Raw genomic sequence first — 54,488 nt, forward strand, 5'->3', positions numbered from 1 at the left:
GGAGCGCTCGGGATGTTGGTCATCGGCGGGGCTGCCTTCGCCGATGAGACCGCCGAGGCGATTGGTGATGCGGAGCGCGGCGCGGAGATCTACCGCAAATGCTCCGGTTGCCATCAGGTCGGACCGGGCGCCAGCAATCGTGCGGGTCCGCATCTCAACGGGGTTTTCGACCGTCGTGCCGGAAGCATCGCCGATTTCGATTATTCCCGCGGCATGGAGCGGGCGTTTGCCGATGGCCTGGTCTGGGATCTGGAGACGCTCGACGCCTATCTCGAGAACCCCCGGGCCCTTGTTTCGGGGACGCGCATGTCGTTCCGGGGGCTGCGCGAGCCACAGGACCGTCGGGATGTGCTCGCCTATCTTCGGAGCTATTCGGACAATCCCGCCAACCTGCCGGAAGCGGCGCCGACCGCGATTGCGCGGGAGGTTGAGCTGCCTGCGGAAATTCTCGCTCTCGAAGGTGACGTTGCCTATGGGGAATACCTCGCGTCGGAATGCCTCACCTGTCACCAAAGAGATGGCGGCGACGATGGCATTCCCTCGATCACCAACTGGTATGAGGAAGATTTTGTCGTGGCGATGCACGCCTATAAGCGCAAGATCCGGCCCCATCCGGTGATGCAGATGATGGCGGGGCGGTTAAACGCGGAAGAAATTGCCGCTCTGGCGGCATTCTTTGCAAAAATCGAGTAAGAAACCAAAGGGGGCGAATGTTCGTTTCGCCCCCTTTTTTGTTTTGCGATGGGAGAAGAGAGGCCGTCTTGGTCATCCTTGAGCGGGTGTTTGGGGTCGTGTCTCGACGAAAGTGGCGCCTGCCAGTAGGGCGAAAGCGCGCGGCCCCTGCCATGGGTCTCCCGAAGTATCGCCGATAAGGGGCTGCGCCATGGCATGCTCGGGATCGCGCGGCGCGCAACCTTCCAGACCGCACTATGTGACTGGGGGCCAACGCCCTTGGGCTTGAGGGCCAAGGCGCGGCAGATCGGCCGTCTGGGCCCGGGCCGAGCGAAGGAATTTTCGCCTGATGCGTGACATGGTTTTGAGGGTGATTGGAACAAACAGAGATTCGACGGAGCGGGCCGCGCGAGGCGGGGAGGGCGGGACAGGCCTGAGGTGACAAGGACAGCGGGGCAAAACCGTCCGTGTAGTGCGCCCAAACGCGGCCTGCGCGCGAGAGATCGGTTTCAGCGCGACACAAGGCGGTCCCGCGGGGCCGGAGCTTCGGGGTGGTTTCGCCAAAAAGGGTTCCGCATGTCATTTCATCGACGCATACTCGTTTTGCGTGCATTGCGGGACAGACCGGCAGACCCTTTTCGGATCCCGGCGTGGGCGGGGGCAAACCGCACGGTGCAGGTAGTCGCGTCTTTCGGGGCGCAAGGATTTGAGCGTTTGACCTGAGACGGTGGCCTGCCGTCTCGGCTTTTCTGCTCCGAATTTATTGATGGTCCAATCAGGGAGGATAGTGGACATGATACACAAGTCACAGACCAGACGGAGCTTTCTCGGCACTGGCGCCGCGTTGACCGCAACGGCGCTTTCCGCGCCGATGCTGGGTGCGCAAGCCAAGCCGCGCGCCGTTGTGATCGGAGGCGGTGCCGGCGGCGCCACCGCTGCACGCTATATTGCAAAGGACAGCCAGGGTGCGGTTGACGTGACCCTGATCGAGCCAAGCCGGTCCTATTACACCTGCTTCTTCTCCAACCTCTATATCGGCGGGTTCCGCAGCCTCGACAGCCTTGAGCACCGCTACGGCACCCTGGCGTCGGAGTTCGGCGTCAATGTCGTGCATGACTGGGCCGTCGGGGTGGATCGCGACGCCAAGACGGTCTCGCTCGCTGGTGGCGGCGCGGTGCAATACGATCGCCTGATCCTGTCGCCGGGCATTGATTTTGTCGATGGTTCGGTGCCGGGCTGGGATCTCACGACCCAGAACGCCATGCCTCATGCCTACAAGGCCGGCACGCAGACCGCGCTGCTCAAGGCGCAAATCGAAGCGATGCCGGAGGGCGGCACCTATGTCATGGTGGCCCCGCCCAATCCCTATCGCTGCCCGCCGGGTCCCTACGAGCGGATCTCGATGGTGGCGCATTACCTCAAGGCCAATAACCCGACCGCCAAGATCATCATCGCCGACCCCAAGGAAAAATTCTCCAAGCAGGCGCTTTTCGAGGAGGGGTGGCAGAAGCATTACGGTGGTATGATCGAACGGATCGGCCCCGATTTCGGCGGCGAGAACACCACCGTCAACGCGGCCGACATGACGGTCGATATCGATGGCGAGGTGATCAAGGCCGATGTGGTCAACGTCATTCCGGCACAGAAGGCCGGTGCGATTTGTGACGCCGCGGGGCTGACAGAGGGCAACTGGGCACCGGTGGTCGCCCACACGATGCAATCCAAACTCGACGAGAATATCCATATCCTCGGGGATGCCTCGTCGCAAGGTGACATGCCAAAATCCGGCTACTCCGCCAACAGCCAGGCCAAGGTTGCGGCCATGGCGGTGCGCGGGGCCTTAACCGGCAGCCGCGTTTTCCCGGCGAAATTCTCCAACACGTGCTGGTCGCTGATCGACACCGAAGACGGGGTAAAAGTTGGGGCTTCTTATGAAGCAACCGACGAAAAAATCGCCAAGGTGGATGGGTTTGTGAGCCAGACGGGCGAGGATGCCGCGCTGCGCAAGGCGACCTACGAGGAGAGCATCGGTTGGTACGCGGGGATCACCTCGGACATGTTCGGCACAACGTAACCGTCCCGATTGGCTCTTGAGGGCCGGTCTTGGTGAACGCGGTCGGCGCGCAGGGGTGATACCCTGCGCGCCGGTTTTCGTCGCGATGTGTGGGCAAGCGGCTCAGGCCGCGCGCAGCCCTTGGAGCGCGCCGATAATCTGCGGGATCTTTTCGCGAAACTTGAAAAAGCCGGCCGTTGCATGGGGCCATGCCACTTGGTCGAGCGTGCGCATCGGTTGCAGCACGGGGATCCCCGCCATCTCTGACAGGACTTCCGAAACCGCCCCAACGGGCGCGCGCGCCGTGACGATCTGTTCGGCGCCGAGATCCCGCGCCCACGCGGCTATCGCTGCGCCGTCGGAGAGACCGGTGGCCACGGGACCAAGACGGTCCTTCCATCGCTCTGCGGCTTCCCGGGTTGCCGCTTCACGGAATGCCAAGACCTGTGGCGCCATGGTCAGCGGGGTGAGCCGTTCCGAAGGGGTCACCAGAGCCGTGCCCAGCGGGGTGATCGACTTGTCCAGAATCCATCCCGGCGAGAGGTCGTCTTCATGCAGCACGAAGGCCGTCGGTTTGGAGGGGTCGACGCTGTCGGACTGCGGTGCTGCCATCCGCGGCGGAAGGTCCGGTCCCTGAACTGGCGGCGCGTCGGGGGCGAGGCTGGTTTCCGGCAGGGAAAAGCGGCCTTCGGTGAATTTCTCGATATTGGAGGGACGGGCGAGATAGGTCTTGCCGCGCGTTTGCAGCCCCGCAACCCACCGCCACCCCAGCGTGTTGGACGCCGGATCGCCGTCGAGCAGGTGGCGCAGGAAGAAATCGGCGCCCAGCTCCCATGGCAGCCGAAGCGTGAAAACCCAGATGGAGGCAAACCACATCCGCGCATGGTTGTGCAGATAGCCCGTATCCACCAGCTCCTGCGCCCAATGGTCGAAGGGCTCGATCCCGGTTTGCCCGGTGCATGCGGCTTCCCAATTGCGGCGCAAGCCGGACTGGGTTTGCACCGCGTCAAGCGCGCGCCGCAGATCGGACTGGTAGCGGGTCCAGACCTGCGGGCGCATCTCCAGCCATCCTTTCCAGTAGGTCCGCCAGAGCACTTCCTGAATGAATTTTTCGGCTCCGTTGCGCGTGTGTCGGCCCAGAACGGCGTCGATCACTTCCGCTTCCGTCACGATGCGGTGGCGCAGATACGGCGACAGTGTCGAGACAAATTCATGGCCGCCGGGGCCACGGTCGTAATTGCGCTTCGAGGCATAGGTTTTGCCCGCCTTCGGGACGAACCGCGCCAGACGCGCCAAGCCGTCCGCGCGGGTGGGAGAAAAATCGCTCACGACGCCGCTTCCTTTCGATCTGGCGCCTTGAGCTAGAGTGCGGGACGCCGGCATCAAGCCGCGACGTCCCGGAACATGCGCCGAAGACAAACCCATGCCCTGATCGAGCAATCGTGACGGCACGCATATTGCCTGAAAACCCCTCCGCCCCTTGCAGCCCCCTTGGGGCAATACTAAGACTCTCTCAATCTTCCAGCGTTATGCACAATCCCAAACATCGACAGGCAGGCCAGCATGAAAGACCCGATCGAGACATACATGAACCTCGTCCCCATGGTGGTCGAGCAAACGAGTCGTGGCGAGCGCGCGTATGACATCTTCTCGCGCCTGCTCAAGGAGCGGATCATTTTCCTGAATGGCCCGGTGCATGATGGCATGTCGTCGCTTGTGGTGGCGCAGCTTCTGCACCTCGAAGCGGAGAACCCGTCCAAGGAAATCTCCATGTACATCAACAGCCCCGGCGGCGTCGTGACCTCCGGTCTGTCGATCTACGACACGATGCAATACATCAAGCCCAAGGTTTCGACCCTTGTGATCGGCCAGGCGGCGTCGATGGGGTCGCTGCTCCTCACGGCGGGCGCGCCGGGCATGCGCTTCTCGCTCCCCAACAGCCGGATCATGGTGCATCAGCCCTCCGGCGGCTATCAGGGGCAGGCGACAGACATCATGATTCATGCCGAAGAAACCCTCAAGCTGAAGAAGCGTCTGAACGAGATCTATGTCCATCACACCGGCCAGTCCTACGAGACGGTCGAGTCCGCGCTTGAACGCGACAACTTCATGGATCCCGAGCAGGCCCGGGATTGGGGCCTGATTGACGAAATCGTGACGAACCGTGTGCCGGACGGCGAAGAGGGCAGCGATACCTGACGCGCGATTGCGACTTGGACAGGCAAGTGATCCCTGTCGGGTGGGGTGCGGGCGATTTTCGCATTGTCGCGCCCCAGAGCCTGTCCTAAGCTGACCCGAACTTGGGTGGGCCAGAAGAGAAGATGGCCCGCGGCGGGTTGTTGCCCGCCGCGCCCGACCGAGCATAACCGGCTGACGACGAGGCCCTGCAGCGGGCCGAGAAAGGTGCGAAATGGCTAATAATTCCGGCGGCGACAGCAAGAATACGCTCTATTGCAGCTTCTGTGGCAAGAGCCAGCATGAGGTGCGTAAGCTGATTGCGGGTCCGACGGTGTTCATCTGCGACGAATGCGTCGAACTGTGTATGGACATTATCCGCGAGGAGACCAAGGGCGCCGGGCTCAAGTCTTCGGAGGGGGTTCCCACCCCGCGCGAGATCTGCGACGTGCTCGACGATTACGTGATTGGGCAGGCTACGGCAAAACGGGTTTTGTCGGTGGCGGTGCACAACCATTACAAGCGTCTCAACCACGCGCAGAAATCCGGCGATATCGAACTGGCAAAGTCGAATATCCTGCTGATCGGTCCGACAGGCTGCGGCAAGACCCTGCTGGCCCAGACATTGGCGCGTATCCTCGATGTGCCGTTCACGATGGCGGATGCAACCACGCTGACCGAAGCGGGTTACGTGGGCGAGGATGTGGAGAACATCATTCTCAAGCTGTTGCAGTCGAGCGAATACAATGTCGAACGGGCGCAGCGCGGCATCGTCTACATCGACGAGGTCGACAAGATCACCCGCAAGTCCGAAAACCCGTCGATCACGCGCGACGTGTCGGGTGAGGGCGTGCAGCAGGCTCTGCTCAAGTTGATGGAGGGCACGGTTGCTTCCGTGCCACCGCAGGGCGGGCGCAAGCATCCGCAGCAGGAATTCCTTCAGGTGGATACCACCAACATCCTGTTTATCTGCGGCGGAGCGTTTGCAGGGCTCGACAAGATCATTGCGCAGCGTGGCAAAGGCTCCGCGATGGGCTTTGGTGCCGATGTGCGGGACAATGACGAGCGCGGTGTGGGCGAGGTCTTCAAGGATCTCGAGCCGGAAGATCTGTTGAAATTCGGTCTGATCCCGGAATTCGTCGGTCGTCTGCCGGTTGTGGCAACGCTCGAGGATCTGGACGAAGATGCGCTCATCACCATTCTCACGCAGCCCAAGAACGCGCTGGTCAAGCAATATCAGCGCCTGTTCGAGATGGAAGAGACAGAGCTGAACTTCACCGAGGATGCGCTGTCTGCGATCGCCAAGAAGGCCATCGAGCGCAAGACCGGGGCCCGCGGCCTGCGGTCGATCCTTGAAGGCATCCTGCTCGACACCATGTTCGAACTTCCCGGCATGGACGAAGTCTCCGAGATTGTCGTGAACGAAGAAGCGGTGACGTCTGATGCGAAACCGCTCATGATCTATGCGGACCAGAAGAAAGAGCCCGCGTCCGCAAGCTGACCTGCGCGCATGAATGCCGGGTAAACGAGACAAAAGGCAGGGGGCGCCCCTGCCTTTTTTTGTGTGCGACCTGGAGTGACCCGGTCGCGCCCGTGTTCCGGAATGCGCAAATCCCCTCATGCCATGCGGACAGGGGGGAGCATGATTTCGCAGGTGGTCACGGTGCCTTGGGGGATCAAAGACCAGCGAGTGGCGTCCTGCCCTTTGGGCGTGGCGCCCGAGACAGGCACGGCACCCATTTCAAAGCCATCAACCATCCCAAGCGCCAGAAACGCTTTCATATGCGGGCTTATCCATCGCCGACCCGGTCTTCTGCCTCCCGCAAATTGGCGCCCCGCCGCAACCGGTTTTCAGCCTGCCATCCCTTGAGAGTGCCAGGGAAATTCGTGCGCTTCGCGTCGCCAAATATCAGCGCGGCGGTATTCCGCGACAGGCCGTCACTGGACGTTGGCTGGGCGATGGCCTATCACGCGGGTGAGTTTAGATCGGAGAGAGCCATGGCTATCCTGGATACCCTTCTGCGTGCCGTGACCTGGTGGAACGGGCAGACCCTGAATACCCAGTGGTACACGGCCCGTCATGGCCAGAAAGTTGGCGAAGACGAGCAGGGCAATGTCTTTTACCAGACATCGGATGGCGAACGCCGCTGGGTCATTTACAATGGCGAGGCTGAGCCGAGTCGCGTCAGTCCCGCGTGGCATGGCTGGCTGCATCACACCTATCAGGATCCGCCGACGGAACGTCCCTTGCCACGCAAGGAGTGGGAAAAGCCGCATCTCGAGAACCTGACCGGCACGGCCCAGGCCTACGCCCCGGCCGGGTCGCTGCGTCGCGCCGAACCGATCGAGCGCAAAGACTACGAGGCATGGAGCCCGGAATGAGCCATTCCAAGGCGGAGGTCTTGGTCGGCGGTGCTGTTCTCGCTGCGGCGCTGGCTTTTGGTGTCTACACGGTTCAGACCACGGGCTTCGCGCTTGGCGCGGATGGCTATGAATTGACGGCCTCTTTCCGGTCCGCTGAAGGGGTGAGCGTCGGAACCGATGTGCGCCTTGCCGGGGTCAAGGTGGGTACCGTCACAGGGCTCGACCTGAACACCGAGACCTTTCGCGCCGATGCCACGGTGACCATCCGCGACGGCATCCAGATCCCCGATGACAGCGCCATCGTTGTCGCGTCTGAAGGTCTTCTGGGCGGCAATTTCATTGAAATCAGCCCGGGCGGCTCGCTGTTCTATTATGCGGAAGGCGACGAAGTCCTCGACACTCAGGGGGCGGTGAGCCTGATCTCTCTCTTGATGAAGTTCGTGGCCGGGGATGACGAGGGATGAGCCGGTTTTTCAGAACCTTGGGGACCGTCGCGGCGTTCTGTCTGGCTGCCGCGCCCGCTTTCCCTCAAGAGAGCGTCCGCGAAGGCACGGGCGCGGTGCTCCGCGGCCTGGACAAGCTCAATGCGGTGGTGACGGATTTCAATCTCCCGACAGGCTTTCGAGCCACGGTGGGATCGCTGGAAATCACGATGGAGCAGTGCCGGTATCCAGAAAACAACCCGTCCGGGGATGCCTTTGCCTTTATCACTGTCCGTGAAGAGGGCGTCGCGGAACCTGTCTTCCGGGGATGGATGGTTGCCTCCTCACCGGCATTGAACCCGCTGGATCACCCACGCTATGACGTGTGGGTGATGCGCTGCACAACCTCCTGACCGCTCCGCGCCAATGGTGTGGCGGGCAGATCGATCTCCGCTTTGAGCGCCTCTGACAACCGCGCGCGATAGTCGGACCGCGTGATCTCGATCGCCCCGAGTGTGGCGAGATGCGGTGTGATGAACTGCGTGTCGAACAGCGTGCCACCTGACCGTTTCAGGAGATCCACAAGCCACGCGAGCGCGATCTTGGAGGCGTCGCGGCGGCGCGAAAACATCGACTCACCGCAAAAGGCCCGCCCCACCACAACGCCATAGACACCGCCTACAAGCGTGTCATCCATCCAGACTTCAAGGGAATGGGCGTGGCCGAGATAGAAGAGCTCGTCATAAAGCGCCCGGATCGGTTCGTTGATCCAGGTCTCCGGACGGTCTGCGCAGCCGTTGAGCACCCCGTCGAATGCGTGGTTCAGCGTGATGTGGTAATCGTCGCGCCGCAGCCTTTTGGCAAGGCTGCGCGACAGGTGAAACCCGTCCAGCGGCAGGATCCCCCGTTTGCGCGGATCGACCCAGAAGATCTCCGGGTCGTCATGCCTTTCGGCCATCGGAAAGATGCCCGAGCGATAGGCATGCATGAGAAGATCGGCGTCGAGGCTCAGATCTTTCATATCACACCCGCGGCCCAGCGAAAGGGCGCCACGAACGGGTCGGGCAGGGAAGGGGGAAGAGGGCGGTTCCGCATGGGCGTGAGATTATCGCTCCAGCCCGCCTGCCTCCAACCATTTTTCGAGCCAATGGATGTTGTAAGCCCCGGTGTGGATGTCCCGCTCCTGCAAAAGCGCATGAAAAAGCGGCACGGTCGTATCGATCCCGTCCACGATCAATTCGCCCAAAGCGCGATTCAGCCGTGCCAATGCTTCCGTGCGGTCGCGCCCATGCACGATGAGTTTGCCGATGAGACTGTCGTAATAGGGCGGGATCCGGTAGCCATCGTAGAGCGCGCTGTCGATGCGAACGCCCAGCCCGCCGGGGGCATGGTATTGCGTGATGGTCCCCGGGGAGGGCGAGAAATTCGGCAGTTTTTCCGCGTTGATCCGCACCTCGATGGCGTGGCCATTGATTTGAAGCGCGTCCTGCGAAAAAGAAAGGGGCAGGCCGGCGGCAACCCGGATCTGTTCGCGCACGAGATCGACGCCAAAGATGGCTTCGGTTACCGGGTGTTCCACTTGAAGACGCGTGTTCATCTCGATGAAATAGAATTCACCGTCTTCATAGAGAAATTCGATAGTCCCGGCGCCGCGATAGCCCATCTTGGCGATAGCATTGGCACAGATTGCCCCGATTTCCGCGCGGCTTTCAGGGCTGATGGAGGGGCCGGGGGCTTCTTCGAAGACCTTCTGGTGACGTCTCTGGAGCGAACAATCCCGTTCGCCAAGATGCACACCACCGCCCTGACCATCCCCAAAGACCTGGATCTCGATATGGCGCGGACGTTGCAGATATTTCTCGATATAGACCTCGTCATTGCCGAACGCGGCCTTCGCTTCGGAGCGCGCGGTCTGATAGGCGCGCTCCATGCCGGCTTCGTCGGCGGCAACCTTCATGCCGCGCCCGCCGCCGCCAGCGGTGGCCTTGACGATCACGGGGTAGCCGAAATCCCTGCCGATCTTCTTGGCGTCTTCCACGGAGTTCACGCCGCCTTCGGACCCGGGCACAACCGGAATGCCAAGCGTTGCTGCCGTCTCCTTTGCGGTGATCTTATCGCCCATCATGGAGATGTGCTTGGCCGAGGGGCCGATAAAGGTCAGGCCGTGGTCCTCGACCGCCTGCACGAACCGCGCGTTCTCGCTCAAAAAGCCATAGCCCGGGTGAATGGCCTGCGCGCCGGTAACTTCGCAGGCAGACATCACCGCGGCGACGTTGAGATAGCTGTCAGCCGAGGGAGCAGGCCCAATGCAGATCGTCTCGTCGGCCATGCGCACATGCATCGCATCGGCATCGGCGGTCGAGTGAACGGCAACGGAGCGGATGCCCATTTCGCGGCAGGCGCGGACAACCCGCAACGCGATTTCGCCGCGATTGGCGATCAGGATCTTGTCGAACATGCGCGCGCCCTTATTCGAGGATCACAAGAGGGGCGCCGAATTCCACGGGCGAGCCGTCTTCGATCAGGATCCGTTTGACTGTCCCGGCTCGCGGGGCCGGGATGTGGTTCATCGTTTTCATGGCTTCGACGATAAGCAGGGTGTCGCCTTCCTTGACCGCGGTGCCGACCGCAATGAACGGGTCGGAACCCGGCTCAGCCTGCATGTAGACGGTGCCCACCATCGGAGAGGTCACGGCGCCGGGATGGGCGGCGGGATCTTCGGGCATCGTTGTTTCAATGGGTGCCGATGCTGCGGGCGCAGGCGCGGAGGCCGGCGCGGCGAGGACCTGTGCCTGCGGCGCCATCTGTGTCACGGGTGCGGTTTGGCGGCTGACGCGGACATTCAGACTGTCGTCGGGGCCGTAGTCTCGCTTGACCTGAAGCTCTGTCAGATCGTTTTTGCGCAGCAATTCGGCCAGCGCTTCGATGAAGGCCACGTCGGTATCGTGGGTTTTGTTGCTCATGCGATCCTCGCCCATTCATTTTGCCTGCGCGCAGAAGTTCGACTCTGCCTTCGGTGGTTTCGAATTGACGCGCGGGCATGCATTGGTCTGGCCGCTTATAGGCCAACCCTCAGGGCAAGAAAAGCGAGGAGACGCAGCTTTTCTTTCCGGCAGAGCGCGGATGCCGGTTCATTGCTCCTGTGGCGCGATACCGCGGGCCGGCCAGTGCTGCACGTTGGGCAGTTCCGCGGGCAGATGAGCGTAGGGCCGTGCGATGTTCGTGCCGTCCGTCTCCCGCGGTTTGGCCATGGTCACGGGCAGGGCGGTTGCGGTGGTGCTTGGGGGCGCGGCATTCGTTCCGGCGTTGATCCGGCGCGTATCGCCATAACCCGGGAGCCGGTTGTCGAGAAGAGGGGCCTTTGCAGGCAAGGTCTGCGGCGCGGTGGACCGGGCCTCGGCATTTGCTGTCTGGCTTGCATCCGGCAGGGCCTGGACTGTGCGCTGGTGGGGGGATTGGTCCGTTTCGGCTATCCGGGACGCGAGCCGGTTCAGGATCTCCTTCTGCATTCGGGTCGGGGGTGGCGCGGTGTCTTGCCGATCAGGCCGAACAGCGGTCGGGAATGGCGAGCGATCATCGCGCAGCGCGTCATCCGCAAGCGCGCTCTTGTCGGTTTCGCGCAGCGCTTCCACCCGCTGTGTGGCGGGTCGGGGGCGTTTGGGGTCCGGAAGGCCAAGTGGGTGGCCCGTGGTGACCGGTGCCAGCGTCATGGGAACAAATGGAACGTGCATAACCGGGCTGCCTTTCTCCTTTGTGCGGCTGCGGCACGTCATGTGCCAGAGGATCGAGGTTACCACGACGTCAAGGATTTGTCCGTAAGTTGTTAAAATTCATGAAACTTTTGGTGATCTTGGTTAAGATCGCCATAACCGGTGCGACTGCCGACGGTTTCGTTGGTGCAGGCGCTGACGCCGCGTCGCTCCACTTGCGGGCCCAGCATCGTGACCGTCGATGTGAATGGCCGTCACCAGCCGAAGCACAGCGTCGTCGTTGCCCGCGGTCATACCCCACCATGGACCATGCGGACCGCGCTGGTCTCCCGGTGGCATGAGGGGCAAAGGGTTGGATGATGCACAAAAAAAGCGCGCCCGAGAGCGCGCTTTTTCGACTGTTTTCGAGGGCGTTTACGACCGGTTCATGCGATTCTCGATCAGGTCGTCGACCACAGATGGATCCGCCAGCGTCGAGGTATCACCCAACGCGCCGAAATCGTTCTCTGCGATCTTGCGCAGGATGCGGCGCATGATCTTGCCGGACCGTGTCTTGGGCAGGCCGGGCGCCCATTGGATCAGGTCAGGCGAGGCGATGGGGCCAATCTCTGTGCGGACCCATGTACGCAGTTCCTTGTAGAGCGCGTCGCTGGGCTCGATCCCGTTCATCAGCGTGACATAGCAATAGATGCCCTGTCCCTTGATCTCATGCGGATAGCCGACCACGGCGGCTTCGGCGACTTTTTCATGCGCCACAAGCGCCGATTCGACTTCCGCCGTACCCATACGATGGCCCGAGACGTTGATCACGTCGTCGACACGTCCGGTGATCCAGTAATCGCCGTCTTCATCGCGCTTGCAGCCGTCTCCGGAGAAGTAATACCCCTTGTAGTCGGAGAAATAGGTCTTTTCGAAGCGCTCATGGTCGCCCCAGACGGTGCGCATCTGCGCAGGCCAGCTTGCCTTGATCGCGAGCACGCCTTCGGTTGGCACCTCGTGGATCTCGGCGCCGGACGTCGGCTCAAGCACAACCGGCTGCACGCCGAAAAACGGCTTCATCGCCGCGCCGGGTTTGGTGGCATGGGCGCCGGGCAGGGGGGTCAGCAAGTGGCCACCGGTTTCAGTCTGCCACCAGGTATCGACGATGGGGCATTTGCCCTTGCCGATCACGTCATTGTACCAGTTCCACGCTTCGGGATTGATCGGCTCACCGACCGTTCCGAGGATGCGCAGGCTCGACAGGTCACATTTCTCGGCAAACTCGTTGCCCTGGCCCATCAGCGCGCGAATGGCGGTGGGAGCGGTGTAGAACTGGTTGACCTTGTGCTTTTCGCAGACTTGCCAGAAGCGTGAGGCGTCCGGATAGGTCGGAACGCCCTCGAACATCAGGGTCGTGGCACCATTGGCCAGCGGCCCGTAGACGATGTAGCTGTGCCCGGTCACCCAGCCGACATCGGCGGTGCACCAGTAGATATCGCCATCGTGGTAGTCGAAGACAACTTCGTGGGTCAGGCTGGCATAGAGCAAATAGCCCCCGGTGCTGTGCACAACGCCCTTGGGCTGTCCGGTGGAGCCGGAGGTGTAGAGAATGAAGAGCGGATCTTCCGCGTTCATCGCCTCGGCAGGGCAATCGTCGGCGACTTTCGCCGCCTCTTCATGCAGCCAGAAGTCCAGCCCCTCGCGCCACGCGATCTGGTCTCCGGTGCGCTTGACCACGAGGCATTTCACGTCATCGGTATCGTGGAGCAGGGCTTTGTTGACGTTGTCCTTGAGCTTGGTCACGCGTCCGCCGCGCGGTGCGCTATCGGCGGTGATCACCACCTTGGCGTCGCAGCCATTGACCCGCGCCCCGAGCGCATCGGGCGAGAAGCCGGCGAACACGATGGAGTGGATGGCGCCGATCCGCGCGCAGGCCAGCATCGCATAGGCCGCCTCGGGGATCATTGGCAGGTAGATCACGACGCGGTCACCGCGTCCGACACCCAGCGCCTTGAGCACGTTTGCCATCCGGCAAACTTCGGAATGCAATTGCGCGTAGGTGATGTGCTGCGCCGGTTCATCGGGGTTGTCCGGCTCGAATAGGATCGCGGTCTTGTCGCCACGCGTTTCGAGGTGGCGATCGATGCAATTCGCTGAGACGTTCAACTCGCCATCGGCAAACCACTCGATCTTGACCTGACCGAGCGTGAAATCGACGTTGCTGATCTGGGTCGGCGTCTTGATCCAGTCGAGGCGCTTGGCCTGCTCTGCCCAAAACGCGTCCGGGTCGTTGATGGAGGCGGCGTACATCTCGTCATATCTGGCCGCGTCCACATGGGCCTTTGCGACGAGCGCGTCCGAAGGGGCATAAGTCTCAGTCATCAAGTGTCCTCCTGTCCTTGAAAATGGGTAGTCCAGGAACCGGAACAGGGAAAGGCGTTCTTAGGTCGCAAGAGCCTGCCGTGACTGTCCGATCCGGCGCGCAATCTTGGGAAGGGGCGCGCGGCCTGTCTGGTGGCGTGATGCGGCGCCCCAGGCCGCCTGCAGTGCGGTTTGCATGTCTCGCGCGGCGTCCGTCCAAACGGCGCGACGGCGCCCCCCTGAAATCCACGATCCGAGGGGCGCCGCAGGCAATCTGGTGTCAGATCGCCAGGTATTCCGCCCGGAGGCTTTCGTTTTCGAGCACTTCTTCGGCGGTGCCGTCAAAGACGATCGATCCGGTGTCGAGGATGACCGCCCGGTCGGCAAGCTGCAACGCGCGGACCGCGTTCTGCTCCACGATGATCGTGGTCATGCCCTGTTGCTTGATGACGCGGAGCGTCTTTTCGATCTCGTCCACGATCACCGGCGCAAGCCCCTCGTAAGGCTCGTCCAGAAGCAGGACCTTGATGTCGCGCGCCAGAGCGCGGGCGATCGAGAGCATCTGCTGCTCGCCCCCGGACAGCGTCACACCTTCCTGGTTGCGGCGCTCGCCGAGGCGCGGGAACAGGTCGTAGAGACGTTCGATGGACCAGCCGATCGGGGGCGCGATCTGAGCGAGCTTGAGGTTTTCCTCCACGGTGAGACCGGGAATGATGCGGCGATCTTCCGGCACCAGGCCAAGCCCGACCGTTGCGGCTTCGTAGCTCTTCATGTTGTGCAGCGGCTGGTGATCGAGCCAGATCTCGCCGTGGTTGACCTGCGGATCGTCAAGCCGTGCAATTGAGCGCAGCGTGGTGGTCTTGCCTGCGCCGTTGCGGCCGAGAAGGGCGAGGATCTCTCCTTCGTGGACGTTGAAAGAAATGCCCTGCACGATGTAGCTTTCACCGTAGTAGGAATGCATGTCCCAGACCGACAGGAAAGCGGGCGCTGTTTCGGCCTTGTTGCCGTGCTTGGAGAAATCGGGGCGGACGTTCATGGCTGTAGCCTCGCGATGTTGCGTGGGGCGGAGCGGGAGACGGCGTCTGAAGCGCCGCGCGGCTCCTGTTCAAAGGGAAGGCGGGGCAGGCCGGTGTCGGCGCACCCCGCGCTAGGGCTCAGACGCTTTCGCCCAGATAGGCTTCCTGCACCTTGGGGTGACCCTTGATGTTCTCAGGCGTGTCTTCCACCAGCGGCGTGCCTTGGGCAAGCACCGTGATCCGGTCGGCCAGGCTGAACACCACGTGCATGTCGTGCTCGATAATGGCGATGGTGATGTCGCGCTTCTCCTTGATCTCCTTGAGAAGATCGATCGTGTTGTTGGTATCCGCGCGGGCCATGCCGGCCGTGGGCTCGTCGAGCAACAGCAGCTTGGGGTTCTGCACCAGACACATCGCCATCTCGAGGCGGCGCTTGTCGCCGCGAGACATCGACGCTGCATGCATGTCCTGCTTTTCGAGCATTCCGACCTCGGAGAGCATCTCCTCCGCCTCGGCGCGCAACGCCCGTTCGTTGAAGACGCTTTCGATCGCATGCAGGCGGAACGCGCCGTCACGCTTGGCAAACAGCGGGATCATCATGTTTTCCATCACCGACAGATCGCCAAAGATCTCCGGAGTCTGGAACACGCGGGAAATGCCCATCTGGTTGATCTCGTGCGGGCTGCGCCCGAGCACGGACTGGCCGTCGAACATCACCGACCCGGTGTCGGGGATCAGCTTGCCCACGAGGCAGTTGAGCAGCGTGGACTTGCCCGCCCCATTGGGGCCGATGATCGCGTGGCAGGTGTTCTCCTTCACGGAGAGGTTCACATCGCCGAGGGCTTGCAGACCGCCGAAGCGTTTGCCCACGTCTTTGACGTCGAGAATTCCCATCTCAGTCTCTCCTTATTCCGCGGGGTCCTGTCCGGGGGCAACGGTCTTGCCACCGGAGGCTGCGTCGGTCTTCTTGGCGCGGCCCTTGAACATGCTACCGATCCTGCGTCCGCCTTCGACAATGCCGCCAGGCAGGAAGATCACCACGGCCATGAAGATCAGGCCAAGTGTCAGGTGCCAGCCTTTGCCGATGAACGGGTAGATGATCGCAACCACGAAATCCTCGAGCCCGTCGGGCAGAAACGCAAACCAGGTATGCAGGATGTCGGAATTGATCTTGGACAGGATGTTTTCCATGTACTTGATCGCACCCGCACCGAGCACCGGACCGATCAACGTGCCCGCACCGCCAAGAATTGTCATCAGAACCACTTCGCCAGACGCCGTCCAGAACATCCGTTCAGGCCCTGCCAGCGGGTCCATTGAGGCCATCAGGCCGCCCGCGAGACCGGCATACATCCCCGAGATCACGAAGGCCGCGAGCGTGTAGGGCTTGGGGTTCAGACCGGTATAGTTCAACCGTTGCTGGTTTGACTTGATCGCGCGCAGCATCATCCCGAAAGGCGACCGGAAGATGCGGATCGACAGGTAGAAGGCGATCAGCATGACAACGGCGCTGAAGTAGTAGCCCACCGAGAAGGTAAAGACCCAGTCACCGACGGAGAGTTCCGTGGCGCTGCGCATTTCGAGGCCAAAGAAGCTCGGCACGGGCAGGTTGCCGTCATCCGTGGCTTGCTGGCCAAGAATACGCGGGTCCGACAGCGTCAGCTGCAGCCCGGTTTCGCCACCCGTCAGACCCTTCTGCAAGAGACCCTGCTTGTCCGGGCCATCCATATCCGTGGCGAGCACGGAGTAGGCGAGGGCGTAGGACATCATCGCGAAGGCGAGCGTCAGAATCGAGAAGTAGATCCCCGAGCGCCGCAACGACACATAGCCGATGAGCACCGCGAAGAGACCGGACATGACCACCGAAAGGCCTAGCGCCGGCAGCACGTTCATGCCGAAGAGCTTGAACATCCACATTGCGGCATAGGAGCCGATCCCGAGAAACGCGGCATGGCCGAAGGACAGATACCCGGTGAGGCCGAAGAGGATATTGAAGCCGATGGCGAAGATCCCGAAGATCACGAACCGTTGCATCAGGTCGGGATACCCGGCGTTGAACTGTGCCCAGCCGGAGCTTTCAGGGAACGGGTTCAGGATGAAGGGGGCCAGCATCGTCAAGCCGATAACGATCAGCAGCAGCTTTGCGTCTTGTTTTTGCAAACCAAACATGGGTCAGTCCTCCATCACGCCCTTGCGGCCCATGAGGCCCCTCGGACGGGTCAGCAGAATGATGATGGCGACCAGATAGATGATGACCTGGTTGATGCCGGGAATGATGTCGATGACTTCGCGCATCGAGGCGAAGCTTTCGAGGATGCCAAGCAGGAACCCTGCAAGCACGGCGCCGGGCAGGGACCCCATGCCGCCGACGACGACCACCACGAAGCTCAGCACGAGAAAGTCCATGCCCATGTGGTAATTCGGCGAGTTGATCGGCGTGTACATGACACCTGCGAGGCCCGCGACCGCGGCGGCAAGGCCAAACATGATGGTAAACCGCTTGTCGATGTTGATGCCAAGAAGGCCGACGGTTTCGCGATCAGCCATGCCCGCGCGCACCACCATACCGAATGTGGTGAATTGCAGGAAGGCGAAGACCGCACCGATGATGACGGCAGCGAAGCCGAAATAGATGATCCGCCAATAAGGGTAGATGATCGATCCGGGTTCGAAACCGAGTATGGCGCCAAAGTCGAAAGACCCGGTGAAGGCGGAGGGCGCCGGCGTCGGGATCGGGTTTGCACCGTAGTAATACTTGATGACTTCCTGAAGCACGATGGCAAGACCGAAGGTCACGAGGATCTGGTCCGCGTGGGGGCGCTTGTAGAAGTGCTTGATCAGCCCACGTTCCATGACCACACCGATGAGGATCATGACGGGGATCGCGAAGAGGATCGAGAGCGGCACGGCCCAATCGATGATCGCAGCCCCCATGGTTTCGCCGAAGATATCGTAGGCGTAAGGCACGTCGACCTTGAGCGGGTTGCCCAGGAAGTCGGTGCGGGTTTCATCGACAACCTGATGGCTCAGCGACAACAACCGGCTCAGCGTCACGGCACAGAAGGCCCCGATCATGAACAGGGCGCCATGGGCGAAGTTGACGACGCCGAGCGTGCCGAAAATAAGTGTCAGCCCGAGAGCGATCAGCGCATAGGCCGAGCCCTTGTCGAGGCCGTTGAGAAGTTGAAGGATAAACCAGTCCATTGTCCCACCCTTTGAGATCGGAGTTCGGAAAGCACGAGAGCCCCATGAGAAGGGCCGACAGGGAGAGTGTGCAGCAGCGGTGGCTGGCGGCCTGTCCCGTCCGCGTTGGACGACAGGCCGCCAGCGCGGCGCGCGTTACGCGCCGTTGTTGCAGGTGCCCAAGCTGCCGCCCGCGAATTGCGGGTGATCGGGGGCATATGTAACCTGCGAGACCGGCGTGACTTCGACGATCTCGAGAAGGTCGAATTCAGAGGTCGGGTTCTCTTTACCTTTCACAACCAGCACGTCCTTGAAGCACTGGTGATCTTCGGCACGATACAGGGTCGGGCCGTTGCCAAGCCCGTCGAACTCGAAGCCTTCGAGGGCTTCGGCAACCGCGCAAGGCGCGAAGGAGCCGGCACGCTGGACCGCGTCTGCATAAAGCAGGGTCTGAACGTAGCAGGTATGCGCAGCCTGCGACGGCGGGAAGCCGTACTTGGTGCCGAAGGATTTCACGAATGCCTTGGAGCCTTCGTCCTGCAGCGACCAGTGCCAGTTGGTGGATCCGAAGATGCCCTTCACGTTTGCGCCGGCACCGCGGGCCATCAGGCGCGAGTAGAGCGGCACGACGATCTCGAAGTTCTTGCCGTTGACCACACGGTCACGCAGGCCGAACTGCACAGCGTTGGTCAGCGAGTTGACCATGTTTCCGCCGTAGTGGTTCAGCACGAGCACGTCCGCGTCGGATTGCAGAACCGGCGTGATGTAGGAGCTGAAGTCGGTCTGGGTCAGCGGCGTCAGCACCTGGCCCACGGTTTCCCAACCCATGGCTTCTGTCGAGGAGCGCACGGCTTCCTCTGTCGTGTAGCCCCAGTTGTAGTCTGCGGTCAGGTGGTAGGCCTTGCGGTCCGTGCCGTAGTTGTCGGCGAGGATCGGCGCGAGGGCGGCACCGGACATGTAGGAGTTGAAGAAGTGGCGGAAGCCATTGGCCTTCTTGTCCTTGCCCGTGGTGTCGTTCGAGTGGGTCAGACCCGCCATGAAGATGACGCCGGCTTCCTGGCAGAGCGCCTGCACGGCAACGGCCACACCGGAGGACGAGCCGCCCGTGATCATGATGGCGCCGTCTTTCTCGATCATCGACTTGGCCGATGCGCGCGCCGCGTCGGATTTCGTCTGCGTGTCGCCGGTCACATACTCGACCTTGCGGCCAAGGATGCCCGCCCCTTCAAGCGCCTTGGAGCTGAAGGTCGGCAGCATGCCGCCATCGCCTTCGCCATTCAGGTGCTCGACGGCCAGTTCATATGCGCGCAGCTCGTCGGCGCCTTCGTCCGCGTAGGGGCCGGACTGCGGTACGTTGAAGCCCAGTGTTACCGACGAGTCGCCGGGGGCGTTGGTGAAGCCCGAATGGCTTGCAGCGCTCAGGTATGTCGGAAGCGCGAGGCCCGCGCCGGCTACCGCGCCGGTCTGGAGCACGCCACGGCGTGTCAGGTTGGTCTTGGACATTGAAATCCTCCCAGTGTCGAAAAAGTGCCGCGGAACTCCTCTTCCCGCGGACGGCACAGAGATGTGCAAATTCAATATGACAGCGGCCAAGAAAACAAATCAACAAGCGCTTTCTTTCTAACGCTTTTTTTGTCAATATCTGAAAAGAAGCCCCGGGCAATCTGTAAATAACTTTATGTCGCGCTGCGGCATGACTTTGAAACATCACGAAAAAGGGAGCGGCGAGCGGTGGAACGCGACACGCTGACCGGCAGTCGGATCCGCGAAAGGCGGGTCGCACGCGGCATTCGACAGTCCGATCTGGCCCGGCAGGCGGGAATCTCGGCCTCCTATCTCAACCTGATCGAACACAATCGGCGCAGAATCGGCGGCAAACTGCTGATCAACATTGCAAGCGCGCTCGACGTCGATCCTGTGATGCTGTCCGAAGGTGTCGGTGCGACACTGGTGGCGGCTTTGCGCGAGGCGGCGGGCCATTCGCCCGAGATCCCTGCCGAGATGGACCGGGTGGATGAATTTGCCGGGCGCTTTCCGGGCTGGGCGCAGCTGTTGTCCCATATGGAAAGGCGGGTCGCGTCGCTCGAACGCACGGTCGAAGCCCTGACCGACCGGATGACCCACGACCCGCATCTGGCCACGTCGCTCCACGAGGTTCTTTCGACGGTCACGGCGATCCGGTCGTCCGCCTCGATCCTGGCTGAACCCGGCGAAATCGAACCGGAATGGCAGGCCCGGTTTCACCGGAACATCTACGAAGACAGCCAGCGCCTCGCGGAAACCTCGCGCGCGCTCGCCGCCTATCTCGAGGCGGAGGGCGATGCAGAGTCCGAGACGGGCAGCCCGCAGGAAGAACTCGACGCCATCCTCGAAGCGGCAGAGCACCGTATCCCCGCGCTGGAGGTCGCCGAAGGCAGTCTTGATCAGGTCTGCGAGACGCTCGGCGGTGGCGCCTCCAGCGCCGCGCGCAGCCTTTTGCGGGATTGGCTGGCGCGCTACGCGGCCGATGCGCGCGCGCTTCCGATCCCGACCATGGAAGCCGCAATCGCCACATGCGGGACCGACCCGGCCGGGTTGAGCGCAGCCCTAGGCGAAGACGCCGCGCGCATCATGCGCCGGCTGGCGGCCATGCCCGACGCGGTCCTGCCAGAGCCGGTTGGTCTTGCGGTCTGTGATGCGTCCGGGGTTCTCTCCTATCGCAAGCCGCTCCCCGGTTTTCCGATGCCGCGTTTCGGGGCGGCATGCCCGCTCTGGCCGCTCTATCGCGCTCTGAGCCGGCCCGTCATGCTGATTGCGGATACAGTGGAGCAGAAAGGGCAGGGCGATGCCCCGCATCGCGCCATTGCGGTGGCCTTGCCCAAAGGGCCGATGCCGCTCGGGCGCGAGCCGCTGTTCGAGGCGGTGATGATGGTCCAGCGGGACGCGTATGCCACCCAGTCCCGTGTGTCTGACGGAGCAGCATCGGGCAGGGAAATCCTGTCGGTCGGGGTTGCCTGCCGGATTTGCTCCAAGATCCAATGCGAGGGACGGCGCGAGCCATCAATTCTTTCCGGCCCGGCGTAAGAGTTTTGACACTGCGGCGACATTGGTCGTAAAGTCTTGCGACGTGCCGAAAAAGAAGGCGCTCGGATGATGCATGCGGCCCGGTTGCCCGGGGTCGGCCTCGCATGGACCGCAGGGGGGATGGAATGGCAGGCAATGTTCTGGTTATCGAGGACGAGCCGAATATCATCGAGGCGATCAGCTTTGTTCTCAAGCGCGCCGGCTGGAATGTGGAGACGCATTCAACCGGCTCAACGGCAGCAGAGGCGGTGCGCGCCAAAGCGCCGGACGTTCTGATCCTCGATGTGATGCTCCCGGGACGGTCGGGTTATGATATCCTCCGGGAGCTTCGTGAAGATCCCTCCACGAGCAATTTGCCGGTTCTGATGCTGACGGCGCGCGGACAAACCCGCGACCGAGAGCTTGCCGAAAAGGCGGGTGTGAACCGCTACATGACCAAGCCGTTTTCCAATGCCGAGATGCTCGAAGCCGTGCGGGAGCTGAGCAACGCATGATGCCAGGACAGCAGGTTGTCGAAACAGACATGCAGGCGGCGGGCGCGCGTATGACGCGCCGCAGCTTTGCGCCGGTTTCGACAACGGGCTCCCTGGACGATCGTCCGGGCAGGCATCGACCCGCGGTGTTTCTTGAGCGGCAGACCTATCGCCGCCGCCGTCTTGCCGATGGCGCGCGCGCCTTGCCAGTTCTGGGGCTTTTGCTGTGGTTCTTGCCGATGGTGTGGTCGGCCAAGGAAAACGGGGTGCAAGCGACCCATGCGCTGATCTATATCTTCCTGATCTGGACGGGTCTCGTGGCACTGAGCGCCGGTGTGTTGCTTGCCTTGCGTCACACGGAGCGGCAGGATGCGGAGGTTCTGATGGGCCCGGACCAGACGGTCCAGCCGCGGCGATCCAAGGCCCGCCCTGACAGCCCGCAAGAGGCGGGAGAGCGCGGGTGACAACGCTCAATGCGCTGGCGGCGATTTCGATTGCCTATGTGTTCTTCCTGTTTGCCGTGGCGTTCGTGGCAGATCGGGCGGCGCAGCGTGGGCGTGGAAAATGGTTGCGCTCGCCCATTGTCTACACCTTGTCATTGTCGATCTACTGCACTGGATGGACGTTTTACGGCGCCGTCGGATCGGCGGCACGCGACGGTCTGGAATATCTCACCATCTATCTCGGGCCGTCGCTCGTCCTCATCGGCTGGTGGTGGGGCTTGCACAAGCTGGTGCGTGTGGGCCGCGCACAGCGGGCCACCTCGATCGCAGATCTGATTTCGTCGCGCTACGGGAAATCCACGGCGCTGGGCATCGGTGTCACCTTGCTCGCCGTGATCGGCACCACCCCTTACATCGCTTTGCAGTTGCAGTCCGTGACCCTCAGCGTTTCGGTCTTTGCACCGCCCGATGCCACCAGTAGCGGCGAGTTGACGGCCTTCTGGGTTGCGGTGGGGCTTGCGGCTTTCACGGTGATTTTCGGCACGCGCAATCTCGATTCAAACGAGCGCCATCACGGGGTCGTCATGGCCATTGCCGTGGAGGCCGTCGTGAAGCTGGCTGCGCTTGTCACTGTGGGGGCTTTCGTGGTCTGGGGGCTGTCCGGCGGCGTGGTGGAGACCATGGCACGCATCGATGCGTCGGATCTGGGCCGCTGGGAAGTGGATGGCGCGCGTTGGGCGGGCGTGACGCTGTTGGCGGCGGCGGCGTTTCTGTGCTTGCCGCGCATGTTTCAGGTCATGGTCGTCGAGAACGACAACGACGAACAACTGCGCACGGCGGCCTGGGCGTTTCCACTATATCTCATGGCGATGAGCCTCTTCATCGTGCCGATCGCGGTTGTCGGACTAGAGTTCCTGCCCGAAGGCTCCAATCCGGATCTCTTCGTGCTGACCGTGCCTCTGGCCTACGGGCAAGAAGAGTTGGCCGTGTTTTCCTTTCTTGGCGGGTTCAGCTCCGCCACATCGATGGTGATCGTTGCGGCGATCGCGCTGTCCACGATGGTGTCGAACCACATCGTCATGCCGATCTGGCTGCGGCTTCGCACCGGCAGCGCCAGCGTCTCGGGCGACGTGCGGCATGTGGTCTTGCTGTCCCGGCGGCTATCCATCGCGGGCGTGGTGTCGCTTGGGTATCTCTATTACCAATTTTCTGGCGGTGGTGCGGCACTGTCGGTTTTCGGCCTGGTGTCTTTTGCGGGTGTCTCGCAGGTGCTGCCCGCGATGCTGGGTGGGCTGTTCTGGCGTGGGGCCACACGCTCCGGTGCGATAGCATCGATTGGGGTGGGCTTTGCCATTTGGCTCTACACGCTCTACCTGCCCAGCTTTGGCGAAGGGCGTGTCTTCAGCGACAGTTTCCTGCAAGACGGTCCGTTTGGCATCGATTGGCTGCGCCCGCAGGCGCTGTTTGGTGCCGAGGGGTTGGACCCGCTCATCCATTCGGTTTTCTGGTCTCTGTCGCTCAACACGCTTGTCTTCTTTGCGGTATCGCTCATCAGCTTTCCAAGCCCGCTGGAGCGGTTGCAGGGCGCGCAGTTTGTCACGGCCGATGGCGGCAGTGCCGGCGGCACCGGGAGCTGGGCCGGGGGGCGCGCACAGGCCGAGGACCTGATGGTCATGGCCCAACGCATCCTTGGCGCACCGGAGGCGCGGGCCTTGTTCCGGCGCGAAGCGATGCGCCAAGGGTCTTCGGAGATGTTGCCCGTCCCGTCGCCCGATTTCCTTGAGACGCTCGAACGGGAGCTGTCCGGCTCTGTCGGAGCGGCCACGGCGCATGCGATGATCGGGCAGATCGTCGGTGGCACGTCCGTGTCGGTCGAAGACCTGATGGCGGTAGCCGACGAGACGGCGCAAATCATGGAGTATTCCGCCGAGCTTGAAGCCAAGCAGGCAGAGCTGACCCGCACCGCGCATGAGCTGCGCCGCGCCAATGAAAAACTCACGCGCCTGTCGGTTCAGAAAGACGCGTTCCTGAGCCAGATCAGCCACGAATTGCGCACCCCGATGACCTCGATCCGGGCGTTTTCGGAGATCTTGCGGGACAGTGCGGAAATGGCGCCAGAGGACAAGAGCCGGTATTCTTCGATCATTCACGACGAGGCGGTGCGTCTGACGCGGTTGCTCGACGACTTGCTTGATCTGAGCGTGCTTGAAAACGGGCAGGTGAGCCTGAACCTGCGCGAAGGCACTCTGGACACATTGATGGATCGGGCGATTTCCGCCGCGGCGGCGGATGAGGCGGGCACCCGGATGACCATCCGACGGAACCGGGATCGCGAGGACATTGCGCTGCATACGGATCTGGACCGCCTGTCGCAGGTCTTCATCAACCTGATCGCCAATGCCCGCAAGTATTGTGACGCCGACGCGCCGGTGCTCGACATTGTTGTGACGCGCGAAAACGGCTTCCTGCACGTGGATTTCATCGACAATGGTTCGGGGATCGGCCCGGAAGCGCAAGACGTGATTTTCGAGAAATTCGCGCGGGTGAGCGATCGCGAAGCCGGCGGCGCGGGGCTTGGGCTCGCCATTTCACGCCAGATCATGGCGCGGCTTGGCGGCACGATCTCCTACCTCCCGGATCATGACGGGGCAGCTTTCCGTGTGAGCTTGCCAGAGGCCCAGGCGGTGGCCGCGCAGTAATTTTCCGATGGCTTTCAAGTCTTGGTAACCAAATCGCGGCATAACCATTCCGACACAGAGGCGGGAGCACGGATCCAGACCGATGGCGGGTGGTGGTAGCGGACAGGATATACTCGGACAAAAGGCGCGTGCCGCGCAGCGTGCACTTGAAGCGCGTGGCATGTCCCCGGCCAAGGCGCTCCGCCGGGCCCTGTCGCGCAGTGCCGATCTGCTCTGGGGACTTGCCGTGGTGAGCCAGGGTGTCCAGATCGAGATGCTCGATCAGGACGGTGTGATCGAGACGATCGAACCGGGCATGTTGCTGGTTTTGCTGGATGGGCCGGATGGGGCCCTCGGGCTGGCGGCGATGGATCGCGAGGTTCTGACGGCGATCATCGAGGTGCAGACCATTCAACAAGTGACCACCATTGCCGCCGAAGACCGCCCGCTGACGGCGACGGATGCGGCTATGGTGGCGCCCCTGATGGACGCGACGCTTGCCCGATTTGCCGACAACCTTGCCGATCATCCGCTCAAGCCACAGCTGGAAGGGTTTCGGTTTGGCGCGATGATCGAGGATTCGCGCACTGCGAGCCTTTTGCTCGATGCCGCCGGTTACCGGAGTTTCGAGATTCGCCTCGATATCGCGTTGGGCCGGCGCAAGGGCATCGTGCGTCTGATCCTGCCAGAGCGGACCGCGACCGATCACGCAAACAGAGACACGTCCGACGCGGCCACACAGGGCAAATATAATGAGACTTTCAGCAGTGTGCCGGTCCGTCTCGATACGGTGATGACCAAGGTCACCATGTCGCTGGCGCAGGCGCAAAAGCTCCGCGTCGGCGATTTGATCAACCTGCCGGGCGATGTGACGGAGACCCTGACGCTGGTCGCAGGCAAGGGGCAGGTCGTGGCACGCGGCAAGCTCGGTCAGTTGAACGGGATGCGCGCCATTCGCCTTGACGGCCCCCATGGCAGAGCCGCTGGTGCTGGCGCCGCGAGACACGCCGGGTCCGCTTCGCAAGCAGGACCGATGGACGCCATGGCAGTGTCCGGTCACACCGCCGAACCGCCGATAACTGACGCCGAGACGTCTGAACCGCAGACCGAAACGAGCCTGCCGGACCTGCCCGCGCTCAATGCACAAGCCGACGAAGATGCTCTGCCGGACTTGCCGCCCCTCGATCCGGACGGCATGGGGGATTTCGATTTCAGTGCGGCCTCCATGGGCATTGAAGACGCCGGAGAGAGCGATGGCGCCGTTCCGATGGATTTCGACTTCAATTCGTGAGACGCGGCGCGCCTGTCCTGCCTGCCGCCGTGGCAAGGCTGCCGTCGAGATCACCTCTGCCGCGGCGGGTGTGCCGTCACCGATCTTGGCGCCCGTGCAGGAAAACACATCGCAACGGGTGGCGAAAACCTGCGACGTCTTCGACCTTACCGGCCGCCGATGGCGTCCAGCGTCCCCCGCATCCCTTCGAGATCGTAGCCCCCGGCAGCGGCCGCGCGCAGAATGTCGTCCGTGCTCATCTTGCCCGCCTGACCGAGCGCCCAGACCACGGTCGATCGCGTTCCCGATGCGCAATAGGCCAGTACGGCGCCATCGGCCTCCTCGATCAACTGTGCCTGCTTCGCGACGTTGTCTGGCGTCATCGTCTGATGCGTCAGGGGCAACTCAATGAATTCGAGCCCGGCGGCGCGCACCGCATCGCCAATCGCAGCCGCCTGAAGCCCGGGCGGCACCTCTGCATCCGGTCGGTTGCAGATGACACGCGTTACCCCGGATGCCGCCAGTTCCTCGGCAAAAGATGGCTCGATCTGCGGCGACACAAAGTAGGTTTCCGTGATTTGGCGCATACTGCGTTCTCCTTGCCCCGCTCTTCAGGGCGACCAGCTTGGTTGCATTCGCTTGCCGGACGGGACCGGCCCTATGCGGGCATGGCGCGTTCCATCCGATCGATGATTTTCGGCGCGACGCCCATCCCGGCGATCATTGCAGCAAGGAATATCCAAACACCAGCCCCGCCATAGCTGAGCGCCGCAAGGACGGGACCAGGGCACAATCCGACAAGCCCCCAACCTGTGCCGAAGAACACCGACCCCAGCACAAGCCGCATGTCGATGGTCGTTGACGGTGGCGGCGGAAAGGCCGTGCCGCTCAGCGCACTCTTGCGATACCGCGTTGCAAGCCACGCCAATCCCATCGGAATCATTGCGCCACCCATCACGAAGGCCAGTGTCGGGTCCCAATCCCCAAAGACATCGAGCCACCCTTGCACCTTGGCCGTGTTGGTCATCCCGGACAGATGGAGGCCAGCGCCAAACAGCCCCCCGGCAAGAAAGGAAATCACAAGTCGCATCAGATCACTCCGAGTACGTGGCGGAAAATCAGGAGGCTGATCCCACCCGCAAGAATGTAGACCGCCGTTGCGGCAAAGCCGCGGAGCGACAGGCGAGACATGCCGCAGACCCCGTGTCCCGAGGTGCAGCCATTGGCAATACGGGTGCCCACACCGACCAACAGGCCTGCGATGAGCAACAGCGGCCAGTTTGCGGTAAGGTTCGTGTCCACCCGTCCAAAGATCAGCGACAGAACAGCCGGAATCGCGATCACGCCGGCCAGGAAAACCAGGCGCTCTTTGCGCGTGCTTCGTCCCGAGCCGTCAACAAGCCCGCCGATGATTCCCGACGCGCCCATGATCCAGCCATTTCCCAACAGATAGACGGCCCCTCCGGTGCCTATGAGCAGGCCGCCGATCAGGCCCCAAATCCAGTCCATTTCCATTCCGCGAATATTCCTTGTTTCTGGTGTCTCAGTCGCCCGATCTGCGGCGCACTCAGAGTTTGTTGATCGGCACCTTGAGGAAAACATGGCCCTGCGCATCCGCTTCGGGCATCTGACCCGCGCGCATGTTCACCTGAAGTGAGGGCAGGATGAGCCGCGGCATCCCAAGCGTGGCGTCGCGCGCGTCGCGCATTTCCACAAAGTGCTCTCGGGTGGCGCCGCCACCGACATGGACATTGGACGCCTTCTGCTCGCCGACCGTGGTTTCCCACGCGAAATCGTCCCGTCCCGGAGCCTTGTAATCATGCCCGACAAAAAGCCGCGTCTCATCCGGAAGCGCGAGAATCCGTTGCACCGAGTCGTAGAGATCGGATGAGGAGCCGCCGGGGAAATCGCACCGGGCGGTGCCGAAGTCAGGCATGAACAGCGTGTCGCCGACGAAAGCCGCATCGCCCGCCACATAGGTGAGGCAGGCCGGGGTATGACCGGGCGTGTGCATCACATCGACCCGCAACTGTCCGATATGCAGGCTGTCGCCCTCCTTGAGAAGGGCATCGAATTGCGACCCGTCGCGTTGAAAGGCCGTGCCTTCATTGAAGACCTTGCCGAAAACATCCTGCACAACCGTGATCCGGTCGCCGATGCCAACCTTGCCCCCGATCTGCTCTTGCAGATAGGGTGCTGCCGAGAGGTGGTCGGCATGAACATGCGTTTCAAGCAGCCACTGCACGTCGAGGTCGTTCTCGCGCACGAAGGCGATGATCGCATCCGCTGAGCGCGTGTCCGTCCGTCCGGACGGGTAGTCGAAATCCAGAACGCTGTCGATCACCGCCGCGCCACGCCCCTCGGGTTCCCGAACCACATAAGACACGGTGTTTGTTGCATTGTCGAAAAAGGCCGTCACGTCAGGTGTCATGGTCGTCTCCAGCATGCTTGACCGGTCAACAGAGTCCCCTCATGACCGGCTTCCGTCATATAGTGAAAGATGAATGCGTTTGCAAGCCAAGCCCGTCGCGATGCCACTTGCCGCGCGATGATGCATTCATGGCCATTGCGAAACAAGACAAAGTCGCGCCGACAACCGACCCCGTCTCTGAGTCTTCACAGGTCCTGGCTTGTGGCCAGGATACGCATGAATGTCGGGCGTAAGATCGCGAAGCGTCTACCCGAAGAATATGCCAAGCACGATCATCATCAGGCCAATGACCGAGCCGAAAAGGGACGCCATGTTGATCGGCACCACGCTCTGGACGATGGCGCGCAGCGTCTCATCGTCGTGCCCGGCATTGCGCGCGCGCCAGACCTTGACGATGCACCAGACCAACCCGGTCAACCCAGCCAGTGAAATCGCGGCCCCGCCCCAGATCAGCCATTCCATGTCGTTCACCCTTTGCAGTCTGTTGCGGCGTCGTTCACGTGGCTTTAGCGCGCCGCGCTTCCTGCGGCAAGGTGATGGCTGGACACTTGCGACCGCCCCTGCGCCGCTTTAGGGACGAGCTATCAGGCAAAAAAGCGACAAGAGGACGACTATGCAGGATCAATCCCCAGAATCCGGATCGGACGCCTACGGTGTGGCCGCAGGCGAGTTGCGCAGCTTTGTCGAGCGCTACGAACGGTTGGAAGCCGAAAAGCAGGAAATCGCGGATCAGCAGAAAGAGGTCATGGCCGAGGCCAAGGGGCGGGGCTATGACACGAAGGTGTTGCGCAAAATCGTGGCGTTGCGCAAGCGCGACAAGGACGACATCGCCGAAGAAGAGGCCGTCCTTGAAATGTACAAGGCCGCGTTGGGGATGGCCTGACCACGGGAGCGGGCGCGCGACATCGCGTCTGCGCCCGCGCGGGGCGGGTCGCATGGCTTTGCCAGTCAGGCCGTCTTGAGGCGCAATGTTGGTTGGATCATGCCAGTGTTGAACGCCAGGCGGTGCGTGCGCACGGTCCGTCAGGCCCGAAATCCGCACCCGGGCCTATTGGGGCCGGGGGCAACCCCAAGCGCCCTTGGCACCCGTGGAAAGGGGTCGCCACCAGCCTTGTCAGTGTTCCGGCCTTCAAGGCGTCAAAACGGTGACCCCGTCCATCCTGGCGATGGTCTTGAGATCGTCGAGATACAGGGAACTCAGGGCGTTGACGTAGTCGCTGTCCCAGCCCGGGACGTCCACCTCTTCATGTAAGGCCCCCGGCAACGCACAGCGCGCCAGAACTGCGCTCATGGCCCGCCTTTTCCCGGCTTCGGAGAGGGTCGGGTTTTCCTTCAGGAAATGCCGCAAACGCTTCATCCCCTCGTCGCAGATCAGTTCTGAAAGAAGCGCGAATGCTCCCTTGATTTTCTGGTCCGGCGCCATGCCGGCCATGTGGCGCAGGATCATGCCGGTCAGAAGAGGGGCGTCTTCATTACACCACAATACCACGGGGACATCAGGAACCGTTTCGCGGATACGGAATATCAGGTTTGACCACCGTATATGCAACGGATTCAAGCCGCGCAGAAGGTCGTTCATGTCGCGATGCGGCGTATTTTTCAGAACGGCAGGGAGAAAACTCGCAGGATCACGGATTGCGAGATAGAGCGTAAGACTGTCCGGACGAAAGACGTCGCGCAGTTGCACGAGACGCTGCTCGGCCAGCCCGTAAAACATGCGTTTCGCGCACAGAAGCTTGGGGACACCGAAGATGGTTTCGTGGCTCAGAACCAATCGCAGCGGTCGCTCCATGTCGGGCGCATGATCCAGTATGACGTCGAACAGCGCTTCGCGTTCTTCTGCCGGCTGCAAACCGCTTGGCCGCTTGTTCAGCGTGTTTGACAGTTGGATGCGATACTGCCGAGGGGCCGGGATCAGGACCTGCTCGTTTCGCAAGGCAGAGCAATTTCGGCGGAGCTGAGCAAACAGGTGACCGTTGTCAGTCTGATGGGCGCCGCAATGAATTGCGATCTCCATGAAGGAACCAGTTCTCCCGGTGTCGTGGGGCCACAGGTGTCGCGACGGAGCCCGACTATTGTGACACGATCCGTAGATCGCAGTCATGGGCCACCCGTCGACACGCGCAGGGACTGTGCGATGCTTGCCGCGTCTTTGGGAAGGACATGTTAAGTGTTGGTATCCTGATGTTTCCGGTCTGCTTGGGCCGTGAGTCATCATGCGCTCTTAGCCGTAGTGAATACTGTGCGGGTCCCTTCGCATGTGGTGCACGTCCGCAAGGAGTGATCCACGTCCATGGCTAACAGTGATTTGCTACCATTTCCTGAACGAACCCGAGATTAGCGACGCCTGCGCCGTCGGCTGTGCCGGACAGTCAAAACCGACAGTGAATTTGTGCGATTTGCGCTTGCAAGCGCCGGGAGGCCATGTATACCCCTTCGTCCCAAGGCCCCTATAGCTCAGCTGGTAGAGCAACTGATTTGTAATCAGTAGGTCCGCGGTTCGAGTCCGTGTGGGGGCACCACTTCTTCATTTAACTCATTGGTATTACTTCAGCTTTTAGCCAATGCTAGGAGCCATAGGCCATTTTGCGCCCGTTCACTTTCCCAAAGCGAACGGGTGCCACAGGACTGGTCCGTCCGCCGCGCCGAAAACCGTCGCGGCAGGACAAGGAGGCGCAATTTCGCGGCTCGATCCGCCAAGGTGCAGGCGTGTACATGCCCACAGACGCCGCTCAGGGCGCAAAGCGCCAGCTCAACTGGTAGAGTCCGGCAATCTTGACGTCAGACGGCAAGCTTCTTGAGCAATGCCGGATCTATCCAATAGAGATGGCGGTATGCAGAAAAGCATTGTGATGCCGTCAATGACAGGACGTCTCGAATGACAACGGCCACTTACCTTTACTCCTACACGATCGATTCCAACGTTGGCGGTGGTAACCTTGTGTTGGGAGGTCGGGCCAATTCCAACCCTATCCTGACGGAAAACAATGCAGATTCCGATGGGGACAACGGACAAACACCGTTTGCGACACCCTGAATGTCAACACTTTTGGCAGCGTCAACTTCCCCGGTACGGTCGAGGGCATTACCGCTGTAGGCGATCCGCTTATCAACGATGGCACCTCAACCTTCGTGTTCTCCAACGATCCAAACCTTGCTGGCACGACTGTCAGCACCACGCAGGGAACCTATGTCTTTTGCTTCGCGATCGGCACCCGAATCGCTACGCCCGATGGCGCTCGCCCGGTGGAGACATTGGCCATCGGCGATCCCGTCCTCACTGCCGAGGGCCGCGAAGTGCCGGTGACTTGGGTCGGACGGCAGACTGTCCACAAGCTCTTTACCCCCGCCGAGCGGTTCGAGCCAGTGCGCGTGCATGCCGGTGCGCTGGGCAATGGCCTACCCCACTCAGACCTTGTGCCGACCACCGACCACACGCTGATCCTCGACGGGCTGGCCATTTGTGCCGGCGCGCTCGTCAACGGCACCACGATCACCCGTGTGTCCAAGGCCGACCTGCCAGAGCGGGTCACCTACTACCACGTCGAAACCGAAGGCCACGAGATCATCCTCGCCGAGGGCGCGCCCGCGGAGACCTTCATCGACTATGTGGCGCGCCGCGGCTTTGAAAACTATGCCGAATATGTCGAACTTTACGGCGAGGAGCGCACCATCCCTGAGAAGCGCCTGCCCAGGATCTCCGCCGCACGCTTGGTGCCTCCCGCAATCAGGGAGCGACTGAGTGGAAAAGCAGCTGCCTGATCTGCGGTCTCTATCGACCTCAAGAGCGGCGTCCAGCAGGGCGCCGTTTTGCATTTGGTGCGACCGATCACCCAGCCAAGCGGGTTCGCTGGGAAATGCGGGCAGAAGCCAATACAAATTGACGCTCACAGTGAACAGTATTGTCAGATTTCTGGTGAGGAGTGGGGCGAATTGGATAGAGATGAAGTTTATGGTCACAGCCTGTCTGGAACGGCATAGTGCCACTTACACTCCTTTTGCATGGGGTTAGCGTCACTTTTCTTCACCGCTCCGCCCACCCCCCCGGATTCCACATTGCCAACGACAGCTTGCCCGCCGCTTTCAACGGTTACGCGTTCGACGCGCACGGTCTGTTGTCCCTTCGAGCGGTCGCGCTTGAGCGTGTCCATCTGCGCCGCATAGCTGCGCGCCAGCTTGCTTGCGGCCCGTTCGGCGGCATCTTGTTGCGGGATGGTTGTTCCATGGGTCAGGCGGCGTGCCATCATCATCATGGCTTGGTGTGTTGCCGCCAATCGTGTGCGCAACAGGGCCTCGGCAGCGTCGCGTGGCTCTTTGGCGTCCACGAAGCCTAACGCAAAACTGGTCGCGCCTTTGTCAGCGCGCCTGCCATGAGACCCAAGGCGCCAAATTTTGCCGGTCAAGCCCTTCGCGACTGGCTCTCCGATGGCGTCGTTCAATATCCGCGCGTGATCTCCCTTGACCTCAATCCGCAGCGTCTAGGTGTCATCTTCAAAAACCGTGAGGCTCGGCGGGGTGCGCTCTGTCGGGTCTGGGCTGTCAGGCGCGCTTGGCGCACTGACGTTTTTAGTGTCACGTCCCTTTCGACGTCGTCCAAGTATGGGAGACCATGCATCAAAAGCTGCAGGTGCAATGGGCGGCTTCCTACCGGTGGCGGACGCAAATTGGACGCTCATCAAGTCGCAGGCGCATTTACAGGACGGGCCGACCAAAGAAGTGCGCCGCTTCTCGCCGGGAAAGCGGCACTCTAGGGACAATTGGTCATACGGTGACGTGACTTGGGAGCCCATCAACCGTCTTTGGGTCAGTTAAGAAATGGAGACGGCGCTCGCCTGCGGTCTGCAGGTCCAGACCCCTGGACTGCGCAGTCATAGATGGCAGGCTGACACTTGGGGAGATGCTGTCAAAGACTTGGGGAACTGCCGTTCTTGCGGCGCGATTGATCGTTGCGCCTGCGCTCGGTCATCGCCGCCACAACGCCCCTCAATTCTGCAAGGCCGCGCAGGCGTCCGACGAGCGTGTAGCCCGGTTGGAAGCTCCGTTCGGTGTCCGTCAGAAGCGCATGCCCGTGATCGGCGCGAAATGGCAGGTCGGCGCCGCGACTGGCTTCCGTTTCGAGAAGCGCATCGATTACGGCGACAAGATCGACATCGCCGTCGAGGTGGGCGCTTTCGGAAAATGAACCGTCAATCCGTTTTGTCACGTTGCGCAGATGCGCAAAGTGGATGCGCGCGCCGAATGCGCGGGCGATAGCGGGGAGGTGGTTTTTGGGACGCGATCCCAGGGAACCGGTACAGAGTGTCAGGCCATTGGCCGGATCATCAGCGGCCTGCATGATCCAGCGGATATCGGTTTCAGTCGAAACGATGCGTGGCAGTCCGAGGATGTCGCGCGGCGGATCGTCGGGGTGGATGCACAGGTTTACGCCAAGCTCGGCAGCGGTTGGGACAACTTCGTGCAGGAACCGGGCGAGATTGGCGCGCAGATCATCGTGGCTCAGGTCCCGATAGGTTTCGAGAGCGGTCAGCAAACCTTGAATGTCGTAGGTTTCGACCGCACCGGGAAGGCCGGACATCACGGCATGCAAAAGCGCCTTGCGATCCGCCTCCCGGCTGTCTTGATACCACTGCGCGCCTTTGTGGATCGCGTCGGGATGGTAGTCATCGTGGGCAGATTCGCGACCCAGCATGTGGATTTCGAAGGCCGCCATTTTGGCCGCTGAAAACGTCAGGCATGTGCCGCCGCCCGGGGCAGGGGCCGCAAGGTCGGTCCGGGTCCAGTCGAGGATCGGCATGAAATTGTAGCAGACCGTCTTGATGCCTTCTCGGGCAAGACTGGCAAGCGATGCGCGGTAGTTGGCAAAAAGGCGCCGCAGGTCGCCGGTTCCACGCTTGATGTCTTCGTGAACGGGCAGGCTTTCCACCACGTCCCAGGTGAACCCCGCCGCCTCGATCTCGGCTTTTCTGGCGGCAATGGCCGCTTGTGGCCAGACCTCGCCATAGGGCACGGCGTGGAGCGCGCTGACGATGCCCCGAGCGCCTGTTTGTGCCACTTCGGCGAGTGTGATCGGGTCGTATTCCCCGAACCAGCGCCACGTCTCACGCATCCTTTGCGGCCTTCCATGCCTCGAAAGCCTCCAGGGTTTCCGGGTTGGTGGGAGGGTAGAGGCCCCGGATCGACGCGCCGTCCTGGACCTGTTCCAGAACAAAGGCTTCGAAAAGCTCCATGCCTTCGGTTTCCGCCGCGATTTCGTCGGCCAAATGACGCGGAATGACCATGACGCCATCCGCATCGCCCATCATGATGTCACCGGGATAGACGGCAACACCGCCGCAGGCGATTGGCAGGCCGATATCGACGGCATGGTGTTTTGTCAGGTTTGTCGGCGCGGAGGGTTTTGCGGCAAAAACCGGCATGTCGAGCGCCGCAGCCCCTTTTGCATCGCGGATGCCGCCATCGCTGACCACGCCCGCAACGCCGCGGACCTGGCAGCGGGTCAGCAGGATCGACCCGGCCGAAGCTGCGGAAGCGTCACCGCGGCAGTCCATGACAAGAACGGCACCTTCCGGGCAGTGCTCGACCGCGACACGCTGCGGATGATCCGGTTCGCGGAACGCATCGAGCGGGTCGGTATCCGGACGGGTCGGAATGTAGCGCAGCGTGTAGGCGGGCCCAACCATCGTCGCCGTGTCCGCCGCCAGGGGCAAAACGCCTTGCACATAGGCGTTGTGATAGCCTCGCTTGAAAAGCAGCGTTGCGACGCTCGCCGTGCCGGCCTTCGCCAGAAGGTCCAGTGTTCCGGGCGCGAGGTCAATTTCGGTTGCGGGAGGCGGGTTGGGCATCTTCAGCGCTCCTGTTCGTCACGGTTGTGGGGCAGGCGGGCCAGATCGACCGGCACCAGCGCCCCGCGTTGCTGCACAACCGCGCGTGACAGGGCGCAGGCGTAAGCAATGCCTTCTGTGATGCTGTCTCCCGCAGCATGGCGTGCGAATACCCCTGCATTGAAGCTGTCACCGGCCGCGGTTGTATCGACGAGCGCGTCGACGGGCGTCACGGGCACCTCTCCGCTGGTGTTGCCTTGCGCGTAGAGCACCGGGTCGGCGCCGTTCTTGACGATGACCGTGCTGGCGCCCGCGTCCAGATACCGTTGCGCCGTTGCAGCGGGGTTTTTATCGTCGAACCAATCGGCCTCATCCTCGAACGATGGCAGAACGAGGTCGCTGACAGCGGCTCCGTCCATGATCGCGCGTTTCATGTCCTCCGCGGAACTCCAGAGCCTTGGGCGCAGGTTCGGATCGAAGGCAACAGAGTTTCCGCCGGCCTGCGCTTTGCGGAGCGCGCCCAGAAGGGCCGTGCGTCGTTCGGGGGGCAGGATGGCCAGCGTGATGCCCGAAAAGTAGATCAAATCCGCCTCAGCCATCGCTTGGTTCAGCGCGTCTGCGTCGTCGGCCAGGCTTCGTGCCGCAGATTGTCCCCGCCAATAGGAAAAGCTCCGTTCGCCCTGATCCAGTGAAATCAAGTAGAGCCCGATCGTGCGCGTTGAGGACGTCTGCACGAACCGATCGTCGATCCCGCTTGTCGCCATGAAACCGCGCATCTTTAACGAGATGGCATCGTCTCCCACGACGGTCAGGTAGGACACCTGCAAGTCGGGCGCGCAGCGGGCCAGATACCATGCCGTGTTGAACGTATCGCCCGCGAACCCGAGGCGGAATTCGCCTTCGGCCTCGGTCGGGGCCAGTTCCGCCATACATTCGCCAATCGCCAGAACGCGCATCTTCAAGGCCCTTTACGAGAACAGCATGCCGCCGTTGATGTCGATATTGGTTCCGGTCATGAAGGCGCTGTCGTCGCAGGCGAGAAACAGCACGAGGTTGGCCGCGTCATCCACATGGCCCTGGCGTTTGAGAGGGGCATTCGCCTCGAACCCTTTGCGCCCGGCGTCTGGCGTGTGAATGTTGTGAAACTCGGTGTCGATCATGCCCGGGCACAGGGCATTGACACGGATATCGGGGCCGAGCTCCTTGGCAAGGCCGCGCGTCATGGTCATCACCGCGCCTTTGGAGGTCGCGTAGGCCACAGCACCGGCGCCGCCACCATCGCGGCCTGCCTGGCTTGCCAGATTGACGATCGCCCCGCTCTTCATGTGCGCAAGGCACGCCTTCGTCATCATGAAGGTGCTGGTCACGTTCAAGGTCATCACCGCGTCCCAGTGGGCCAGTTCCATCTCGGCAATGGTCTTGCGGGCGATCAGGCCACCGGCGTTGTTCACAAGCACATCGACGCCGCCAAACCGGTCGACCGCGGCATCGACCAGCTTGTCCACCCCCTCCTGGGTGTTGAGGTCAGCCTGCACGGCAATGGCCTTGCCGCCGGCGTCCGCGATCTCGGCCACGACCGAATCCGCCCCTTTCGAGCTTTCGAAATAGCTGATCGCGACATTGGCGCCCTCGGATGCCAGCTTCTTTGCTGCGGCCGCGCCGATATCTCGCCCGCCACCGGTGATGATGGCTGTTTTTCCTGCAAGTTTCATGGTCGGTCTTCCTGTCTGTCGGTCCGCATTGGCCTAGCGTTCGAGCTTCATGAAATAGTCGAAGATCTCCGGCACGTTGCCATTGCCCAGACCGGCATCGACTGCGGCCTGAAGGTTGTGCGAGGTGCCCTCGGCAATCTCGGCGCGGGTGCCCATGTCCTCGGCCATCTTCAGGAAGTAGCTCAAATCCTTGTTGGCATTGTTGATCGAGAAGCCCAGATCGCTGACCCCGTCCACGGCGTAGTTCTTGCAAAACGCCATGAACGGCGAATTGGAGGGACCGGTCGACATGATGTCGTAAAGCTGCTGGCGGTCGACACCGGCGCGGTCCGCCACTGCGAAAGCCTGGCTCATGGTGCAAACGGTGGTCATGCCCATGAAATTGTTGATCAGTTTGGTCACATGGCCCGCGCCCAGTGCGCCAAGGTAGAAGATGTTTTCGCCTTGGTCTTCGAGAACCGGCCTGACCTTTTCAAAGGTCTCGCGGTCGCCTGCGGCCATGATGTTGAGCAAGCCGTCCTTGGCATGCGCCGGGGTTCGGCCCAGCGGTGCGTCGACCATGCCTGCCCCCTTCGCGGCGAGATCCGCACCGATCTTGCGGGTGGACGCGGGGATCGAGGTGCCAAAGTCGACGAGGACGGACCCTTCCCGGATGCCTTCGAGAATGCCGTCATCCCCATAGACGATCTTTTCGACCACTTCGGATGTGGTCAGGCAGAGCATGACGATGGCGCTTTTCTCGGCCAGTTCTTTCGGGGTGGCAGCCTCTTGTGCGTTGCCACGGTCCAGAACGGTCGCGACCGCGTCCTTGTTGAGATCCATCACGACAAGCTCGTAGCCGCGCTTCTGGAGGTTCTCCACCATATTGCCGCCCATCAGGCCGAGGCCGATGAAGCCGATTACAGGTTTGGTCATGCGACAGTCCTCGATTGAATTGATCTGATTGGCATCACAGGAAATCTTCGCGGTGAGGGGTGAAGACATCCAGCAGCGTGCCGGCCTCTAGGCAGGTCGCGCCGTGTTCGATGTTGGGTTGTTTGTAGAGGGAGTCCCCGGCAGACACGGTGTAGGTCTGGTCGCCGATGGTGAATTCGAACTTGCCAGACATCACGTAGGTGATCTGTTCGTGCACATGATGGTGCATCGGAGCCGTCGTGCCCGCCTCGAAGTGCACCTCGACGACCATCAGGTTGTCGTTAAATGCGCCGACGCGCCGAGCCAGCCCATCCGCGACTGTCTCACGCTTGGCCTCGGTGCCGGGGAAGTAGTTCTTTACGGTCATGTGAGTCTCCGCGTCCTTAGCTGTTGGCAAGTTTCTTCATCACAACCTTGAACGTGTGTTCGTCGGGGTCGGTGAAGTAGAGATCGGCGTCATAGCCCTGATCGTCCATGAAGTTGAAAATCCGCTTCGGCGCGTCGAGCCTGTAAGGCACCAGCAGCGTGGCGATCCGGTGGCGGGTCGCGGCGGGGTACTGCGCTGTCAGACAGGTGCTGACCGGCAGGCCCTCGTAGTCGGCCGGATCCACGCCCGGGAAACCGGTCTCCTGCGTGATCTGCGGCTTGCCGGCCTCCGACCAGACGACCTGACCGTAGAAACCCGACCGTTGCTGCGTGTTGCGGAACGAGGATTTGCCAAGCTCGAACGGATTGTTCGCGTGCAGCAGCCATTCGACGGTGACGGGCGTTTCTGCGTCCACTTTGTCGATGATGACGAAGTAGGCGTTTCGCACGAAGTAGATTTCGCGCGCAGCGCGGGTCACTTCGGGACTGAGGCTTTGGTAGGCCGGGGTCGCGTCGCCGTGGATATAGATGTGATCGTCGCGCTGTTCGGCGGCCACGATACGGCCATTTGCGGCAAGCGCCTTGGCCTTGTCCTTTTCCGCATATTGCCCTTTGCCATTGATGAGGATCGCATTTTTGGAACGGGTCTGGCGGCGCCAGTTGCGGTGCATGGACGAGTTGAAGGCGACGTAGTGCCCTGACTGGATTGCCTGATCTTCGCCGAATGCCGCGAGGCAAAACGCATTCTGGTCACCGTGGCTGTGGCTGATCGAGCCGTAGGAGGAGGACTTGAACACGAACTGGATGTGTTCGTCCGGATCTGCCATGGCGTGTTGGATGCCGACCCAGCCGACACCTTTGAAGTGGCGGAACCCGCTTTCGGGTGGCGTAGCCGCCACCGCGGGCCAGTCGGTCCGGAAGGCCAACTCGTCAAAGCGGGTGTCCCACCAGCCCCAGTTGTAAAAATCGCCTTCGGTGCCGGGGTTCAGGCGGTGGTTTTCATCGCAATACCACTGGTAGGCGCCATTGCCTGTCACACCGCCGAACTGGCGCAGGTTCATGCCGATCTTGATGCAGGTCAGATCGCCCATGGTGCTGTCGTCGCCAAAGGTCGCGCGGCGGGTGTTCGGGGCCTTGGTATAGAGCGGGAAATCGCCGGTGTTCTGAAAGAACGGGCGTTCGTAGATGTTGAGGCCCGTGTAGGATTTCAGCCAGTTGGCGGCGTCCAGCAGGTATGAGATGCCGGTCATCCAGTAATGCGGCCCCTCGGCCCAGCCGCCTTCTGCGTCGCCCCAGGGCGAGTAGACGGTATAGAGGAATTCGATCGAGTAGTTCAGCCAGTCGCGGGCCTGCCCCGTTTCATCGTCATGCAGCAGGGCAATACATGCCGGGATGATGCAGGACGACACGGACCGGACCGCGTGGCTGTCATAGGGGAACAGGTGGATCTTGGCGTTCAGGATCGCGTGTTCGGCGATGTCGCGCGTCCGTTCCAGCAGCGCTGCGCGCACCGTCTCGCGCTCGTCTTCCGACAGGTCGTCATGGAGCCAATCGTAGCCCCAGGTGAGCGCATTGCAGACCCGGTAGGCCCATTCGTCGGTATAGGCGCGGGAGGTGACGCCCATCGGGTCCCAGCTTGCCGCTTCCAGCAGCCATTCCTTGGCGCGCGCCGTCATCGCGGCATCCTCCGTCACCTTGCCGCCTATTGCGAGGTGGCGGATCGCATACCAGACCTCTTGCAGGTCGATATAGGTCTTCCGCCAGATCGGGGCGGTGCGCTGGTGGTTGGGGTAGCCCTCCGGCTCGCGGATGATGTCGCGCTCCATCCACGGGAGGACGGATTTTTCGTAGAACGTTGACCACGTGCAGTGTTCCGGATCAGCCTTCACGGCTGTCTTGAATGCGGCAAGCCGGTCCGGTGTCATCCACAAACGCGGATGCTCCGTTGTGACCTTTTCCAGCCGGTCCTTGCGGGAGGGCAGGGGCGTTTTGGCCAGACCCTGGGGTATGGTGACGCTGCGTGTCGTGCTCCAGTCGCTCGACGGAGCGCCCTTGTCGTGATCCCAGGTGGCGTAGGACCAGTGATAGTGACCGGGTTCCAGCACCGTGTCGGGGGTATGGAAATTCAGGGGCAGGTCTTCGAAAACCTGTGTCTTTCCTTTCGGGAACTTTGGATCGGCCGAGAGACGCAGCACGTAGCGCGCATCGTCGTCGATGACCGGGATCCACATGAAGCGGGGCGGGTTCTCCGTCTGCTCGGTTTCAGCCGTCGGGCTGTACTGGATCGTCAGACGTCCGGCTTTGGGTTCATCGAGCATAGGAAGTTTGGTGGCCGACATCGGTCAGGGATCCCGCTTAAGAAGAAATGGATGAAGGGTCCGGGGCGGCAAGACGCGCCGCCCCGGGTGGGAGGAGTCAGTTGGTGCCGTATTGACGGTCGTAGGCGGACTGCATGACGGCGAGCAGGTCCTGCATGCCCATGTCGTCCAACTGGGCGAGATAGGCGTCCCAATCGGCCATCACGTCCCCATTGCCGAGGATCCAGCCCTGTTGACGCTCCAGCATGTAGTCACGGATGCTGCCCCAGGTGCGGTCGTAGACTTTCTGTTCGTCCGCCGTGAACGCCACGCCAAGGAAGTCAGGGATCAGGTAGTCGCCCTGCTCATAGAGCTCGATTCCGGCCAGGGCGAATTCGTTCGTCCACTGGATTTCGTAGTTGTAATCCTGGAAATACCCGCGCGCCTGAAGCTGGGCGCCGTCCTGATAGAGCGAACGGTTGACCGGCCCGCGTGCGAGGAATTCCTCGGTGAAGATCGGTTCGCCGTCGACCATCTCGTAGTGGTTGCCCTCTACGCCGAAATTCGCCAGACGACGCCCTTCTTCCGTGAACCAGAAGTCGAAATACTTGATGGTTTCGACAACGTGCTCGTTGGTGTAGCCGATGGCCCAGCCGTCGGGCTTCACAAGAATGCGGCGGTGCTCTTCGATGCGCTTGCCGCTGACGGATGCGGGCGGTGCCATGGCCTCGAACGCAAACCCTTCGATCTCGGAGGACAGGCTGTTGTAGCCACCTGTCGAGGCGAACCAGTCATGGGTCGACCCGCCAAGGTTTTCAGACAGAAGGAAGTCACGAGCCGAGGAACCGCGGGTGAAGATTTCCGCGTCGATCAGGCCATCCGCATACCAGCGGGCCAGGTTGCTGATGCCGTCGCGGTAACCTGCGCCGATATAGCCGTGGCTGATCTTGCCGTCTTCGACAAGGAAGTCGTGATAGGTGTCCGACCCATGCGCGCGTCCGTCCCAAAGGGTGACGAGGCGGATGAGTTCCGGCCACTGGCGGGCAAAGAACGGCACTTCGTCCGCTTCACCATTGCCGTTGGGGTCTTGGGTCTTGAAGGCGCGCAGGACCGCTTCGTACTCTTCCACGGTCTGTGGCATCTCGAGGCCGAGCGCATCCAGCCAGTCCGTGCGGATCCAATAGGCGCGGCCGTATTTGCCATCGGGCAGGTAGGGCACGTAATACATCTGCCCATCGGCGGCCTTCACGGCGGCTTCGATATCGGGACGTTGGGCGTAGTAGGCCGCGATGTTGGGGGCGTGCTCGGCGATCAGGTCGTTGAGCGGGAGAAACGCGCCTTCGGGGCCATACTGGTTCACGAAATCCCTGATCCGGCTGGAGCCGACGATGTCGGGGATGGTGCCCGATGCCAGCATCAGGTTCAGCGCTTCGGTGCGGCCCGTGTTTTCGTCGGTCCGCATGTTGGCGCCGACCGTGTCGTTGAGCAGGTGGATCCCCGTCATCTCGCGGGCGGCCTGTTCGACCGGCCAATCCTCTTCGTAGATCGGGTAACGGGCGTGGTTCATCTGGATCGTCAGTTCCAGAGGCTCTTCCACGATCCGGAGATGGCCATCCGCGAAAGCGGGTGTCGTGATGGCACTGCCTGCAAGCAAGGCCGCCGCTAGGCTCAGTTTACGCATAAGATTTCCTCCCATTTGCGATTTCGTGATTATTCTTTGACGCCTCCGAGCAGGATGCCCTTCTCGAAGTATTTCTGGATGAACGGGTAGACGATCAGCACCGGGATGATCGAACAGACGATGATGGCCGCGGTCACGGTTTCGGCGCTGAAACCGGCGGCGGTCTGGACGATGGCGAACTCGTCATCGTCGCTGAGGTTGCTGATCGTGTGGCGCAGGAACACCTGCAGCGGGATCTTGCTTTCGGATTGCAGCAGCACCATGGCCCAGAAGAAGCCGTTCCAGCGGGCGACGATCAGGAACAGGGTTATCGTGGCGATGGCGGGCTTGCTGAGCGGAATGAACACCTTCCACAGCACCTGAAAGTCATTGGCCCCGTCCATGCGTGCGGCCTCTTCAAAGCTTTGTGGAATGGATTCGAAGAAGTTGCGCAGCAGGATGATATTGAAGGCGTTGATCGCGAAGCCAAGGATGATGCCGAACATGCTGTCCAGAAGCCCCAGATCGCGCATGTTCAGGAAGAACGGGATCAGACCGGCATTGAACCACATCGTGAACGCGATGAAGAGGTTGAAGAACCGCCGTCCCTTGAGCTGCGGACGCGACAGGGCGTAGGCGCAGGGGATGATGAACAGCAGCGACATGACCGTGCCACCGATCGTGTAGATGAAGGTGTTGCGGTAGCTGATCCAGAACTGCGGATCCTTCAGGATATAGCCATAGGCTTCAAGCGTGGCATCGATGGGCGTCAGCACCACCTTGCCTGCCTGCGCCGCAAAGCCCGAACTGAACGATACCGCCGCGATGTAGATAAACGGATAGAGCGTCGCGGCGGTGAACATGCCGATCAGGACAGAGACGATGATGGCGAAGAACTTGTCGCCACGCGAATAGAGGTTCCAATTCATCATTGCCTGATCCTCCTACCAGAGCGACGTGCGCGAGAAGCGGCGCGACAGGGTGTTGGCAGTCATCACCAAGACGAAGGCGACAACAGCGTTGAAGAGGCCGGCGGCGGCAGCGAGGTCATACTGACCGGACTGGAGGCCCTGGCGGTAAACCCATGTGTTGACCACATCCGCCGTTTCATAGGTGGACGGCTGGTAAAGCAGGATCACAAGCTCGAACGAAACTTCCATGACGTTGCCGATCCGGATGATCAGCATGATCAGAATGGTCGGCAGGATGGACGGAATGGTGATCTTCCACATCATCTGCCAGCGGTTCGCCCCATCGACCACGGCGCTTTCATAGAGCGACGGGTTCACACCGGCGATCGCGGCAAGGAACACGATGGAGCCAAAGCCGGCCTCCTGCCAAATCCCCGTTCCGACAAAGATCGGGCGGAACCATTGTGGCTGTGTCAGGAAGTAGACAGGATCATAGCCGAGCCAGCTGATGAAGGTGTTGATGATCCCGGCAGTTGGCGAAAAGGCCGTGATGACGATACCCGCAATGATCACCGACGAGATGAAGTGCGGCAGGTACACGATGGTCTGTGCAGTCCGCTTGTAAGAGGCGTGCAAGACTTCGTTGAACATCAAGGCAAGGATGATCGGAGCCGGAAAGCCGAAGATCAGATTGTAAAAGCTGATGGTGATCGTGTTGCGCACCGCGCGAATGAACTGATCGTTCGAGAAGAGCGTCTGGAAATGTTCCCAGCCGATCCATGGGCTGCCCGCGACACCCCGGAAGATTGAGTAATCCTTGAAGGCGATCTGGAGCCCGTACATGGGCTTGTAAAGAAAGACGAGAAACCAGATGATTGTCGGCAGAAGCATCGCGTAGATCTGCCATTCCCGTCGGAAGTGATCCAAGACCGTCACCCACTTCTTGTCGGGTGTGCGCGTCTGCCTGCGGTCGCGGAGCGCCTCGGAGGCCTCGACAACGACCTCTTCTACCGGAATGCCGCCGACGTCGGAGTTGCGATCTGACATGGTCTCAGCCCCCCACGTTCAGGGCGCGGCCGGTTTCGGCATCAAACAGTTTTACGAGGTGGTGCGGCACATGCACGGCGCTGACCCCCTGCAAATGCGTGATGTCGCCATTCGTGTCGGCCTTGAACACAAGGTGATCTTCGCCATGGCGGGCATGCAGCAATGCCTCGGAGCCAAGTGGCTCGACCAGATCGAGGTTGATGGGCAGTGTGGATGATGCGCTCTCGGCTTTCAGCGTCACATGTTCGGGGCGGATGCCCACGATAACATCGCGCCCCGCATGTGCTGCAACCGATCCATTGATCGCAATTTCCGCGTCACCGACCCGTGCACCCGTTTCCGTCAGTGTGCCTTTCATCTGGTTCATCGGCGGAGAGCCAAGAAAGCCCGCAACGAAGGTATTTGCTGGGTGGTTGAACAGTTCCATCGGTGTTCCGATCTGCTCGATCCGGCCGTCATTCATCACGACGATGCGGTCGGCCAGGGTCATCGCCTCGACCTGGTCGTGGGTCACATAAACGGATGTGACGCCCAACCGGTTGTGCAACCGTTTGATCTCGGCCCGCATCTGCGTGCGCAGCTTTGCATCGAGGTTCGAAAGCGGCTCGTCGAACAGGAACACCTTGGGGTGGCGCACGATCGCGCGGCCCATGGCGACGCGTTGGCGCTGACCGCCTGACAGGTCGGCGGGACGACGGTCAAGGTAGGGGGTCAATCCGAGGATTTCGGCGACATCGTCGATCGTTGTCTTGATCTCGTCCTTTGGCATTTTGCGAATGCGCAGGCCGAAGGCCATGTTGTCGGCCACGTTGAGGTGCGGGTAAAGAGCGTAGTTCTGGAAGACCATGGCCACATCGCGGTCTTTCGGCGCGACCCGGTTCATCCGGCGCCCGTCGATCATGAGGTCGCCATCGGTGATTTCTTCCAGCCCGGCGATCATGCGCAACGTTGTGGATTTGCCGCATCCGGAAGGACCGACCAGCACCACAAATTCCTTTTCCGCTACGTCCAGATCAATGCCGTGGACGACTTGCAAAGCTCCGTACGCCTTGACGATCCCACTCAGATTCACACCGGCCATCGTGTCCTCCCTATGGCGCATTGGCGACGGGTGAACCGTTTCCGGCGAATCACACGTCTGCAACTGGTATACTAGTAAAAAAACTGCAATACTAGTCTGGTATACTAGTTTGCCATTCTGTATACGTTGTCTAGCTATTGCCTCGAGGAGGAGGTTCACGATGGTCAGAACACTTGCGCTGTCAGAGCGCCGCACGAGCGTGGATGACATCTTTGATGCCCTTCACGAGCAGATCGTCACGCTGCAACTCAAACCCGGTGACCGCATTTCAGAGGCAGACATCGCGGCCCAGTTCGGCGTCTCGCGCCAGCCGGTGCGCGATGCGTTCAGCCGCCTAGCGAACCTTGACCTTTTGCTGATCCGGCCACAGCGGGCGACCGAAGTGCGCCGCTTCTCCATGCGCCAGATCGAGAAGTCCCGTTTCATCCGCGCGGCAATCGAGACCGAGGTGCTGCGACGCAGTGCGGCGCAATGCGACGACACCGGCGCCGAGATGTTGAACGCCGCGCTCGACGCGCAGGAAGCCGCCGTTGCGGCCTCGGACGTCGAGACGTTTGGCACTCTGGATTACGAGTTCCATAAGACACTCTGCGTCATTGGAGGGGTCGAATATGCTTACGATGTGATCTTGGAGGAAAAAGCCAAGGTCGATCGGCTCTGCATGCTTGGACTCGAGAAAGAACAGCGGATGCCCGAACTGGTCGAGGACCATCGCGCCATTGCCCATGCGGTGGTCAACCATGACACCGATGCAGCCATCGCCGCCGGCATGAAGCACCTGTCGCGCCTTGACGCCACGATCGAGCGGATCAGTGCGACCAATGCCAATTATTTTGAACGCGCTGACACCTGACACCTGACAACAACGGGACCGGTTCGCCGGCTGACAGATTCAGGGCGCGCAGTTACGGAACCGGTCGATGACCACGACGACAGATCAGACAGGGAGCGAGTCGGCCCCCGGGGCGCGGCATGTGTTTGCCCTTGCGTGGCCCATGACGCTCAAGGCGATCTTTTTGCACGGAACGGTCGTTATCGACGGTTTCCTGTTGTCGTCGCTGGGTGAATCGGCCTTGGCCGCCATGGGGTTGGCGGCGGCTCTTGGCGGGATCGTCCTCGGCGTGATCTTTGCCTTCTCCCATGCCATGCAAATCCGCACCGCGCAGGCCTATGGCAGCGGCGATCAGTTGTTCCTCAAATCGGTCCTCGCTTCGGGTCTCACCGTCAGCCTGAGTATCGGCATCCTTGGCGTCGGGCTCATCTTCACCTTTGGTGGCATCCTGATCGCGAGCCTTGCCCCCACTGCCGAGGTCGCAGAGCAGGCACAGCTCTACCTGTCGATCTTCTCGATCGTCATTCTTGGAGAGGCCATCGGTCAGTGCATTGCGAGTTTCTTTAACGGATGCAGCCGCACCAAACTGCCGCTCTATGGCTATCTTCTGTCGGTGCCGATCAACGTCGGCAGCAGCATTGTTCTGATCCACGGCCTTTTTGGCATGCCGGCGCTGGGCGTGGCCGGCGCGGCGCTGGGCAGCGCCATCGCGATCACGGTTCAAACCACGTTCTGGACTGTGCTTCTGCTGCGCAGCAGCGGCCATCTGCGCCGCGTCGCGGGCTGGCATAACACCCGCTTCGCGCCAACCATCAAGCGGCACATCCGCTTCTCCCTTCCGATTGCGGCAACCTTTGTCAGTGCCACGTTGGCCACCCATGTTTGTTCGCTGATCTACGCGAACATGTCGCTCAACGGCTTCGCGGCCATGACCCTGATCGCGCCGTGGAACCTGCTGGCCGGACAGGTCGCGATGCAATGGACACAGGCGACGGGAATTCTCGTGGCGCAGCTTCTGGGCAAACGCACGCCGGAGGCCGTGCTGGATCGCTTCCTGTCTCGCGCCTGGATGGGGGCCTTCATCGCGGCGGGAGTGGTCTCGATGATTTTTCTGGCCATGTGCCTCTCGCTCGACTGGATCTATCCGAACCTCGAGCCCGAAACCCGCGCGATCTTGTTCGGCTTCCTGCCAATTCTGCTGATCATCCAGTTCCCTCGCGCCACGAATGCGATCTGTGGCAACACGCTGCGCGCGGCAGGCGACACAATCTATGTCATGCACATTTTCATCTGGGCGCAATGGGCGTTCCGCGTGCCCGCCACAGCGCTCTTCGTGCTGTATCTCGACCTTTCGCCGTTCTGGATCCTCTCCCTGTTCCTTTGGGAAGAGATCCTGAAATTCCCTGCCTTCCATCGTCGCCTCTGGCGCGGCGATTGGAAACGGTCCGACGTCGCGGCCTGACCGTTGCACGCCATCCATGCATCACGAGGAGAAAACGATGCTCAAGACCAACCTTCGCCGGGCCATTGATCCGCGTCATGCCAAGACATTCGACACCACACAGCTGCGGGACGAATTCCTGATCAGCACCCTGTGGGCCGACGATGAAGTCTGCCTGACCTATTCGCAATACGACCGAATGATCGTCGGCGGCGCCACGCCCAAGTCCGCTCCCCTTGTCATCGATGGCGTCGACCAGACAGGCACGCCATCCTGGCTCGACCGGCGCGAAGCGGTTCTGGTCAACCTCGGCAGCTCCGGCACGGTCGAGGCTGCCGGCGAAACCTATGACATGGGGCGCTGCGACACGCTCTATCTTGGCATGGGGTCCGGTGCCGTGACGGTTTCGGGGCCGGATGCGCATTTCTACATCATCTCGGCGCCCGCCCACCGCGCGATCCCCGCGCGACTGATCACGATCGACGACGCGGCACAGGTGCCCTTGGGCGACCGGGACACCTCCAATGAGCGGGTGATCTATCAGTTCGTGCATCCGGCAGTGATGGAAAGCTGCCAGATCGTGATGGGAATGACCAAGCTTGGCAAAGGGTCCGTCTGGAACACCATGCCCGCCCATTACCATGAGCGCCGGTCAGAGGCGTATCTCTACCTCGACCTCGATGAAGGGCAAAACATCGTTCACCTGATGGGCGAACCCGACGAGACGCGCCACTTGATCGTGCGCAACGAACAGGCGGTTTTGTCGCCGCCATGGTCGATCCACTGCGGCGCGGGCACGGCGTCCTACGCGTTCATCTGGGCGATGGCGGGCGACAATGTGGACTATACCGATGTGGACATGGTCGCGATGGAGACCCTGCGATGAACCGGTTTTCCCTCGATGGCACCCGTGCCTTCGTGACGGGGGCAAACACCGGCATCGGGCAGGCTATCGCGATTGATCTGGCGGCCCATGGCTGCCACGTCATCGCTGTGGGCCGGTCGTCGATGGACGACACGCTGGCCAAGGTCGCACGGGCGGGCGGGAAAGCCGACGCGCTGAAAGCGGACCTTGGCACGGTTGCCGCTGCGCGGGCTGCTTTCGCAGAAGCGGAAAAGGCGTTCGGCCAGATCGACACGCTGGTCAACAACGCCGGCATCATCCGTCGCGCAGACAGCCTCGAATTCTCGGAAGAGGACTGGGATGCGGTGATGGATATCAACCTCAAGGTCGTGTTCTTCCTGTCCCAGGCCTTCGCCAAATCCCGGGTCGGGGCAGGGCAGGGTGGCAGCATCATCAACATCGCCTCGCTTCTGTCGTTTCAGGGCGGTATCCGCGTGCCATCCTACACAGCGTCAAAAAGCGGCGTGGGGGGGCTGACCCGGATCCTGTCCAACGAGTGGTCCGCCAAGGGGATCACGGTCAACGCCGTGGCGCCCGGATATGTCGTCAGCAACAACACAACCGACCTGCGCAATGACCCTGAGCGCAACAAGGCGATCCTCGACCGCATCCCGCTGGGCCGCTGGGCGGACCCGGAGGATATCGCCGGAGCCGTAACCTACCTTGCCTCTCCGGCTTCGCGCTATGTGACGGGGATCACCCTGCCGGTTGACGGGGGCTGGCTCGGCAGATGAGTGGGCTCCGGGTTCTTGTCGCCGGCACCGGCTTTGCCGGAAAAGGCCATGCCCAGGCGTTCCGCGCCGCAGGGGCGGAGATTGTCGGCATGGTCGGGCGGACGGATCATGTGGTGCGTGACGTGTCGGCGGAGCTTTCCATCCCCTGTGCAGGGACCGATTGGCCGGCGGCCCTTGCGGCTCTCAAGCCTGATGTCGTGTCCATTGCGACCCCCGGCGGGGCGCATTACGAGCAGATCAAAGAGGCCATCGCGGCCGGTTGCCATGTCTTCTGCGACAAACCGATGACGACCGATGGGGCCAGCGCCACCGCGCTTCACGAACTGGCACAGGCGAAGGGCGTCAAGACGGCCTATGCCGCAAGCTTTCAATACACGCCCAGCGTTCAGCACGCCAAACGCCTCATCGCCACGGGCGCAATAGGCGAGCCGACCGAGATCGAGAGCATCTCGCATTTCAACCTCGAGCGCGGAATTCCCTTTGGCTGGTCGCACCGCGCGGAAGAGGGCGGCGGGCGGCTCAACAACAATTTCACGCATTCCCTTGCCATCGCGCAGACCCTGATCGAGGGCGACATCCTGCAAATCGCCGGCGACGTCCGCGACGATCTGGGCCGCGCGCCCAAGGTCGAGGGTGTCCACGATTTTACCAAACGCCGCGCCTTCATCCCGGAAAACCTTGACGATCCCGCGCTGGAATGGGGCGAGAGCAATGTCGAATGGTCCTACACGGTCATGGCGCGGTTGCGCAGCCCTTTGGCCAGAAAACCCGTCTCGGTCCTGTTCAAGCACGGCGGATTGGTGCCGCGCTTCCATGACGATCATATCGCGATCTACGGGACCAAAGGCGCGATCTTCCTGACGGGGCATTATGGCGCCGGCACGCTTTACTGGCATGACGGGAGCAGCTGGATCGAAACTCCGACACCCGATGACATCGCGCAGAGCGTGCCGGCAGGGCTCGGCGAAACCGAACAGTGCTGGCATGTGCTGACCGCAATTTTTGTCCGGGATATCGATGGACAGGATGTGCCCGCCTATCCGACCTTTGCCCAAGGCGCGCTCTATCAGCGTCTCATCGACCACATCCGGGCATCCGGCAACTGGACCGACGTGAACGGAGGATGCGCATGAAAATCACCGATGCAAAGGTCTTTGTGGGTGGCCCCGGGAAGAACTACGTCACGCTCAAGATCATGACCGACCAAGGCGTCTACGGGCTTGGCGACGCGACGCTGAACAATCGCGAAACGCTGCCCGCGGCCTATCTTCGCGATTATCTGATCCCCAACCTCATCGGCATGGATCCGCGTCGCAGCGAGGATATCTGGCAGTTCTTCTATCGCGGGGCCTATTTTCGGCGCGGTCCGATCGCCATGGCTGCGTTCGGCGCCATTGACATGGCGCTTTGGGACATCAAGGGCAAGCTGGCAAACATGCCCGTCTATGACCTTCTTGGCGGCAAAAGCCGCGAGGCCGCGCTGGTTTACGCCCACGCCACCGGTGCCGATTTGCCAGACCTGATGGACAGCATCGCGCGCTATATCGAGCAGGGCTACAAAGCCGTACGTGTGCAATGCGGCATTCCCGGAATGCCCACTGCCAGCTACGCCGTGCCCGACGAGACAGGATCGACGGGCGACTACATCACCGATTTCAGCGGCATCCGCCCCAAGGTCGAGATTTGGGACACCGACCGCTACCTGCGCTTCATGCCCGCTGCCTTGGCAGACATCCGTGACCGCTTCGGGCCGGATCTGAAAATCCTGCACGATGTGCATCACCGCCTGCTCCCGCGCGAGGCCGCCGCTTTTGCAAAGGCGGTCGAACCCGTCGGGCTTTATTGGCTCGAAGACCCGACGCCGGGGGAGGATCAGGAGGCGCTGCGGCTGATCCGGCAGCACGCGACCACCCCCATTGCCATCGGCGAGGTCTTCAACTCGATCTTCGACTGCAATCGCCTGATCGAGAACGAGCTGATCGACTTCATCCGCATCGCCGTGACCTATGCGGGGGGCATCACCCATGCACGTCGTATCGTCGATCTGGCTGGTCTGCATCACGTGCGCACAGGCTTCCATGGCGCGCCCAGCCACTCACCCATCTCGATGGCGGCGCAGCATCACATCAATGCATGGGCACCGAATTTCGGCATTCAGGAATACCTCGTCCTTGGCACGCCGGAATGCGATGCCTTGTTCCCGTCGGAGCATCGGCTGGAGGATGGCTTGTTTCATGTCAGCGACGCCCCCGGTCTGGGCGTCGATTTCGATGAGGCCGAGGCAGCACGATACGCATACCAGCCGGGCAGTCATCCCGTCGTCAGGCTCGAAGATGGGACGCTTTGGAATTACTGATGAGCAAGACCGGCAACCCGATACCCACAGGCGTCGCATTGATCGGCGCGGGCATGATCGCCAGGACCCATGTTGAAGCGCTCTCGGCCATGGGCGACGCTGTGCGGCTCGTGGCAATCGTCTCTCGAAACCCGGATCGTGCGCGGCCGCTGGCCGGGTTCTATGCCGGAGACGCGCCAGTCTTCACGTCCGACCTGGCCGCGGTGGCTGCCGACCCGGAGATCGACATTGCCATTGTCGCGACACCGCCCAGCGTGCGCGAGGCGGTGATCGGCCCGCTGGCACGGGCGGGCAAGCACATTCTGCTGGAAAAGCCCGTTGCGCGGACAGTGCAGGAAGCCGAAGAGGTGATCGGGATCTGCGATCGTGCCGGTGTCTCCCTCGGTGTCTTGTTCCAGCACCGCAAACGGGCACCGTCCATCGCCGCCGCGCGCCTTGTCCAGAGCGGCACCCTCGGCGCGCTTGGGCTGGTCGAAATCGCCGTGCCGCTTTGGCGCGACCAGTCCTACTACGACGCGCTGGGCCGTGGCACCTATGCCCGCGACGGCGGTGGCGTGATGCTGACCAACGCGATCCATTCCATTGACCTCGCTCTCAGCCTTGCCGGACCGGTGACGCGTGTTCAGGCCATGACGGCGACAACCGTTCTGCACCGGATGGAGGCGGAAGATTTTGCCGTCGCGGGGTTGCATTTTGCCAACGGGGCGGTCGGATCGCTCATCGCCGGAACGGCGATGTTCCCCCACCGCACCGAAGTGATCCGGCTTCATTTCCAGCGGGCCTCGCTGCGCATCGACAAGACCGCCCTCACCGTCGATTGGCGGGATGGCAGGCAAGATGTCGATGAAGGGCCTGCGATGTCCCCGACGGGCGGCAAGCATGTATGGCATCAGGCCGTGATCGAGGATTTCATCGACGCGCTCCGAACCGGCAAGCCGCCGATGGTCACAGGCCGTGAAGCACAGCGGTCGCACCGGGTTATCGAAGCGATCGAAGCCTCGTCCAGAACGGGACGCACGGTCGACCTGCCAAGGAACATCTGAACAAAGAGGGATATCACCGAGCGCCTCGGTGATCTGGCAGGCCGACCACATCGCCCGCGCCATATCTGCGGGCGCTATCGATCCCCCAAGCGGGCGCTCTGTTCGGAAAGCCTGCATTATTCACGGGGTTCACGTCCTGGTCTTGTGGAAGTTTACGTTCCTCTGAACGATCCACTTGGGCAGAATGAGGGCGGAGAGTTTCCCTTCGCCGCGCCTGGACCCAACGACGGATTTGCGGGACAAAGCCGACCTTCGCCGCAATGTCCGTTTTCAGTTTATTTCCGGCCTTATGTATCAAACGCACCAAGAACATATCTGAACAAACGGCCCGCGTGAATCCATAGTGCGGGGATGCAGAACACGATACACGGACTGATCAAAAAGCGCGGCGAAATAGCGGGCCAGCACAAGGCCGCAGCAAAGGCGCTGGACGCCCTCAAAGCCGATCTGGACGCCATAGACCGCGCACTGGTGCTGTGTGGCTATGAGGACGACCCAAAGGCCATTGCGCCACGCGGGAAGTACAAGCAGCTATTCGGGCGCAATGAGTTGAAGCTGACGATCATCAACATGCTACGGGAAGCGCCTGCGGATGATGAAGCGATAGCGGCGCAGATCATCGCGTCGAAGGGCTGGGGCGATGATGTTCATGCCGATGTACTAAAGCGGGTGCGTCACGCCATCCAGCGGCAGCAGAAAGACGGGCATGTGGTGCAAGACTTTGGGCCAGATGGGTGTTTGTGGAAGCTGGCCCCGTAGGGCCAGCAAGGGCGCTAAGCTGCGTCAGGTTTCGGCAGCAAGAACGGCAAGTACTCTAGAGCCTTTGGGTCTTTAGTTTCAAAGTACCCTTGCGCTTTGTTGGGCAGCCACACCTCGAAAAAGTGAGCACGAAACGCCGGAAGCAGTTCGTTAGGGTACGCTTTCGGATAGACAACACGACCGTCTTCGAAGTCATGGCGATAAGTTGGCAACGCATCGGTGTTTATGTGCAACTCCTCTCTGAGGAACTTGCAGAACATCCGTCCTTCAGAAATGTCGGGCAGCATGTTCTCTGGCAGAACATAGCCGCGTGATTCCATCGGCCCGATTAGGCCGATCATCATTTCCTGAAGCATTGACCAATGACCATACGGAACGTTTTGCAGATTGGTTGTATAGCGCTTCAGGTGGTAGCTGTAACCGCTTTGTGTGCCTTGGCCGCTGAGCCAGTCGTATACCCACTTGCTGACCTTCACTGCGAACTCTGGCGACAACCATTGCGCGAGGTGGATTGCGACCTGCGGATGAACCCAAGTGCCTTGGATTCGAGGATCGCCACCTTTTACCGACTTAATCAGTTCCGATATGGGGATTCCCATATCGGCCTCTAGAGCGGCCAAGAAGGCTTTTGTGTGTGCAAGGCGGTTATAATCAGCCCATAGCTTCCCTGCGATACGACACATTGCGGTAGCGTTGATGTAGCCATCGGTGGCCCTTTGCTGGACCGGGCTACCTTGAACTTTATGCTCGATAAGTTTCATCGAGTACTGCATAGCGTTGCGCCTCCTAGCGCGCCGCGCCGCAGCAATTCCGCTTGACGAGCCTTGATTCCAAGGACTATTGCAAGCATACTGTGAATGGGAGGAAGCGCTGCGGCGCTGATTTTCAGAATATATGGGCCGGGACGATCTGTGGTGGTGAATCCCGGTCCAACCCATTAAATCCCGACAATACACTGCGGCAATCTGTCGTTCAAGCGTAGCGAGTTCTCGTTGCGTTCTTCTCGCTACGCCGCGCGCTGCCAGTAACCTTTCCACTGCCGGGAAACAGGTGCAGCCATGGAACTGCTGACCACGATCTGCGCCAGCGTGCCGTTGTCAGTGCGGCGGTTGTCCTCAAGCCACGCGGCGTGGTTTGCGTACTGGTAGAGGTACTGGGGGCTAACGTGGTGGTGCTGGCCCGATACCATGCGGCGCAGGCGGGAGAAGTAGCTTTCTACCATGTTAGGTCATGTTGACAAAAGACGCAGCCAGAGGCGGATGGACGTGATGTCTATGAAGCCGAGGAAACTTTCAGCGGTCTTGTCGTAGCGGGTT

Annotated in this window: 52 protein-coding genes, 1 tRNA gene and 2 pseudogenes (1 of these 55 only partly in view); 23 read left to right on the top strand and 32 right to left on the bottom strand. The window is 61.5% G+C overall.

Features of this window, described 5'->3' with window-relative positions:
- Together J1C49_RS03955 and J1C49_RS03960 are read left to right on the top strand one after the other, a co-directional pair.
- Window positions 1–693 carry the 3' portion of a c-type cytochrome gene (locus tag J1C49_RS03955; RefSeq protein ID WP_370639370.1) on the top strand. The gene continues 36 nt to the left of window position 1, outside the view, so the window shows 693 of its 729 coding nt (coding positions 37–729); its start codon lies off the left edge, out of view; it ends in the stop codon at window positions 691–693.
- A gap of 772 nt (window positions 694–1,465) precedes the next feature.
- A complete protein-coding gene (locus tag J1C49_RS03960; protein WP_227444502.1) occupies window positions 1,466–2,746 on the top strand; it encodes an NAD(P)/FAD-dependent oxidoreductase in 1,281 nt (426 codons plus the stop codon).
- A 102-nt stretch (window positions 2,747–2,848) separates the two neighbouring features.
- Here J1C49_RS03960 and J1C49_RS03965 read toward each other — a convergent pair whose 3' ends face one another.
- Window positions 2,849–4,054: an FAD-binding domain-containing protein gene (locus J1C49_RS03965; RefSeq protein ID WP_227444503.1), complete on the bottom strand. Its 1,206-nt coding sequence runs from the start codon at window positions 4,052–4,054 to the stop codon at window positions 2,849–2,851.
- A 234-nt stretch (window positions 4,055–4,288) separates the two neighbouring features.
- Here J1C49_RS03965 and J1C49_RS03970 point away from each other — a divergent pair, with 234 nt between their 5' ends.
- From J1C49_RS03970 to J1C49_RS03990, 5 genes are all read left to right on the top strand, one after another.
- A complete protein-coding gene (locus J1C49_RS03970) occupies window positions 4,289–4,924 on the top strand; it encodes an ATP-dependent Clp protease proteolytic subunit (protein ID WP_227444504.1) in 636 nt (211 codons plus the stop codon).
- A gap of 211 nt (window positions 4,925–5,135) precedes the next feature.
- Window positions 5,136–6,401: an ATP-dependent Clp protease ATP-binding subunit ClpX gene (gene clpX, locus J1C49_RS03975; protein WP_227444505.1), complete on the top strand. Its 1,266-nt coding sequence runs from the start codon at window positions 5,136–5,138 to the stop codon at window positions 6,399–6,401.
- 497 nt (window positions 6,402–6,898) lie between these two features.
- Window positions 6,899–7,282, top strand: coding sequence for an NADH:ubiquinone oxidoreductase subunit NDUFA12 (locus J1C49_RS03980; RefSeq protein ID WP_227444506.1), 384 nt, complete (start codon window positions 6,899–6,901; stop codon window positions 7,280–7,282).
- Entirely contained in the window at window positions 7,279–7,728 is a 450-nt protein-coding gene (gene mlaD, locus J1C49_RS03985; protein WP_227444507.1) for an outer membrane lipid asymmetry maintenance protein MlaD, read from the top strand. Before J1C49_RS03980 ends, mlaD begins: the two co-directional genes overlap by 4 nt.
- The gene (locus J1C49_RS03990; protein ID WP_227444508.1) at window positions 7,725–8,099 is read left to right on the top strand and encodes a DUF2155 domain-containing protein; all 375 of its coding nucleotides are present in this window, start codon (window positions 7,725–7,727) and stop codon (window positions 8,097–8,099) included. The genes mlaD and J1C49_RS03990 overlap by 4 nt, the downstream gene beginning before the upstream one ends.
- Here J1C49_RS03990 and aat read toward each other — a convergent pair.
- The 10 genes from aat to J1C49_RS04040 all read right to left on the bottom strand — a co-directional run bounded on the left by aat (window position 8,063) and on the right by J1C49_RS04040 (window position 19,438).
- Window positions 8,063–8,698: a leucyl/phenylalanyl-tRNA--protein transferase gene (gene aat, locus J1C49_RS03995; protein WP_227444560.1), complete on the bottom strand. Its 636-nt coding sequence runs from the start codon at window positions 8,696–8,698 to the stop codon at window positions 8,063–8,065. The genes J1C49_RS03990 and aat overlap by 37 nt on opposite strands.
- Window positions 8,699–8,791: 93 nt before the next feature.
- Window positions 8,792–10,144: an acetyl-CoA carboxylase biotin carboxylase subunit gene (gene accC, locus J1C49_RS04000; protein WP_227444509.1), complete on the bottom strand. Its 1,353-nt coding sequence runs from the start codon at window positions 10,142–10,144 to the stop codon at window positions 8,792–8,794.
- Window positions 10,145–10,154: 10 nt separating this feature from the next.
- Complete coding sequence (gene accB / locus J1C49_RS04005) at window positions 10,155–10,649, bottom strand: acetyl-CoA carboxylase biotin carboxyl carrier protein (RefSeq protein WP_227444510.1); 495 nt, start codon at window positions 10,647–10,649, stop codon at window positions 10,155–10,157.
- Between the two features lie 168 nt (window positions 10,650–10,817).
- Entirely contained in the window at window positions 10,818–11,417 is a 600-nt protein-coding gene (locus tag J1C49_RS04010) for a hypothetical protein (protein WP_227444511.1), read from the bottom strand.
- A gap of 393 nt (window positions 11,418–11,810) precedes the next feature.
- Window positions 11,811–13,757 (bottom strand): acetate--CoA ligase, encoded by a 1,947-nt coding sequence (gene acs, locus J1C49_RS04015; RefSeq protein ID WP_227444512.1) that lies wholly within the window; start codon window positions 13,755–13,757, stop codon window positions 11,811–11,813.
- A gap of 259 nt (window positions 13,758–14,016) precedes the next feature.
- Complete coding sequence (locus J1C49_RS04020) at window positions 14,017–14,772, bottom strand: ABC transporter ATP-binding protein (protein ID WP_227444513.1); 756 nt, start codon at window positions 14,770–14,772, stop codon at window positions 14,017–14,019.
- A gap of 118 nt (window positions 14,773–14,890) precedes the next feature.
- Window positions 14,891–15,646: an ABC transporter ATP-binding protein gene (locus J1C49_RS04025; RefSeq protein ID WP_227444514.1), complete on the bottom strand. Its 756-nt coding sequence runs from the start codon at window positions 15,644–15,646 to the stop codon at window positions 14,891–14,893.
- Between the two features lie 12 nt (window positions 15,647–15,658).
- Window positions 15,659–16,921, bottom strand: a complete 1,263-nt coding sequence (locus tag J1C49_RS04030; RefSeq protein WP_227444515.1) for a branched-chain amino acid ABC transporter permease — start codon at window positions 16,919–16,921, stop codon at window positions 15,659–15,661.
- Between the two features lie 3 nt (window positions 16,922–16,924).
- Window positions 16,925–17,956, bottom strand: coding sequence for a branched-chain amino acid ABC transporter permease (locus J1C49_RS04035; protein ID WP_227444516.1), 1,032 nt, complete (start codon window positions 17,954–17,956; stop codon window positions 16,925–16,927).
- A 135-nt stretch (window positions 17,957–18,091) separates the two neighbouring features.
- Window positions 18,092–19,438, bottom strand: coding sequence for a substrate-binding protein (locus J1C49_RS04040; RefSeq protein WP_227444517.1), 1,347 nt, complete (start codon window positions 19,436–19,438; stop codon window positions 18,092–18,094).
- 228 nt (window positions 19,439–19,666) lie between these two features.
- Between J1C49_RS04040 and J1C49_RS04045 the strand changes: the two genes are divergently transcribed.
- The 5 genes from J1C49_RS04045 to J1C49_RS04065 all read left to right on the top strand — a co-directional run bounded on the left by J1C49_RS04045 (window position 19,667) and on the right by J1C49_RS04065 (window position 25,883).
- A complete protein-coding gene (locus J1C49_RS04045; protein WP_227444518.1) occupies window positions 19,667–20,998 on the top strand; it encodes a helix-turn-helix transcriptional regulator in 1,332 nt (443 codons plus the stop codon).
- A 125-nt stretch (window positions 20,999–21,123) separates the two neighbouring features.
- The gene (locus tag J1C49_RS04050) at window positions 21,124–21,492 is read left to right on the top strand and encodes a response regulator transcription factor (protein ID WP_227444519.1); all 369 of its coding nucleotides are present in this window, start codon (window positions 21,124–21,126) and stop codon (window positions 21,490–21,492) included.
- Entirely contained in the window at window positions 21,489–21,935 is a 447-nt protein-coding gene (locus J1C49_RS04055; protein WP_227444520.1) for a hypothetical protein, read from the top strand. Before J1C49_RS04050 ends, J1C49_RS04055 begins: the two co-directional genes overlap by 4 nt.
- The gene (locus J1C49_RS04060) at window positions 21,932–24,613 is read left to right on the top strand and encodes an ATP-binding protein (protein ID WP_227444521.1); all 2,682 of its coding nucleotides are present in this window, start codon (window positions 21,932–21,934) and stop codon (window positions 24,611–24,613) included. The genes J1C49_RS04055 and J1C49_RS04060 overlap by 4 nt, the downstream gene beginning before the upstream one ends.
- Before the next feature lie 82 nt (window positions 24,614–24,695).
- The gene (locus J1C49_RS04065) at window positions 24,696–25,883 is read left to right on the top strand and encodes a FliM/FliN family flagellar motor switch protein (RefSeq protein WP_227444522.1); all 1,188 of its coding nucleotides are present in this window, start codon (window positions 24,696–24,698) and stop codon (window positions 25,881–25,883) included.
- Window positions 25,884–26,029: 146 nt separating this feature from the next.
- On the opposite strand, the gene J1C49_RS04070 is transcribed toward J1C49_RS04065, so the two are convergent.
- The 5 genes from J1C49_RS04070 to J1C49_RS04090 form a co-directional block, all read right to left on the bottom strand.
- Window positions 26,030–26,449, bottom strand: coding sequence for a TIGR01244 family sulfur transferase (locus tag J1C49_RS04070; protein ID WP_227444523.1), 420 nt, complete (start codon window positions 26,447–26,449; stop codon window positions 26,030–26,032).
- A 71-nt stretch (window positions 26,450–26,520) separates the two neighbouring features.
- Entirely contained in the window at window positions 26,521–26,952 is a 432-nt protein-coding gene (locus J1C49_RS04075; RefSeq protein ID WP_227444524.1) for a DUF6691 family protein, read from the bottom strand.
- Window positions 26,952–27,377: a YeeE/YedE family protein gene (locus J1C49_RS04080; protein WP_227444525.1), complete on the bottom strand. Its 426-nt coding sequence runs from the start codon at window positions 27,375–27,377 to the stop codon at window positions 26,952–26,954. The genes J1C49_RS04075 and J1C49_RS04080 overlap by 1 nt, the downstream gene beginning before the upstream one ends.
- Before the next feature lie 52 nt (window positions 27,378–27,429).
- Window positions 27,430–28,293, bottom strand: coding sequence for an MBL fold metallo-hydrolase (locus tag J1C49_RS04085; protein WP_227444526.1), 864 nt, complete (start codon window positions 28,291–28,293; stop codon window positions 27,430–27,432).
- A gap of 246 nt (window positions 28,294–28,539) precedes the next feature.
- Window positions 28,540–28,755 (bottom strand): hypothetical protein, encoded by a 216-nt coding sequence (locus tag J1C49_RS04090; protein WP_227444527.1) that lies wholly within the window; start codon window positions 28,753–28,755, stop codon window positions 28,540–28,542.
- A gap of 151 nt (window positions 28,756–28,906) precedes the next feature.
- Here J1C49_RS04090 and J1C49_RS04095 point away from each other — a divergent pair, with 151 nt between their 5' ends.
- A complete protein-coding gene (locus J1C49_RS04095) occupies window positions 28,907–29,176 on the top strand; it encodes a DUF2312 domain-containing protein (RefSeq protein ID WP_227444528.1) in 270 nt (89 codons plus the stop codon).
- A 246-nt stretch (window positions 29,177–29,422) separates the two neighbouring features.
- On the opposite strand, the gene J1C49_RS04100 is transcribed toward J1C49_RS04095, so the two are convergent.
- Window positions 29,423–30,310: a hypothetical protein gene (locus tag J1C49_RS04100; RefSeq protein WP_227444529.1), complete on the bottom strand. Its 888-nt coding sequence runs from the start codon at window positions 30,308–30,310 to the stop codon at window positions 29,423–29,425.
- Window positions 30,311–30,739: 429 nt separating this feature from the next.
- On the opposite strand from J1C49_RS04100, the gene J1C49_RS04105 reads away from it, so the two are divergent.
- Window positions 30,740–30,815 (top strand) — tRNA-Thr (locus J1C49_RS04105).
- 610 nt (window positions 30,816–31,425) lie between these two features.
- Window positions 31,426–32,055: a Hint domain-containing protein gene (locus tag J1C49_RS04110; RefSeq protein WP_227444530.1), complete on the top strand. Its 630-nt coding sequence runs from the start codon at window positions 31,426–31,428 to the stop codon at window positions 32,053–32,055.
- Window positions 32,056–32,249: 194 nt separating this feature from the next.
- Here the strand turns inward: J1C49_RS04110 and J1C49_RS04115 are convergent, their stop codons facing one another.
- From J1C49_RS04115 to J1C49_RS04170, 12 genes are all read right to left on the bottom strand, one after another.
- Window positions 32,250–32,732, bottom strand: coding sequence for a hypothetical protein (locus J1C49_RS04115; RefSeq protein WP_227444531.1), 483 nt, complete (start codon window positions 32,730–32,732; stop codon window positions 32,250–32,252).
- 464 nt (window positions 32,733–33,196) lie between these two features.
- A complete protein-coding gene (gene uxuA, locus J1C49_RS04120; protein ID WP_227444532.1) occupies window positions 33,197–34,399 on the bottom strand; it encodes a mannonate dehydratase in 1,203 nt (400 codons plus the stop codon).
- Window positions 34,392–35,135, bottom strand: coding sequence for a ribonuclease activity regulator RraA (locus J1C49_RS04125; RefSeq protein ID WP_227444533.1), 744 nt, complete (start codon window positions 35,133–35,135; stop codon window positions 34,392–34,394). The genes uxuA and J1C49_RS04125 overlap by 8 nt, the downstream gene beginning before the upstream one ends.
- Window positions 35,136–35,137: 2 nt before the next feature.
- Entirely contained in the window at window positions 35,138–36,070 is a 933-nt protein-coding gene (locus J1C49_RS04130) for a sugar kinase (RefSeq protein WP_227444534.1), read from the bottom strand.
- A 12-nt stretch (window positions 36,071–36,082) separates the two neighbouring features.
- Complete coding sequence (locus tag J1C49_RS04135) at window positions 36,083–36,826, bottom strand: SDR family NAD(P)-dependent oxidoreductase (protein WP_227444535.1); 744 nt, start codon at window positions 36,824–36,826, stop codon at window positions 36,083–36,085.
- Between the two features lie 33 nt (window positions 36,827–36,859).
- Window positions 36,860–37,741 (bottom strand): NAD(P)-dependent oxidoreductase, encoded by an 882-nt coding sequence (locus J1C49_RS04140; protein WP_227444536.1) that lies wholly within the window; start codon window positions 37,739–37,741, stop codon window positions 36,860–36,862.
- A 34-nt stretch (window positions 37,742–37,775) separates the two neighbouring features.
- A complete protein-coding gene (locus tag J1C49_RS04145; RefSeq protein ID WP_227444537.1) occupies window positions 37,776–38,108 on the bottom strand; it encodes a cupin domain-containing protein in 333 nt (110 codons plus the stop codon).
- Window positions 38,109–38,124: 16 nt separating this feature from the next.
- Window positions 38,125–40,446, bottom strand: coding sequence for a DUF4962 domain-containing protein (locus J1C49_RS04150; protein ID WP_227444538.1), 2,322 nt, complete (start codon window positions 40,444–40,446; stop codon window positions 38,125–38,127).
- Between the two features lie 76 nt (window positions 40,447–40,522).
- Window positions 40,523–42,085, bottom strand: a complete 1,563-nt coding sequence (locus J1C49_RS04155) for an extracellular solute-binding protein (RefSeq protein WP_227444539.1) — start codon at window positions 42,083–42,085, stop codon at window positions 40,523–40,525.
- 29 nt (window positions 42,086–42,114) lie between these two features.
- Window positions 42,115–42,996: a carbohydrate ABC transporter permease gene (locus tag J1C49_RS04160; protein WP_227444540.1), complete on the bottom strand. Its 882-nt coding sequence runs from the start codon at window positions 42,994–42,996 to the stop codon at window positions 42,115–42,117.
- 12 nt (window positions 42,997–43,008) lie between these two features.
- Entirely contained in the window at window positions 43,009–44,022 is a 1,014-nt protein-coding gene (locus J1C49_RS04165; RefSeq protein ID WP_227444541.1) for a sugar ABC transporter permease, read from the bottom strand.
- 4 nt (window positions 44,023–44,026) lie between these two features.
- Window positions 44,027–45,103: an ABC transporter ATP-binding protein gene (locus tag J1C49_RS04170; RefSeq protein ID WP_227444542.1), complete on the bottom strand. Its 1,077-nt coding sequence runs from the start codon at window positions 45,101–45,103 to the stop codon at window positions 44,027–44,029.
- A gap of 160 nt (window positions 45,104–45,263) precedes the next feature.
- Here J1C49_RS04170 and J1C49_RS04175 point away from each other — a divergent pair, with 160 nt between their 5' ends.
- From J1C49_RS04175 to J1C49_RS04210, 8 genes are all read left to right on the top strand, one after another.
- Entirely contained in the window at window positions 45,264–45,956 is a 693-nt protein-coding gene (locus J1C49_RS04175; RefSeq protein WP_227444543.1) for a GntR family transcriptional regulator, read from the top strand.
- 67 nt (window positions 45,957–46,023) lie between these two features.
- Complete coding sequence (locus J1C49_RS04180) at window positions 46,024–47,397, top strand: MATE family efflux transporter (RefSeq protein WP_227444544.1); 1,374 nt, start codon at window positions 46,024–46,026, stop codon at window positions 47,395–47,397.
- Window positions 47,398–47,434: 37 nt separating this feature from the next.
- Window positions 47,435–48,262 (top strand): 5-dehydro-4-deoxy-D-glucuronate isomerase, encoded by an 828-nt coding sequence (gene kduI / locus J1C49_RS04185; protein ID WP_227444545.1) that lies wholly within the window; start codon window positions 47,435–47,437, stop codon window positions 48,260–48,262.
- The gene (kduD, locus tag J1C49_RS04190; protein ID WP_227444546.1) at window positions 48,259–49,014 is read left to right on the top strand and encodes a 2-dehydro-3-deoxy-D-gluconate 5-dehydrogenase KduD; all 756 of its coding nucleotides are present in this window, start codon (window positions 48,259–48,261) and stop codon (window positions 49,012–49,014) included. Before kduI ends, kduD begins: the two co-directional genes overlap by 4 nt.
- Window positions 49,011–50,147: a Gfo/Idh/MocA family protein gene (locus tag J1C49_RS04195; protein ID WP_227444547.1), complete on the top strand. Its 1,137-nt coding sequence runs from the start codon at window positions 49,011–49,013 to the stop codon at window positions 50,145–50,147. The genes kduD and J1C49_RS04195 overlap by 4 nt, the downstream gene beginning before the upstream one ends.
- Complete coding sequence (manD, locus tag J1C49_RS04200; RefSeq protein ID WP_227444548.1) at window positions 50,144–51,370, top strand: D-mannonate dehydratase ManD; 1,227 nt, start codon at window positions 50,144–50,146, stop codon at window positions 51,368–51,370. Before J1C49_RS04195 ends, manD begins: the two co-directional genes overlap by 4 nt.
- A complete protein-coding gene (locus J1C49_RS04205) occupies window positions 51,370–52,413 on the top strand; it encodes a Gfo/Idh/MocA family protein (protein WP_227444549.1) in 1,044 nt (347 codons plus the stop codon). Before manD ends, J1C49_RS04205 begins: the two co-directional genes overlap by 1 nt.
- Before the next feature lie 351 nt (window positions 52,414–52,764).
- Window positions 52,765–53,172, top strand: coding sequence for a hypothetical protein (locus tag J1C49_RS04210; protein WP_227444550.1), 408 nt, complete (start codon window positions 52,765–52,767; stop codon window positions 53,170–53,172).
- A 14-nt stretch (window positions 53,173–53,186) separates the two neighbouring features.
- Here J1C49_RS04210 and J1C49_RS04215 read toward each other — a convergent pair whose 3' ends face one another.
- From J1C49_RS04215 to J1C49_RS04225, 3 genes and pseudogenes are all read right to left on the bottom strand, one after another.
- Window positions 53,187–53,933, bottom strand: coding sequence for a KilA-N domain-containing protein (locus J1C49_RS04215; protein ID WP_227444551.1), 747 nt, complete (start codon window positions 53,931–53,933; stop codon window positions 53,187–53,189).
- 245 nt (window positions 53,934–54,178) lie between these two features.
- Window positions 54,179–54,397, bottom strand: a pseudogene (locus J1C49_RS04220) (transposase); the annotation flags it as partial.
- A gap of 3 nt (window positions 54,398–54,400) precedes the next feature.
- A pseudogene (locus J1C49_RS04225) lies at window positions 54,401–54,488 on the bottom strand (IS5/IS1182 family transposase); the annotation flags it as partial.

The sequence above is a fragment of the Cognatishimia sp. F0-27 genome, from assembly GCF_020667845.1.
In the GTDB taxonomy this organism is placed as follows: Bacteria; Pseudomonadota; Alphaproteobacteria; order Rhodobacterales; family Rhodobacteraceae; genus JAFMPQ01.

What these genes read in the sequence shown, in the direction of transcription:
- J1C49_RS04195 (WP_227444547.1), top strand. Translation starts at nt 49,011, where the DNA reads ATGAGTGGGCTCCGGGTTCTTGTCGCCGGCACCGGCTTTGCCGGAAAA.
- kduI (WP_227444545.1), top strand. Translation starts at nt 47,435, where the DNA reads ATGCTCAAGACCAACCTTCGCCGGGCCATTGATCCGCGTCATGCCAAG.
- J1C49_RS04095 (WP_227444528.1), top strand. Translation starts at nt 28,907, where the DNA reads ATGCAGGATCAATCCCCAGAATCCGGATCGGACGCCTACGGTGTGGCC.
- J1C49_RS04020 (WP_227444513.1), bottom strand. Translation starts at nt 14,772, where the DNA reads ATGAACGTCCGCCCCGATTTCTCCAAGCACGGCAACAAGGCCGAAACA.
- J1C49_RS03960 (WP_227444502.1), top strand. Translation starts at nt 1,466, where the DNA reads ATGATACACAAGTCACAGACCAGACGGAGCTTTCTCGGCACTGGCGCC.
- J1C49_RS03990 (WP_227444508.1), top strand. Translation starts at nt 7,725, where the DNA reads ATGAGCCGGTTTTTCAGAACCTTGGGGACCGTCGCGGCGTTCTGTCTG.
- J1C49_RS04040 (WP_227444517.1), bottom strand. Translation starts at nt 19,438, where the DNA reads ATGTCCAAGACCAACCTGACACGCCGTGGCGTGCTCCAGACCGGCGCG.
- J1C49_RS04175 (WP_227444543.1), top strand. Translation starts at nt 45,264, where the DNA reads ATGGTCAGAACACTTGCGCTGTCAGAGCGCCGCACGAGCGTGGATGAC.
- accB (WP_227444510.1), bottom strand. Translation starts at nt 10,649, where the DNA reads ATGAGCAACAAAACCCACGATACCGACGTGGCCTTCATCGAAGCGCTG.
- accC (WP_227444509.1), bottom strand. Translation starts at nt 10,144, where the DNA reads ATGTTCGACAAGATCCTGATCGCCAATCGCGGCGAAATCGCGTTGCGG.
- J1C49_RS04080 (WP_227444525.1), bottom strand. Translation starts at nt 27,377, where the DNA reads ATGGAAATGGACTGGATTTGGGGCCTGATCGGCGGCCTGCTCATAGGC.
- J1C49_RS04165 (WP_227444541.1), bottom strand. Translation starts at nt 44,022, where the DNA reads ATGTCAGATCGCAACTCCGACGTCGGCGGCATTCCGGTAGAAGAGGTC.
- J1C49_RS04155 (WP_227444539.1), bottom strand. Translation starts at nt 42,085, where the DNA reads ATGCGTAAACTGAGCCTAGCGGCGGCCTTGCTTGCAGGCAGTGCCATC.
- J1C49_RS04140 (WP_227444536.1), bottom strand. Translation starts at nt 37,741, where the DNA reads ATGACCAAACCTGTAATCGGCTTCATCGGCCTCGGCCTGATGGGCGGC.
- J1C49_RS04075 (WP_227444524.1), bottom strand. Translation starts at nt 26,952, where the DNA reads ATGCGACTTGTGATTTCCTTTCTTGCCGGGGGGCTGTTTGGCGCTGGC.
- manD (WP_227444548.1), top strand. Translation starts at nt 50,144, where the DNA reads ATGAAAATCACCGATGCAAAGGTCTTTGTGGGTGGCCCCGGGAAGAAC.
- uxuA (WP_227444532.1), bottom strand. Translation starts at nt 34,399, where the DNA reads ATGCGTGAGACGTGGCGCTGGTTCGGGGAATACGACCCGATCACACTC.
- J1C49_RS04090 (WP_227444527.1), bottom strand. Translation starts at nt 28,755, where the DNA reads ATGGAATGGCTGATCTGGGGCGGGGCCGCGATTTCACTGGCTGGGTTG.
- acs (WP_227444512.1), bottom strand. Translation starts at nt 13,757, where the DNA reads ATGACTGAGACTTATGCCCCTTCGGACGCGCTCGTCGCAAAGGCCCAT.
- J1C49_RS04130 (WP_227444534.1), bottom strand. Translation starts at nt 36,070, where the DNA reads ATGCGCGTTCTGGCGATTGGCGAATGTATGGCGGAACTGGCCCCGACC.
- J1C49_RS04085 (WP_227444526.1), bottom strand. Translation starts at nt 28,293, where the DNA reads ATGACACCTGACGTGACGGCCTTTTTCGACAATGCAACAAACACCGTG.
- J1C49_RS04050 (WP_227444519.1), top strand. Translation starts at nt 21,124, where the DNA reads ATGGCAGGCAATGTTCTGGTTATCGAGGACGAGCCGAATATCATCGAG.
- J1C49_RS04135 (WP_227444535.1), bottom strand. Translation starts at nt 36,826, where the DNA reads ATGAAACTTGCAGGAAAAACAGCCATCATCACCGGTGGCGGGCGAGAT.
- mlaD (WP_227444507.1), top strand. Translation starts at nt 7,279, where the DNA reads ATGAGCCATTCCAAGGCGGAGGTCTTGGTCGGCGGTGCTGTTCTCGCT.
- J1C49_RS04030 (WP_227444515.1), bottom strand. Translation starts at nt 16,921, where the DNA reads ATGTTTGGTTTGCAAAAACAAGACGCAAAGCTGCTGCTGATCGTTATC.
- J1C49_RS04125 (WP_227444533.1), bottom strand. Translation starts at nt 35,135, where the DNA reads ATGCCCAACCCGCCTCCCGCAACCGAAATTGACCTCGCGCCCGGAACA.
- clpX (WP_227444505.1), top strand. Translation starts at nt 5,136, where the DNA reads ATGGCTAATAATTCCGGCGGCGACAGCAAGAATACGCTCTATTGCAGC.
- J1C49_RS04160 (WP_227444540.1), bottom strand. Translation starts at nt 42,996, where the DNA reads ATGATGAATTGGAACCTCTATTCGCGTGGCGACAAGTTCTTCGCCATC.
- J1C49_RS04170 (WP_227444542.1), bottom strand. Translation starts at nt 45,103, where the DNA reads ATGGCCGGTGTGAATCTGAGTGGGATCGTCAAGGCGTACGGAGCTTTG.
- J1C49_RS03980 (WP_227444506.1), top strand. Translation starts at nt 6,899, where the DNA reads ATGGCTATCCTGGATACCCTTCTGCGTGCCGTGACCTGGTGGAACGGG.
- J1C49_RS04065 (WP_227444522.1), top strand. Translation starts at nt 24,696, where the DNA reads ATGGCGGGTGGTGGTAGCGGACAGGATATACTCGGACAAAAGGCGCGT.
- J1C49_RS04100 (WP_227444529.1), bottom strand. Translation starts at nt 30,310, where the DNA reads ATGGAGATCGCAATTCATTGCGGCGCCCATCAGACTGACAACGGTCAC.
- J1C49_RS04210 (WP_227444550.1), top strand. Translation starts at nt 52,765, where the DNA reads ATGCAGAACACGATACACGGACTGATCAAAAAGCGCGGCGAAATAGCG.
- J1C49_RS04145 (WP_227444537.1), bottom strand. Translation starts at nt 38,108, where the DNA reads ATGACCGTAAAGAACTACTTCCCCGGCACCGAGGCCAAGCGTGAGACA.
- J1C49_RS03970 (WP_227444504.1), top strand. Translation starts at nt 4,289, where the DNA reads ATGAAAGACCCGATCGAGACATACATGAACCTCGTCCCCATGGTGGTC.
- J1C49_RS04035 (WP_227444516.1), bottom strand. Translation starts at nt 17,956, where the DNA reads ATGGACTGGTTTATCCTTCAACTTCTCAACGGCCTCGACAAGGGCTCG.
- kduD (WP_227444546.1), top strand. Translation starts at nt 48,259, where the DNA reads ATGAACCGGTTTTCCCTCGATGGCACCCGTGCCTTCGTGACGGGGGCA.
- J1C49_RS04150 (WP_227444538.1), bottom strand. Translation starts at nt 40,446, where the DNA reads ATGTCGGCCACCAAACTTCCTATGCTCGATGAACCCAAAGCCGGACGT.
- J1C49_RS04205 (WP_227444549.1), top strand. Translation starts at nt 51,370, where the DNA reads ATGAGCAAGACCGGCAACCCGATACCCACAGGCGTCGCATTGATCGGC.
- J1C49_RS04215 (WP_227444551.1), bottom strand. Translation starts at nt 53,933, where the DNA reads ATGAAACTTATCGAGCATAAAGTTCAAGGTAGCCCGGTCCAGCAAAGG.
- J1C49_RS04010 (WP_227444511.1), bottom strand. Translation starts at nt 11,417, where the DNA reads ATGCACGTTCCATTTGTTCCCATGACGCTGGCACCGGTCACCACGGGC.
- J1C49_RS04070 (WP_227444523.1), bottom strand. Translation starts at nt 26,449, where the DNA reads ATGCGCCAAATCACGGAAACCTACTTTGTGTCGCCGCAGATCGAGCCA.
- J1C49_RS04055 (WP_227444520.1), top strand. Translation starts at nt 21,489, where the DNA reads ATGATGCCAGGACAGCAGGTTGTCGAAACAGACATGCAGGCGGCGGGC.
- J1C49_RS04025 (WP_227444514.1), bottom strand. Translation starts at nt 15,646, where the DNA reads ATGGGAATTCTCGACGTCAAAGACGTGGGCAAACGCTTCGGCGGTCTG.
- J1C49_RS04180 (WP_227444544.1), top strand. Translation starts at nt 46,024, where the DNA reads ATGACCACGACGACAGATCAGACAGGGAGCGAGTCGGCCCCCGGGGCG.